The organism is Streptomyces sp. NPDC019443 (assembly GCF_044389785.1).
In the GTDB taxonomy this organism is placed as follows: domain Bacteria; phylum Actinomycetota; class Actinomycetes; order Streptomycetales; family Streptomycetaceae; genus Streptomyces.
Genome location: NZ_JBIRYJ010000001.1, coordinates 342,381 through 400,051, shown reverse-complemented (window position 1 = coordinate 400,051; position 57,671 = coordinate 342,381). Strand labels below are relative to the sequence as shown.

The following is a 57,671-nucleotide window of genomic DNA, read 5'->3' as shown; positions in this document are numbered from 1 at the left end:
CCGGATCCCGGCGGACGGACCGGCGACCCCGGTCGCGCCTGCGATCCAGCTGTACCAGTCGTATCCGCTGAAGCCGTCGGACGACCCGGGCACGAAGGCCCTGCGCAACGACTACCCCGCACCCATCGCCGTCGACGGCGTCACCTACCCCACCGTCGCCCACGCGTACTGGGCCCTGTCCACCACCGACCCCGACGCCCAGGCCGCGATCACGGGCGCGGACACCCCCTTCGCCGCCCGTGGGCCGGCCGCGGACGCACGCCGCCGCGACGGTTGGGAGCAGGCACGGGCCGCTGTCATGACCGGCCTGCTGCGGGCCAAGTACACCCAGCACCCCGGCCTGGCCGAGATCCTTATGGCGACGGGCGACGCGACCCTCGTCTACAACGACGCCGACTCCGGCTTCTGGGGCGACAACGCCGGCCGCGGCAGGAACTGGACGGGTCGCCTCCTCGAACTCGTCCGCTCCGAACTGCACGCACTGCGGGCCGGGATCGTCTGACGGGCCGGGGGCTGCCTGGTGCCCGCGGACTGGCTGGTCCGCCGGGGCATAATGCGTCACCGGAGAGGGCCGCGGCCCCAACTCGCGACCCCTTGAGCGCGTTACTGTGCAGCAGCAGCCACGCATCCGGCACACCAGCCACCCACCAGCCGAGGCCCCACCTGCCCAGAACCATGTCTGGGCCTCAGTGCTTCTTCTTCTCTGATCGCGATCGCCTGCCGGTCACCGAGGAGCGAGATCCGTGACCATGTCGGCGGCAGCGAGCAGGCGCACGCGCGCCGCGTCCTGGCCCAGCGGGTACAGGGCGAACACCTCGCTCCCGTCGGGCTGTTCCAGGTCGCCTCGGAGCAGGTAGGCCAGCCGCGGTGCCGCCGACGGCCCGTCACCATCGTCGCCCGCGTGAGCGTCCGTGTCGGGCGAGCCGATCCGGGCGGCGAAGCCGGCCACGTCCTCGCCGTCCCGCCGCCGGTACACGCTCCGCGAACCGTCCGTGTGGCGTACGACGACCGTGGCCGCCCGGGCCGCGGCCTGCCACACCGCCAGCTCGCCCAGGCCGACGCGCGAGCCCGAGGCGAACAGGTCCGTCAGCCGGTGGGCGAGGGTGGCCAGCGCGTCCGCGTGCCGCCACACGGCGTGGTGCGTACCGGTGACCCCCTTGACGACGTCGAGCCAGCGCATGGTGCGCGCCTGCACGTCGACAAGCAGCGGGACGCAGGCGCGGCTGCTCCCGGTGAGGTCGAAGCGCTGCTCGACGGAGCGCGGGTCGAACACCGGCCCCCGGTTCCCGGGTTGGTCCCGCAGCATGAGCCCGGCGAAGGCTTCCGCCAGGTCGCCGAAGGGGACGTTGTTGTACGAGTAGACCACCGCGACGACATAGCGGACCCCGGCTGCGCCGAGCCGCTCCAGGTCGAGGTCCACGAACTCGCTCGCGCCGAGCGGAGGCGGCGCGTCCTGGAGGTCGCCGGAGTGGACCGCGGCCTGGCTCGCGTACCGCAGGCTGGTGTAGTCGCACACCCCGACCTGCCGCCAGTCCGCGTCGAACATCGCGGCCGACAGGTCCAGGTCGGTCCGTCCCGAGGTGGGGCTCTCCATCCAGTGCAGGAACAGGCGCAGCGTCCTGCCGTCCGGTACGGCGAGTTCGCTGCCGCGCGGAAGGGTCACCAGGGCTCGGGACGCCGTCCGTTCGGTGAACGGCGCGACGACACCGTCCAGCGCGGCGTCGACGACCGCGACCTCTACGGGTGCCGCGTTCCCCGCCCGGCGCAGCATCTCCGCCGTCAGCACGTCGACCACGGTCCGCACGAGGGCGGCGGGCAGCGCCGGCCTCTCGTCGTCGGCGACATGGGTCTTCGCCGCCGCGCCCTTCGGGAAGAACACCCGTGCCACCCGATCCCGGTCCCGGGTGCGGATGGCCCCGAGCGCGGACAGCAGGACGGCCGGCGCCACCCGCGGAACCACCCGCTCCAGCGCGGAGACGACGACGCAGGCGCCGTCCTCGTCCCCGTCGCCGATGAGGCGCAGCAGGTGATCGAGGCGGCGGACGAGTTCGCCCGGCCGCCGCTCGAGCAGCGTGAGCGCCCCGGCGATGTCGCGGGCCGCGAGGGCGACCTCGACCTGGCCGCTCCAGCTGTACGCCGTGACGGTCGGGCCGGTGACGTCGATGTGATCGACGCTCTCCGCGGCCGTGCGCAGGGCCGCGGACAAGGTGTCGTCGCCGAGCCGGGTGCCGCGCAGCGCCGCGAAGGCGAGCGACGCGCGCGGGAACCGGTCCGGGTGCTCGAAGGGGTGCAGGAGTTCCGCCGCGTGGATCCAGGCCCGCCGGTGCCGCCGCATGTCCTGGGCGGCCTGTGCCGGATCGAGTGTGTCGAGAATGGACAGCAGGCCGCGGCGCAGGGGTCGGGGTACGGAGGCGAAGCGCGGGATCTCGACGAGCCCGGCGTCTCCCCCGGAGCGGACCGCGAGTACGCGCAGGACATCGGTGGCGGTGCCGATGAGGCCGGTCGCGACGGGAAGGGTGGCCGGGTAGGCCGCGGGGTCGGCGAGCAGCCAGGCGACGAGGCGGGCCTTCGCCTCCCGGCCCGGCACGGTTGTCGGCAGTCTGTCGAGGTCGTCGCGGGTCCTGGCGGCCAGCAGCGCTTCCAGGTCATCGGTGTCCTGGGGGCTGAGGGCGCCCGTGCGGGAGAGCAGGGTGTCCAGTTCGCGGGCCGCGTCGATCTGACGAGCCGTCAGGTCACCACCGTACGACAGCAGGCGCAGCCGCTCGGGCGGCGCGGCACGGCGGAACAGCTGTCGGCGCGGGCTCTTGGGGCGCAGGAACGGATCGGACGGGTCGATGCGGCGCTCGCACACGGGGCACGCCGAGAAGTCCGCGCCGTCGAAGCAGGCGCCGCACACCAGGTGGGCGCACGGCGAGACGGGCACGACGGATTCCACCGTGCCGCAGAGCACGCACGGCTGCTCGGGGCGCTGGAACAACACGGTGAGCACGCGGTCGACGTAGTGCGCGTTTGTGTCGTGCGGTGTGCTGTCGGGGAAACCGTGCAGCAGGGGCACGTGCGGGCGGTCGGCGCCGAGGGCGCTGTCGATGTCGCAGAGCAGTTCTCGGCCCACCGCGCCGAGGGTGGATGCGTCGAGTGCGGCGAACGCGGCGCGCAGCGGCGGTGCCATCAGGTAGCCGCGGTCGACGAGGTCGGCTTCGAGCAGGGCCACGTCGCCGCCGGCCGGGATTGCGGCAGCGGCCGGAGTGGGCGGGTAGAGGGCGCCGCGGCGCGACAGAAGCACGGCGGCGAGGCTGCGCGGGCGGGTGACGGTACGGGTGGTGACCGTGGTGCTGGACAAGTCTCTTTCTCCCCCTCCCGGATGACCGGGTGTCGCGCGGGGCGGGAAGTGAGCACGCTGATTCATCAGAAGAAATGAGAAGGAAGCACGCTCGGGAGCCGCCCCGCGCCCCGTGAACCTAACAGCCGTCGGGCCTGCGGCTCATCCCCTTTTCCGGGCGTGCGTCGCCCCTGCGCGAAAGCCTCCCGTGACCACGGGTGCCCTGGCATGGCTCGGAACCGGACGGGCCGCGGCGCCGGCGGTCCCGCCGCGGGCGGCCGGCCCGCGTCAGGGGATCCGTGTGCCCGTCCCGGTCACCCGCACCCGCGGGTCGCCCTCGCGCAGTTCCACGGTCAGAACCCCTGGACGCCCCATGTCCTCGCCCTGGTGGAGAGTGAGCACCGCTGCCTCGGGGACCAGGCCGAGTTCGCGGGCGTACGCGCCGAACGCGCCGGCCGCCGCGCCCGTCGCCGGGTCCTCCACCACGCCGCCCACCGGGAACGGGTCGCGCACGTGGAAGACGCTCTCCGACTCCCGCCACACCAACTGCACCGTGGTCAGATCGAGGCGGTGCATCAGGGCTTCGAGGCGTTCGAAGTCGTACGCCAGATCCGCCAGCCGCTCACGGGTCGCGGCCGCGAGCACCAGATGCCGCGCGCCGGCGAAGGCGATACGGGGCGGCAGCGCGGGATCCAGATCGGCGGCCGGCCAGGCGAGCGCGGCCAGCGCCTCGGCGAGGTCGGCCTCCGCGATGTCCTCGCAGTGCGGCTCGACCGTGGTGAGTGTGGCCCGCAGCGCCCCGCCCCCTTCGCTCACCGTCACCGGCACCGTCCCCGCACGCGTCGCGAACACCAGGTCGCCGGTCCCGATGCGCTCGCCGAGGGCAATTGCGGTGGCAACCGTGGCGTGACCGCAGAACGGCACCTCCGCCTTGGGGCTGAAGTACCGGATGGTGAACGCCCGTCCGGGCTCCCCGCCGAGCCCCGCGGGCGGCGCGGACAGGAAGGCGGACTCGCTGTACCCGAGGTCGGCGGCGATGGAGAGCATGTCGGCGTCGCCGAGTCCTGAGGCATCGAGGACGACCCCGGCAGGGTTGCCTCCCTCGGGGTCGTCGGAGAAGGCGGTGTAGCGCAGGACTTCGGGCTTGGTCGTCATGACCTTCGGAACTACGGACCGATGTGGTTTGTTCCCGACCAAGGTCAGGGGGTGCGGTGTGCCGCCGCGTGGCAGCCGGGGCGCCCGGGTCAGGTCCGCTGCCGCCCGCGCCTCGCCGCGACGCTGCGTGAGCGGGGTCTGCGCATCACCGGTCTGGGCGAGGAAGAGGTGATCACGCCCCAGCTGGTCACTGCCGACGAACTCTCCTCCCCCTACGACCTGGTACTGCTGTCGGTGAAGGCCACCACCCTCTAGCAGGCCATCGACGATGTCGTCCCGGCGAACGGCCCGCAGACCGCCATCGTGCCCTTCCTCAACGGCCTGGCCCATCTCGACGAGCTCGACGCACGCTTCGGCGCCCGACCGGTTCTGGGCGGCGTGGCCAAGATCGTCACCACCGTGAACGACGACGGCGACATCGTCCGCCTCGCCCCGCTGGCGACCCTGACCATCGGCGAACAGGATGGCCGGCCGTCTTCACGAGTGGACACCATCCACGCCCTCCTGGACGACGCGGGCATCGACGCGAGTGTGTCGACGGACATCGTCGCGGCGATGTGGCACAAGTGGGTCTTCATCACCAACGTCAGTGCCCTGACCTGCCTGATACGTGGCACGGTCGGCGATGTCAGCGCGGTCCCCGGCGGCTCGGGCCTCGGCCCCGCCGTCCTGGCCTAGGCCGCCGCAGTATCGGCGGCGGCGGGCTTCCCCGTCCCGGAGGCCGAACTCGCCGCCACCACCTCGACCGTGACCCAGGCCGGGTCACGATTCGCACCCTCCATGTACCGCGACGTCGTGGCCGGTCGTCCCACCGAGGTCGAGCACGTCTTCGGCGACCTCGTGAGTCGCGCCCGCGCCCTCTCGGTCGCGACCCGGCTGCTCGATCTGGCCACTATGCACCTGCGCGTCCACCAACACCGCGCCGAGCGGGCGGCACTTGAGCAGGCGTGAGTGCTCGCACCGGAGGGGCGCTCACCGCCTGCCGACCACCACCGAGCGCTGCGCGGAGAAGTCGCCCCACTTCCCGTCGGGCAGCTTCGCCCGGAGCTTGACGCTGTAGCGGGTGCCGGGCTTGTCCGTGACCATGAAGGTGTACGCCGCCGTCCCGGCGGGAGGTTCGGCGCCCCAGACGATCGTGGTGGCCAACTTCCCGTTCAGGTACAGCTGATGCTCCTTGACCGGCGCGCCGGTCTTCGGCGGCGTCCAGGTCAGGTCGACGTTTCCCTTGCGGGCCGTCGCTTTGAGATCGGTCGGCGCGGTGCTGGGACCCTTGCCCGGCGCCGAAGCCGTCGTGAGATCCACGGAGTTGCTGTCCGGCGAGGAGTTCTCGGCGGCATCGCGCGCCCGCACCGTGAAGGTGTAGACGGTGCCTGGCCGCAGGCCGGTGACGCGGGCCCTGGTCTCAGTGCCGCGCACGCTGTGGATACGGGAGTCCTCCTGGTAGATGTCGTACGAGGTGACCCCGATGTTGTCGGCGGCCTTCCCCCAGGACAGGGTGACCGCTCGGCCCCCGTCGGCCTTGCCCTGCAGCTTGGCCGGAGCCGTGGGCGCCTTCTTGTCCTCCGGAGTGGGGGCCGGCGTGGTGACGACTGTCGCCGGGCCGGGCTTCGAGAGGTTCCCGGCGGCGTCCCGCGCGCGGACGGTGAAGCTGTACGCCGTCGACGGGGACAGCCGGTCGATGTCGACCATGTGCTTGGTGCCTGGCAGCGTCTTGACCTTGGCGCCCTGCTGGAACACCTCGTACCCGGTAACCGCCTTGTTGTCGGTGGCCTGCTCCCACATGACATGCACGGAGGTGGCACTGCCCGCCTGGGCCGTCACGCCGACGGGGGTCGACGGGTTCTCGGTGTCTTTGCCCTCGCCTCCGCAGGCGGTCAGCAGGAGAGCGGCGGCGCAGGCCAACGCAGGCAGTGTGGGGGGACGTTGCACGGTCGGACCTCCGCGGCGGACGGCAATGGTCCAGACCTGTATGCCACAGGAGGTGTCTGCCCACAAGAGGTGCAACCGCACATGGCCCCGCGGCCTGCCCGGCGTACCTTGCCGGAGCCTGATGGCTTTCTTACGGCTTCTTGAAGAAGCGCTTCCTCGGGGTCTTTCGACGCATGGACCGGCTTACGCTCTCGTCAACCCCCCACCGTGATCCCGGTGGGCGCGGCTGCGTCTGCCGGGATCTCGCTTGCTCAGCCGTCTTCCTTCCGAGGTGTTGCACGTATGGGTTCCCGACGAGCCACTGGCCCGAACTCCCGTTCTCACGCCCGTCCCAAGGGCGGGCTGCGGGCACGCAGCGCCGTGCTGGCCCTGGGCGTGATCACCGTCACCGCGGGTGTCGGAGCCACCCTCGCCACAGTCGGCGGGAACGATGGCGGAACGGCCGGCCGGGTGGAGACGAACGCCGCCGGTGACGGGGCGGGGCCGGGCGAGGACGATGCCGCGGCGGGCAGCGCGCCGCCGCTTGCCTCGCCTTCGGGGAGCGCGAAGGCGAGCGCATCGCCGAGCCCGTCCGCTTCCCTCTCCGCCTCCGCCAAGCCGAAGCGGACGGTGAGCCCGAAGGCCGCACCGAAGCCCAGGGTCACGACGAAGAGCGGTTCGGGCGGGTCCGGAGGTGGTGGCGGATCTGCCTCGTCCCCCGGCGGTTCCGGGTCCGGTTCCGGCTCGGGGTCCTCGGACGGTGCCGAGGCCCAGGTCCTCTCGCTCGTCAACAAGGAGCGCGCATCGGCCGGTTGCTCGCCGCTCACCTCGAACGCGAAGCTGACCGAGGCCGCGGACGACTACAGCGATGTCATGGCCCGCAGTGGCGTGATGTCCCACACCGGGCCCGACGGGTCCACGATGAGCAGCCGCGTCGACGCCGCCGGGTATCTCTGGTCCACGCTGGGCGAGAACATAGCCCGCGGGCAGTCCGATGCGGCCGCCGTCATGGACGCCTGGATGAACAGTCCCGGCCACCGCGCCAACATACTCAACTGCTCCTTCAAGGAGATAGGCATCGGCGTGCACTTCGGGGACGGTGGCCCCTGGTGGACGCAGAACTTCGGCGCAAGCCGCTAGCCGGAACGGCTACCGCTCGTCGCCCGCCAGCCCGAACGACACCCGCACCCGAGCCCCGCCCATCGGCGCGCCGGTGATCTCCAGCTCCCCGCCCGCCGCGCGGGCCGCACGCGCCACGATGTCCAGGCCGAGGCCCGTGGAGCCGCCGACGCTGACACCCCGGGTGAGTGCGGCGTCCGGGTCGGCAACGCCGGGACCCGCGTCCTCCACCGTCAGCAGCACATGGCGGTCGGTGCGCTCCACGCGTACGGCGAAGGCAGTGCCCTGCGGAGTGTGCCGGAAGACGTTCCCGATCAGCGCGTCCACGACCGCGGCGAGGTCGTCCTCCGGGAACCGTACGGGCGTCGGGCGCGGCGTGAAAGAGCGTTCGCACAGCCGGTCCTGCTGGGTGGCGAGCACCGACCAGAAGTCGAGCCGCATCGCCACCACTTCGGTCACCTCGCTCGGGCGTGCCGGAATAGTCCCGTTCGCCGGGCCGGCGGCCAGCGGGGTGCGGGCGGCGGTGATGATCGAGTCCAGTTCGCTCTCCAGCTGCGCGACGGCCTCCGTGATCCGCCGGGCGCCCGGTGAACCGCCCAGCAGGTCCGCCTCCAGGTACAGCGCGGTCAGCGGGGTCCTGAGCCGGTGCGAGAGGTCCGCGACCATCTCCCGCTCGATGGCGAGGAGTTCCACGACCCGGTCGGCCATGGTGTTGAACGCGGCCCCTGCCTCCTGCAACTCCGGCGGACCGTCCGGTTCCACCCGTACGTCGAGGTCCCCCGACCCCAGTGCAAGGGAGGCACGCTTCAGGCTCCTGGAGGAGCGGACGACCCGGGCGCCCAGCCGGTCGGCGACCAGCACCGAGCCGCCCACCAGGCCGAGCGCGAGCAGTGACATGACGCCCCACGAGGCCCATACGCCCCGGGTCAAATACCCGGCGGGTACGTGTGCCTCGACGACCGCCACCCGGTTCCGGTCCAGGACGACGGGCTGGAGATAGATCCATCCCTCTGCGGTGTCGAGCGCCAGCGTCTCCCGTTTGCGCACCGCGCGGTCCAGCGCCTCCGGCGGCGCATGCAGAGTGCCGACGAGCCGGCCGTCCGGGAGCCGTACGGCGAGCTGGTCGTCCGAGCCCAGGCCCCCGACGGCCTGCTGTACATCGGCGGGTCTGGTGGTCAGGGCAAGTACCGGCGCGAGGGCGGCCGCACGCTGTTCGGCGGCTGTGGTCACCCGGTCCCGGGCCTGTTCGCGTACGAGCAGGGCGAGCGGGATGAGGAAGGACAGCGCGACCATCAGCGTCGCGGCGAGGGAGATCCCGGCGAGGGCGCGTCTCATGACGGCGAGGCGACCAGCTTGATCCCGATACCGCGCACAGTGTGCAGATAGCGCGGATCCGCGGCCTTTTCACCCAGCTTCCTGCGCAGTGCCGAGAGGTGGACGTCGACTGTCTGGTCCTCGAGATACGGCTGCTGCCAGACCTCGGCGAGTATGCGCTGCCGGGATATGACCTGGTCGGCGTTGCGCGCGAGATAGGCGAGCAGGTCGAACTCCCGCCGGGTCAGGGAGAGTTCGCCGCCGTCGAGGTGCGCGGTCCGGGCGAGCGGGTCGATCCTGAGACCGGCGACCTGCAGGACCGGCTGCCGGTCGCCGTCGTCCCCGCCGTGCCCGGACCGCCGCAGCACGGCCGCGATCCGGGCGGCGAGCTGACCGCCTGAGAAGGGCTTGACCATGTAGTCGTCGGCTCCGGCGTTGAGGAGTCTGATGATCTCCGTGTCGTCGTCGCGGGCGGTGGCGACCAGTACGGGTACGCGTGAGATGCCGCGGATCATCCGCAGCACGTCGAGACCATCCAGGTCCGGCAGTCCGAGGTCGAGCACGACGATGTCGGGCGGGCCCTGGGTGATCTGCCGCAGCGCCTCGAAACCCTGGTGAGCGGTCTTCACCGCGTACCCGTGTCCGGTGAGGACCTCGATCAGCGCGGCCCGGATGACTGGGTCGTCCTCGACGACAAGTACGGAGGCCATGAGCAGGCACGTTAGCGGGTCCGCCAAGATGGTGTCGTGTCCCGGTACCTGCGCTACGTGCTCATCTGGCTGTCCTGCACGGCGGCCAGCGTTACGGCCGTCATGATCACGGTCCATTTTGTGGTGGGCTCGACCAGACCGACGGCGCCGGTCGCGCAGTCGACACCGAGGGATTTCGCCGCCGCCTCGCCGCAGGCCTCGGTGACTGCGCGCCCCAGCGCGTCCCCGAGCCCCAAGCCCACCCCGAGTCCGTCCGCGCCCAGGCCGACGCCGCCCCGGAAGACCGACAGACCCCGTACGGCGTCGCCAACCCCCGCGGCCCGCACGACTCCTCGGCCTCCCGAGGAGCCGTCCGGGGCGAACTCGGGCGGCGAGGGATGCGAGCAGGGCGGTTCGGGTGTGCACACCATCTCGTCCCAGGGCGGGAAGGCCACCGTGCGCTACGGAAGCGGCGGGGTGTGCCTGATCTCGGCGGTGCCGAACCAGGGCTTCACGGCGAGCACCGCACAGAGCGCGCCCGACACCCTGACGGTGACGTTCGCGGGCGACCGGCACCGTTCGGAGATCACGGCGACGACCGTGCCCTCGGACCGGGCCAGTGTGCGGGAGACGTCTTTCTGAGGGCGTCCCGACGTCGGCAGCGCGGCTGCGACCCCCAACTTCACTCCTTCGACGAGGAGTCGGGCCGCGGCATGGCCCTCGTCGACGCACTGGCAACTCAGTGGCACCGTTCAATCAACGGCGTCGTGCAGCAGATCCCTCAACTTCAGTGCCGCCGGCAGCGGGTCAGCGGGCAGCGCGACATGTACGGTCCGGCGCAGGGCGAGGTCGCCGAGTCGGCAAAGGACAAGTTCGGCCGGGACCGCCCAGGCGGCAAGCGAGGGGACAAGCGCCACCCCCAGCCCGGCGGCTGCATAACCGAACTTCCCGGTCCACTCCGCGATCTTGATGATCTTCTTCGGCCTGAAGCCCGCCAGGGCGCAGGCATCGGTGAGCAGTGTGGGAGAGCCCCCCGCAGGCGCGTCCTGGAGCCAGGCCTCGTCGCGCAGTTCGCGCATGTCGATCGTCCCGGCTCCCGCCAGGGGGTGCTCGCGCTGGAGGGCGACGAACAACTCGTCCTCCAGCAGAACGGCCGTTGTGACACCGTCGGCCGAGGGTAGACCGGACGGATAGTCGCTGACCACGGCGAGGTCGAGCGCCCCATCCGCAAGGCGCTGCATCAACGTGCCGCTCCTGCCCTCGACCGCGATGACCTCGACATCCGGCCTGGCCTGCTTGAACGCCCGCAAGGCAGCGGGCACCAAGGAGACATTCGCGGTCCCGAACGCGCCTACGCGCAGTGTCCCGCCGTGACCCGCGTGGATCACGGCCAGCTCCTGCTCTGCCCTCGACAGACGCTCGAGCACGTCCACGGCGTGACGATGCAGCGCATGACCAGCGGGATTCAGCCGTACGCCCCGGGGGAGCCGTTCGAACAGCGGCCCACCCGCCTGCTGCTCCAGCGAGGCAATCCGCCGAGACACCGCCGACTGCGTGTAGTTGAGCTGAACCGCCGCTCTGGTGAACGACCCGGTGTCGGCCACGGTCACCAGCAGGCGCAGCGCGTCGATGTCAAACACATTCCTCCAAGGCATGGCTCCGATGCAATCCAGTCGCTGGTGGAATGTCTTGTCGGCTCCTAACGTCGCACACATGGTCCTAGGAGGTAATCCGAGGAGGAAATCCGAGGAGGAGATGTGCCGGCTTTACGGCAGGTTGAGACGGGGCGGGGCCGGTGACCGCGGGGGCCACGATCGCGTTGCCGGCGATGCTGGCCGATCTGGAGGAACTCGTGGTCTGTGAGTCCTTCTCGGCCGACCACGCGGCAGTGGCCCGCAGCGCCGAGGTTGTCGGCGCCCTCGGCGCGAGACTGCTGGGCGCCGTGCCGCAGACGATCGTGATCGACGGCGTGACCCACCTGCGGTGGACCTTCGGCACGCCGCGTGTGCTGCTGTTGGGACACCACGACACGGTGTGGCCCGTGGGCTCGTTGGAGACCCACCCCTGGTCGGTGGCCGACGGGATCGCCCGGGGCCCCGGGGTCCTGGACATGAAGGCGGGGCTGGTGCAGATGTTCCACGCGCTGGCCTCCCTGCCCACCCCGGACGGCGTGTGCGTGCTGATCAACGGGGATGAGGAAGTCGGCTCCCCGACCTCCCGGGCGCTGATCGAGGAGTCCGCGCGCGATTGCGCGGCCGCCTTCGTATTGGAGGCGGCCGCGAACGAAGAGGGCGCACTCAAGACCGCCCGTAAGGGGACCTCACGGTATGAGGTCGTGGTGTACGGCAAGGCCGCCCACGCGGGTCTGGAGCCGGAGAAGGGGGTCAACGCCGCGATCGAGGCCGCTCACCAGGTCCTGGCCATCGCCGGTCTCGCAGCCTCGATGGGTATCACGGGTGCGACTGGTGCCACCGGTAGCACCGGTACCACCTGCTCCGCCCTGGGAGCCCCGACCATCACGCCCACCCTGCTGTCGGCCGGCAGCACTCTCAACACAGTGCCCGCGCTGGCGAAAGTATCGGTGGACGTGCGCGTGCCGACCCTGGCGGTGCAGGACCGGATAGACGATCTCATGCGAGGGCTTACCGCCCGGACGCACGGAGCCCGGCTGAAGGTACTGGGCGGCAAACAACGGCCGCCAATGGAACCGGAGTCCTCCGCCGAACTGTTCAGCCTCGCCTCCCAAATCGCCTCGGAGCTGGGCCAGGAGCCGCTGCGGGCGGCCGCCGTCGGCGGCGCCTCGGACGGCAACTACGCCGCGGGCGCAGGCTGTCCAACGCTGGACGGCCTGGGCGCCGTCGGCGGCGGCGCCCACGCGGATACCGAGCACGTCGAGGTCGCACAGATGACACCCCGCACCCACCTGCTCGCTCAACTGATCACGCAGACACGGGCGATGACCTGACCGACCTGCGCGAATCCCAGCGCCCCCCGAACGGCCCGACACCCGTCACTCCAGCGCGAAGCAGAGGCTGCTCATGACAGCAACGACATCCCTCTCGCCCGAGGCCGCCGAACTGGCCGCCCGTCACCGCCTCGGCGCGCTTGAGGGCACGTTCGCCCCCAAGCGTCTGGGCAAACCGACCTTCGCCCTCTACATCTTTACGCTCGTCAATCTCTTGGTGGCCTTCGTGATCCCCGCTCTGGTGTTCTTCTGGTGGCTGCGCCGGACCCCGAACTTCAGCCGGAAGCAGGCCGCCAAGCGTCTCTACCTGTTCGAGAACGGAGTGATCGTGCACCCGCAGTTCGGCGACGGAATGGTCGCCGTCCGCTGGGATTCCATAAGGCTCTACCAGGAGATCACCCAGGTGATCATCAATGATGCTCCCGGCCCCATCAAATACGCCTACTCAGTCGTCGCCCCGGGCGTCACCGGCACAACGATCACGGAATTCTACGATCGTCCCGAAACCTGGGGACCCTGGATGCAGGAGGCCGTCGTCCGCGCCCAGGGCCCGGCGGTCCTGGAATCGATCCTGGAGGGTGAGACGATCAACTTCGGTGGCTTCAAGGTCTCCCGCACCGGCATGGCCACCACCGGGAACGGCCACCTCGCCTGGCCCGACGTCGGGGAGATCCACGTCAAGGCAGGCAGGGTCTGCGTCATGAAGACCGGCGAGTCCAGCCCCTGGTCCAGCGCCGCGGTCGGCGACATCGCGAACTTCTACGTCTTCCTGACCATCGCCGAAATCCTCTGTCGGCAATTGAGGACCGTGCCGTTCAGGCGCGTTCCAACGGCCAGGTCTGCAGAACCTGGTCCAGGCGGTGGTAAGCGTCGTCGAACCAGGCGTCGGCCAGAGCGACAGTGACCGTCACGCTCGTAAGCGACATCGAGCGGTCCGCGATGGTGACGTGGGCCCGCTCACCGTCCGGGTCGCGGCTGATGAGCACCTCGGTCGTGCGACTGTCCTCACGCCATACGACGTCCGCCCCGCAATCGAGCGTATCCAGGGCTTCCTGCCACTCCGTCAGGTCCTCCGGGAAGATCCATGTTGCGATGCTTCCGCGTACGAAAGCGGTGTCGACGAGGATTTCTCCGACCAGCGCGTCGGTGCGGGGCGGGTCCTGGGCGGACTGCCTCCCGGTGATCCGTACGATCACGCTGTTGCCCTCGCCCTCCAGACTGATCAGGTCGATCGGACCCTCGGACGCCATCGCCACTCCCACCCTCCCCGGTGCTTGTGCCCGGCACCATAGCCGACGGCGCTCACCCCACCTCAGTGGGGGCTTGAGTCTCCCGTAGGGGGAGATGTGAGGGTGGATGCATGGACGGCGACACGCTCTATTCGATCGGCGATCTGGCCCGGCGGACCGGGCTGACGGTCAAGACCATTCGGTTCTACTCCGACTCGGGGATCGTGGCGCCGACCGGCCGCAGCCCGGCCGGCCACCGCCTGTACGACATCGACGCCGTCGCACGTCTGGACCTTGTACGGACCCTGCGCGGCCTGGGACTTGACCTCGCCACGATCCGCAAGGTCGTGGACCGGGAGCTCTCGCTTCCAAAGGTCGCCCCGACGCACGCCGAAGCACTGGATGTACAGATTCGCATCCTGCGCCTGCGGCGCGCGGTGCTGACGGCGGTGGCCGAGCGCGGGTCCACCCCTGAGGAGATGAAACTCATGCACAAACTCGCCAAGCTCTCGGAGGACGAACGCCATCGCCTGATCGGCGACTTCCTCGACACCGTCTTCGGCTGCCTGGACACCGATCCCGTGTTCGTCGGGATCATGCGCTCTATGACCCCCGAGCTGCCCGACAACCCCGAGGCGGAGCAGATCCAGGCGTGGGTGGAGCTGGCCGAACTGTCCCTGGACCCGGATTTCCGCGCCGCCGTGCGACGGATGGCCGAGGACCAGGCGGCCGAGCACGCCCAAAGTGACGCCGTGGGCCCGCGCCGCGATCTAGTCGCAACCGTCCGCGACCAGGTCGGCCCAGCCCTGACGGCGAGCATCAACCCGGCCTCGCCCCGGGCACGACCGGCCTCGGATGAGTGCGCCGCCACCGACTGCCGGCGGTGTGGCCCTCAGCCTCGCTCTGCGTAAGAGAAATCGACCCGTTCGCCGGTCACTCCGTCGGGTGTCGGTAGACCGCGATCGCCGACGCGACCGACTGGTGACAGTCCGCCGCCCCCAGCAACGCGTCAAGGCGTGGTGAGCGGCGGCCCATCGGGTCGTGGCTGCGGATGAGCTCGACCATGACCAGCCGGTTCGCCCGCACCCAGGCGGAGCAGTGCTCTGTCAGCGCGTCCAGGTCCGCCGTTCCGGACTCGATCCAGCGGCCGAACGCTTCGCGTGCGAAGGTGTGCGCGTCCTGGACACGGGACAGATCGGCACGGCACATCAGGTCCGACAGCCAGCCGAAAGCCGGCACATGGAGTGGGTGGCGCGGAAAGGAGCTCAACGTCTTGAGCAGCGCGACCTGTTGCCGCAAGGAGTCGTTTGCCACCTTTCCCTCTCCGAAGGCGTCAGTGGTGCGGTTCAGGAGTTCGGTGATCGCCGCAAGGGCGCTGGGGTCGGTGCCGCCTCCCTCCCGTACGTACGAATGCGACAGCCCCAACAGCGCTGGGACCTCCTTCGACCATTCATCCGCTGGTGACGCGTCCCGCCGGAACGCCTCGCCGAGCCACAGCCCCACCGTCGCGGCGGCCTGGGCCTGATGGTGAGAGACCAGCGGAGCCACGATGTCGAGCGCCCGGTACCGCACGGCCGGGGAAGGGTGCGTGGCGAACCGCTCGAGCAGTTCCGCGTACGCCCAGTCCTTTTGCTCCTTCGCGGCGAGCGAGAGCTGATGCATCGCCTGGCGGGCGGCGTCGCGCGCCTGCCCTTCGGCGATCTCGGCGAGTCGTTCGCGCGCGGCCGGTTCCTGGCCGGCCACGAGGCCGTAGAGCCGCGCCTCCAGGAACGGGTTGAGCGGGCGCCCCGCGGACTCACCCACCCCCAGGTCACGCAGGGTACGGACGATGTCGGTGCCCTGTCCCTCACTCGCCAGGTTGACGATCACCCGGTCCTGGTCGTTCTCCGGCAGTACGGTCAGGGTTTCCAGCGCGTTCGAGAGCAGCGCGGAGTCGTCGCGCACCAGGCGCACATATGCGTCGACCGCCTGTCTCGTCCACTGGGTGATCTGCCCCGCGAACCACTCGGCCAGTGGCACACGCAGTCGTTGCGGGGACTGCACGAAGGACAGCAGTACACCTGCCACTTGGTTGATTCCGCCGGGCCGGGTCGGCAGATCGGCAGCCATGAATGCCTGGGCCACCTGCTCGGCACCGCCGGTCTTGACGATCTCCTGGAGAGCGAGCACCAAGTTCTGCGCCTCGGCAGCGTCCAGCGACCGCAGGAAGGCGTCGCACAAACGCACCGTGAGCTCCGGACGGCCGTGGGCGGCCCGAGCGACGGTGCGCAGCCTGACCACCGAGCTCCGCTTGCTGCCCGCCTTGAGGAATGTCAGGGGGTCGTCGAAGTCCGGCTGCCCCGTACCGGTGCCGGGCCCGTTCGCCCATGGGACGACCAGCAGCGCCAGGTCTTCGGCCACCGGGCTCAGACCGCTGTGGTTGCTGCGTGACAGCACGGTCCGCAACGCGCTGCTGCGGAATCCCGCCTCAGTACCGGGAGGCAGAAAGGCGCGGGCCAGTTCGCGCACAGCCGGAAGGGGCAGCTTCGGCTCGCGCATCAGCTTCTGAGCCTCGCGCGTCGCCTCAGGCGGCAGGGGCAGCTCGCGACTCACGTACGGCGTCAGGAGGTTCTGTGCGACCTGCCCGGTTCTGGAGGCGTCCAGCTGCCCGGACTCACGTGTCACGAGTGCCGGGACCAACTGGAGCAGATCGGCCAGCCGCCTCCCGGACGTCGGCCATCCCCGCGCGGCGAGTCTGCCCGCGGTCCGGGCGATCCCGCAGACCTGGCCGTGTGGCGCGCGTACGAGCAGGGCGCCGACGACGCGCAGGGCTTCGTCGAGACCGTCGTCCGGCACCGACGGCAGTGCCGCCACGAGCTGTTCGGTGAACTCCGGATCGGTGTCCTCGGTCTGCTTCGCGAGCCGGGTCAGCAGCTGCTCGCGGTGCTTCTCCGCGGCGCCGAAGGCCACGGCTCGGAAGGCTGTGTGATCGCGCAGGTCGAGCTGGGAGAGGAGGTCGTCCAGCTCGTCGCTCTCCGCCATCGCGACGATGTGGCGTACCACCGGCCAGGCGAACCAGCGGCCGTTCGGATTGCCGCTCAGCTCCGCCAGCAGGGCGCGCCTTTCCGCAGGAGCTCGTACATGGAGGTACATCGCGATGAAGTACTCCGTCAGCGCCTGGTGCCGGAAGCCGACCTGCGAGCCGGCGAGGGTGGCGCGCTGTACCACCACCGTTTCACTCAGCAGATCGCGGAAGGCGTACGGATCGGGAGCGTTGCCGGACACAGACGTCTCCGGAGCCCACATGGAAAGGGTGTCGCGGGAGGCGTTCCACAGCAGACCGGACAGTTCGAAGGCCAGCTCCTGCTTGGCCCTGGACTCCGGCGTGGTGGGGCCGTAGCGGCGGCTGACGACGACTTTCTCGTGGTAGTAGCGCGCGTACAGCCGGGTTGCGGTCAGATCGTTGGGGATGGAGCCGGGCTTCGCGAAGAGCTCGCAGAGCATGGTGAGCAGCAGCGGCCTGACGATCAGGTCTGCCAGCATGCTCGGCTCGTCATGAGCTTTCAGGACCGCCTCGACGAAACCGTCCGACCCGTCGGCTCCCCGCACGCCGTTGTGCCGCAGATAGCCGGTCACCAACTGCTCCACCTCGTCCCGGGTGAGGCACGGCACCTCTCGCTCCGTGGCCTCCCTCGGCACATGAAGGTCGCCGTATCCGGGTTGCAGCCAGGTCTCGAAATCGTGTTGCCGGCAGGTGAACACGGTCAGCACGCTTCGCGCGCGCAGGGCGCGGAACAGGCCCAGCACGGAGGGAGCCGCTTCCGCGTTGAGCAGGTAGTCGACCGTGTCCAGGATCAGCACGACTGGGACGCCTCGCGCTCTGGCGCACTCCGCGGTGACGTCGGTCAGCCGTACGTCGGAGGCGAGGGGATCCAGTAACACTCCCAGTGCGCGGTCCAGTTCGTCCTGGGAGCGCACCGGGGAGGTGACGTGCTCGCAGTTCACGAGGAGCGGTGTCACGGTCCCCGACGCCAACAACTGGTCGTGGATCTGCGCGCTCAGCACGGATTTGCCGATACCGGCCTCACCCAGTAGGGGGACGGGGGCGGTCGAGCCGTCGTCGATGCGCGCCCGGATCCGTGGGACATGGCCCTCTGTCACCACGGACCGGGGTACGACCTCGCCGGCCACACGGCTCATGGTCGCCTTGTGCACGCGGGTGGACGACTCCAGCGCCACATCGAGACGAGCGGTGTACGAAGCGTCGGCGGCCTCAGGTAACTCCTGAGAGGTGATCACGGGCCTGTCCAGCACCGGCACTGCGGCTGAGGCGGCTGCGTTCCCCGTATCGGCCGGGCCGCCGGTGCCCGCATCCTCACCGGCCCGTGCGTCACCGGCCCGTGCGTCACCGGCCCGTGCGTCACCGACCCGTACACCGGCCCGTACGTCACCGGCCCGTACGACCGGGAACGGATCGAGCGGTACATGCTCGACGCCCCCCGTGTGCGCGAGGAACGCCGCTGCCGCGGCGGCCGACAGGCGGACGTACCACCACAGGCGTTCGCTGTCGGCCGCCTCCCAGCCGGCGAATACCAGCCCGCAGGCCATCAGGGACAGCCGCATGGATTGCCGCCACTCGTCCGCCCATCCAAGACCGTCCGCCCAGGCGGTCCCCGCCTGAAGGATCTTGTCCAGCGTGTCGTGGAGACGCGGTGGCAGGGAGCCCGTGGAGTCCTGGTCGGGATCGGCGAGGAAACGCAGCAGCTCGTCGCGGAGAGGCGGGCCCAACGCATCGAACCAGTGGCCGGCCACCGTCAGCAGGAGATTGGCCGGATCGTGCGACAGCGCGACGGGACTCGCGAAGTAGTCGAGATCCAGCAGGAGGAACGAGCCGAGGTCGGCCTCGGTGACGGTGTGTGGGTAGGCGATGTTGTCGCCGTGCAGGTCGCCGTGGGACTTACCGACGAAAACATCGAGTTCCAGATCGGCGAAGGCCTCATGGCCGCGTGCCAGAGCCAGCGGGTTGGGTACCACCGTCCCGTCCGGGAGCCGCAGCCAGGCCGAGTCGGTGCTCCACAACCCGGGAAGGGCCGTCTCCAGTGCCTTGTGCAGGCCGCTGTTGTCGACCAGCCGGGCCGCCAGCCGCGGCTCCAGCATCTCTGCGACGGACAGTGCCTCGGCGCCACAGTCAGGGTTCCACTCACGCAGCAGGGAATCGACGACGCTGCCGCAAGCAGCCGGCGCCAGTGGGTCCTTGTCCTTGATGAACGTCGTGAGCAGTTTCATCCGGCCGATACCGCCACGGGCGATGTCCATGAACATCAGATAGCCGCCGTCGGGCAACAAAATGGGATCCCACGGCTGACGGACCAGATGGCGCTCCGCCCACTCACGCGGTTCGGACTGCTCCGCCTCCCTGTGCGCACCGGGCTCCCGTCGGGCGCGACGGCCGGGCGGGCAGCGCTTGAGGATCACTTTGCGCTGGAGCCCGACTCGCTCCTTGACGGAGACGGTGGCCATCTTGGTCCGCTCGTCGTCCTTCAACACGGTGGGGGTGGTGGGCCAGCGCACAGTGCGGCCCGTCTCCAGCTGCCACCGGTGAAGGGCTTTCACGGCATGCGGACCGAAAAACGCCAGACGCTCGTCGGGCTCAGCTTCGTTCCGCAACAGCCGCCTCCTCGCTTCACCACCGCGACAAGCCTACGCGGCGACAAGGCCGGTGTAGGCAACGGCACTTGAGGTCGTGTCTGCTCGTTCCGGGCTCTGCCCATCAGGGCTTCGCGTCTGTGGCCATGACACGTAAAGTGCACAGACGGTACGCGCCGTTCGGGGGAGACACCGGCATGCATCGAGGGGGACCTTCAGTGACGCACGGTCGGGATCGATGGCCGTTGACCCCAGCCCGTATCCGCCGGGCCGGAAGACAGCCGGTACCGGTCAGTCGCCGGGTCGGCACGGGGTTGGCCGCGCTGGCCGGGTCGGGCCTGCTGAGTCTGGTCCTCTACGCGTCGAGGTGCGCGGAGCCGGTGTCCGTGATCGGTGCGGGCCTGTTGATCACCGGAGCGGTCAGCGCCGCCGGGGGTGCCCTTGGCTTCCTGTTCGGGATACCCCGGGCTATCGCTTCCCACGCCGAGGAGTCTCCTGCCTCGGCGGTTTCCCCGCGCCCCGTCTATGTGGCGAACACCAATCTCGAGCAGGTGTCCGACTGGCTGACGAAGTTGCTCATCGGCGCGGGGCTCACGCAACTGGGCAGTCTGGGCGGACAGTTCAGGCGCCTGGTCCTGGGGCTCGCTCCCACGCTCGGCGACCGGCACGACAGCGCGGTGTTCGCGGCGGCACTGGTGACGGAGTTCCTCGTCCTGAGCTTCCTCGGCGGCTGGCTCTCCACCCGGCTCCTCCTCGCATCGGCTCTCTCCGAGGCCGACCGCCGGGCCCTCGACACCTTCGTCCAGGCGGAGAACCTGTCCGGCCGCGGCGACCACGCCGAGGCCGATGACCTCCGCGCCCGAGCCATGGACGAACTCGGTCTTCCGCACATCGAGGCGGACCGCTACGACGACATGCGTCGCCGTCTGCCTCAGGGCAGCAGCCGGACGGCGCAGATGCAGGCGCTCGTCGACGCGGCCCGGGCGTCGGCCCCGGACACCGCCCTCGACCCGGCGCACGTGCGCGAGTTCTTCGAGAGCGGCGGCGAAGGGCGGCGGATCTACGCTCTCGCTCTCATGCAAGGCGATCCCGGCCTGGCGGACCTCGACATCGTCCTGGAGGCGATCGAGCGGTCCCGTTCCGCCTTCGAGCAGTATCAGGCACTGGTCCTGGCCGAACTCGTCGCCCCCGGGCTGACTGCGGCGGACCGAGACCGGCTGTGCTCCACCCTGACGAGCCAGCTGGCGTCCGGCGGCCGGCTGACCCGGTCCTCCAGCCGCCGGCACGTGGCGGAGCGCGTCCTCGGGCTGCTCCAGGACCGGTCGGACAGCGGCGGGGGAACTGCGTAAGCCCGAGGCCGAAGACCCCCGCCATCAGCGAGAACCCTGTGCATGAGGCCTCAGGGCTTCGCCTTCGCCGCCTTCGCCGCCTTCGCGGCCTTCGCCGTGCGGGACGCCAGTGCTGCCACCCGGGGGTCCGGGTGGCCGTCGCCCAGTTGCTCCAGCACCCTGACCGATGTGGGGGGATGGGCTTCCGCGAGAGCCGGGATGAGGGAGAGTGCTCCGCCCGGCCAGGTCGCAGCGGCCGCGTCGAAGGCGTCGGGGAGGGCCCAGGGTACGGCGGTCAGGTCCGGTTCTCCTTCCTCTGTCATGGCGCGCGCGTACCTACGCAGATCCTCGGTCCAGCGAGCCTCCAGTTCTTCGAGGATCAGCACCGCACGGGCGCTCGGCGGGACGCGTTCGGCGTCCGTGGGAGCGGCCTCGCCGCGGGTGTGCAGCAGGCGATGTGCGTATGCGCCGGTCACGGGGTGGGTGAGGGCGGAGCGGAGGGCCTCGGCGGGGACGGCGGCGAGGCCGAGGTACGTGAAGAGGGTCGATGTGCGGATGTCGGTGAAGTCCGTGCGCTTCGCGATGTCGAGGGCGTTCAGCAGGTCGCTCCAGGATCCGCCGCCGTGGCCGGCCGTCCACCGCGCGAGTGTGCGGGCCGCTGTCCGCGGCGGCCAGTTCTGGACGGCGGTGATGACCTCGGCGGCATCCCACGCGGCGACGGTTTCCTCGTCGGGCGCGGCGACCTGGCCCGCGGTCAGTACGTGACGCAGGACTGCGTTGCCGAGCGGGGTGAGGCCATAGGAGTCACCGGCGCGGAAGACACAGCCTGTCTCGGCCAGTTGGTCGACCACGTCCGCCAGTGCGTGAGCAGAGCCGTCGAGTTCGGCCCGTTCCTCCTCGCCCAGGCCGGGGATGCCGAGCAGGGCGGACAGCTCGTCCGGTGACGGCGTTACGTAGGCGGCGGGGGCGGCAGTGTCGGGGACCGGTACGGGCGCGTCCTCGAGCGACGGGTCGACCAGCCAGGAGCCCTGTTCGGCGGCCTTCCGTGCCACGGAGTCGGCGGTGCCGCCGCGCTCGTACAGCGAGTAGAGGAGATGCGCCGCGTCCAGGGCGTAGTCCTGGGTGTCGTCGCGGGCGTCATGGTGGGCATCGTCGCGGGCGGGCTCCTCGTCCGCGGCAGGCGCGGCGGCCGCGATGCGCTCCACGACCGCCGTCAGGATGTCCGCGCCCAGTTCGGTCAGCTCTTGCGGGGTACCCCGGGTCCAGACATCGGTGGCGGGCCCGGGGAATCCGCACCGTTCGGCGAGTTCGTGCAGGTCGTCGGAGCCTGCCGCGAGAGCCGCCGGGAGCGGGGCGCGATGCAGCAGTCCGCGGATGTCCTCCGGCGCCGGGAGGGCGAGCGGCGGTGGCAGCGGGGTGCCCGAATCGCCGTAGTAGTCGAGGTGTTCGTCGAGCAGGCGGTCAGCGAGGGCAACGTGCGGCAGCGACTCCGGCCCGGGCGCGAGGCCGGCGTACGGTCCTGCCAGTGCGTCGCTCAGGCCCGCGGCCGTCCAGCGGTCGATCAGCGCGCCCGCGATCCGCTCCAGCTCCTCCCCCAGCGCCTCGTCCGGGCGGTCGGCGTCCAGCGGCGGAGGGGGCAGGAGCGGTCCGGCCGGTGAGGGACCTTCGACGTCGTGAGCGAAGGCGGCGAGCAGTGTCTCGGTGAGCTGGACGCGGACGGCGAAGGTGCGGGCCGCGACGTCGGATCGGTGCAGTGGCGCGGGGAGGGTGGGCCGGTCGGCATGGGGTGCGCGTTCATGGGCGGCGAGCCATGCCCGTACGGCATCGGGGGCGTCGGGGTCGACACCGTCGGCGCGCAGCAGCGACGCGTACCAGCCCGGCCAGGTGAGGTTCCGGGGATCGGCGATCGCCCGCCGGAACTCCGGCATGGCGTCGTCGATCGCGGCGACCAGACGCGTGTGGCGCTTGGCGTTCAGTCTTCCCGCGGCCCGGACGCAGTCGGCGAGAGCGGTGAGTACGCCGGGCACTGCGGCGAGTTCCGTCGGGGTGGCGCTGAGCAGTGGGGGAAGGTCCTCGTGCAGTACGCGGCGCAGGAGCTGCGGGGTCGGCTCGGGCACGCCCGCCCTGCGGTCCGCGCCGCGCACGGCCAGAAGCGTCAGTACGGCGTCCGCGACGCGCACGGGCACCGGGGCCCCGCGCTCTTTTTCTGCCCAGGCGAGGAAGTCGTCAAGTCCGGTGTTCAGGTCAGTGGCACGGGTCACTCAGGGAGCGTATGGGGCTCGGGGCCGGTCGGGCGGTCCGGCCGCGTTCGGATGCCCCGATCAGGCGATCATTCCTGTGTCTGGGCGCGGAGCGATGAGTTTCGGCTGCCGGTCCGGTCCTGCGTGTATGGACTCCACTACGCAGACCTCCTCCCCCGACCTGCACCCCGCCGCCCGCGCCGTGGCGCGGCTGCTCGACGTCATCGGCGACGAACGGCTCGCGGACCCGACGCCCTGCCCGCAGTACGCCGTACGGGAGCTGCTGGGCCATCTTGTCGGGCTGTCCACCGCGTTCCGGGACGCCGCGCGGAAGGACTTCGGGCCGAGTACCAGTACCGACCCGGGGTCGGTGCTGCCGGTCCTCGACGACGACTGGCGTACTGTGCTTCCGCAGCGGCTGGACGAGCTGGCGGATGCCTGGCAGGAGCCCGGGGCGTGGGACGGCGACACCCAGGCGGGCGGCATCACCTTCCCGGCCGCGATCGCCGGACGGGTCGCCCTGAACGAACTCGTGATCCACGGCTGGGATCTGGCCCGGGCGACGGGGCAGGAGTACGCCCCTGGTGACGCGAGCCTGCGGGTGTCGTACGAACTGCTGAAGCCGGCCGGTGACGACCCGAGCCGGGACGGAATGTTCGGCCCGGTGGTGAAGGTGGCAGAGGACGCGCCGCTGATTGACCGGGTGGTGGGCTTGAGCGGGCGCCGGCCCGACTGGCAGCCGGGGGACTGAGCCCACTGAGACCGGGGACTGCCGGCAGGGGACGGATCGTTCGGCGCGGGCTGCCCGTGCGGTGACCAGCACGGTCGAGCATGTGCCCGACCGCCAGTAGGGCGGGGACCGGCCGCGGTGCTGCTGCGGACGCCCCGCCGGGCGGCCACCCATGAGGCCCCGGCCTCCGCACCTGCCACCGCCCCTGCAGCCGCCCAGCCGGACCGGGCGTGAGCGGACCGCTCATCAAAATCCGGATGTGCTGGGGCAGCGCCGATGCGATGCTCCCGGCATGGCACGTCGTGTGAAACCCAGCCTCTACATCTCCGTCGACATCGAGGCCGACGGCCCGATCCCCGGCCCGTACTCGATGATCAGCTTCGGCGCGGCGGTGGCCGGTCGCCAGGATGCGGACGGCTATGCGCCGACCGACCCCGAGGCGTACACCTTCTACCGTGAACTGCGGCCCATCAGCGAGGACTTCGTGCCGGAGGCGCTGGCCGTCAGCGGACTGGACCGGGACAGGCTGACCGATGAGGGGAGTGAACCGGCCGCCGCGATGGCGGAGTTCAGCACCTGGGTGCGCGAGGTGAGCGCGGGCGCCCAGCCGGTGATGTGCGGCTACCCGGCCTCGTACGACTGGACCTTCCTGTACTGGTATCTGATCCGGTTCACCGGGGCGAGCCCCTTCGGGCACTCCGGATGCCTGGACATGAAGACGTTGTACGCGACGAAGGCGCGGCTCCCGCTGCGCGCGGTCGCCAAGGGCACGATGCCGCGCGAGCTGCTCTCCGGGCGGCGGCACACCCACCACGCTCTGGACGACGCGATCGAGCAGGCGGAGCTGTTCAGCAACCTCATGGCGTGGGACCCCACGCCGTCGGCATAGCGGCAGCCGGAGCACCGGGCGCAGCGGCGGCTCGAAGCCGAGCGCGGTGGTAGGCATCCCACAGTGGGGACCGTCACAAGCAGTTACGTTGTGCACAACTAAATAGCGAGCTACTTTTCTCCTAGGACACAGCCACGCAGGACGCGGCAGAGGAGAACCCCGCCATGGATTTCGTCAAGTACGAGACATACACCCCCGTCGAGCGGCCCACCTACCAGCAGGAGCTGGACGAGGTCGTCCGTAATGTCGCCCGGCGCACCCGGGAGTCCGTCGAGCGGCAGGGGGTCGGGCGCTCGGTCAGGACGGCTCACGGCAAGACGTACGGACTGGTCAAGGCCTCGGTTACGGTCGGTGAGGTGCCGGAGCCCTACGACCAGGGGATCTTCGCCGGGCCCGGCACCTACGACGCGGTCGTCCGGTACTCCAACGGACTCGGCCATCTGCGGGCCGACTCGCTGCTCGGCGCGGCCTGCGGCATGGGGATCAAGATGTTCGGGGTGCCCGGGGACTCCCTGCTCGCCGACGAGGCCACCGAGACGACCTTCGACCTCAACCTGATCAACAACCGGGTCTTCTTCGCCAACACGGCCTACGACTACATGGTCATCGAGGAGCTGTTCAGCGAGCTGCCAGACGCGCTGGTGAACCCGGCGCGGCGGAAGTCCTGGATGGGTGAATTCCTCACCAGGCGGGGGACCTTGGAGACCTCGGACGAGTGGCTGTGGGACGAGCTGTTCGCGATGCTGTCCTTCACTCAGGTCCCGCGGCAGAACCTCTTCTCGTACACGTACAACAGCATGGGCGCCTTCCGGTACGGCGACCACATCGCGAAGGTGCGCACGGTGCCCACCTCCCCCGTCACGCATCTGACCGTCAACGTGCGGGCGGACGGCGAGGCGTTCCGCAACACGCTGGTGGCGGAGGCCGCCGAGCGGGACCACGTCTTCGAGCTACAGGTGCAGCTCAATGCCGATCTGGCACGGATGCCGGTGGACAACACCTCGGTGGAGTGGCCCGAGCCGCTGTCTCCGTGGGTGACGGTCGCGACGATCGCCATCCCGCGACAGGACATCGGCGGCGAGGAGAATCTGGCCGCCGCCGACGGCACGTCGATCACGCCCTGGCGCACCCGTGAGGAGCACCGGCCGATCGGCGAGATCCAGCGGGTCCGCGAGGAGGTGTACCGCCGCTCGTCCATCGAGCGGCACCGCCTCAACGGGCAGCCGCGGGTGGAGCCGGCGAGCAGCGCGGAACTCCTGGGGTAAGACGCGCGTCGCAGGAGCGGGCCCGAACTCCGGTCTGGAGAAAGGGTGTACGTCTCCCTGTGCACTCTGATAGGAAAGCTTCCTAACAGAACACCGGAACGTCGAACTCCCCCTGGAGGCCAGGTGCCCACCCCCCATGCACGCACCACACGACCGCTGAAGTTCCTTCCCCGTGTCCTGCTCGGCGTGACCCTGCTCGCGGTACCGGCCACCGCCGTCGCAGCCACATCCTCCGAGTCCACCGGCCAGGCCCCGGCCGCCGCGGCACCGGCCCCGGCACCTGCCCCCGCCGCCATCGGCCTTGACGACCCGGCGAAGAAAGAGATCGCCATGAAGCTCGTGTCCAGCGCGGAGAACTCCTCGCTGGACTGGAAGGCGCAGTACAAGTACATCGAGGACATCGGCGACGGCCGGGGCTACACCGCCGGCATCATCGGTTTCTGTTCCGGCACCGGCGACATGCTGGATCTGGTCGAGCTCTACACCAAGCGCAAGCCCGGCAACGTACTCGCCAAGTACCTGCCCGCGCTGCGAAACGTCGACGGCAGCGACTCGCACGCGGGCCTCGACCCGAACTTCACCAAGGACTGGAAGAAGGCGGCCCAGGACTCGGAGTTCAAGAAGGCGCAGAACGACGAGCGCGACCGGGTCTACTTCAACCCGGCGGTCAAGCGCGGCAAGAGCGACGGCATAGGTGTCCTCGGCCAGTTCATCTACTACGACGCCATCGTGATGCACGGCGACGGCGGCGACTCGACCAGCTTCAGCAACATCCGCAAGAAGGCCCTCGCCAAGGCCAAGACGCCGGCGCAAGGCGGCGACGAGAAGACGTATCTCAATGCCTTCCTCGACGCCCGGGTCTGGGCGATGAAGCAGGAAGAGGCGCACGAGGACACCAGCCGGGTCGACACCGCCCAACGGGTCTTCGTCAAGAAGAACAACTTCAACCTCAACACGCCGCTGGACTGGAAGGTCTACGGCGAGAGCTTCCACATCGACTGAGCAGGCCGACACAGCCCACGGCCCACGGCCCACAGCCCACGGCCCGGAGGGCCGGGTGTTCCCGCAGCCGCGGACACCCGGCCCTGAGCCGTTGTTCAGATGCTGCGCATGCCGCACGAGGCTGCGCCGATGCGCCCGGATCAGTGGACCGCGACCGTCTCCGAGCCGGTCGCGGTGACCCCAGAAGGCTCCGAACTCCCCTTCTTCCCCAGGTGGTTGAAGGCCAGGTTGAGGACGATCGCCACGATGCAGCCGGTGGAGATGCCCGAGTCGAGGACGACGAGCGCGTCCTTCGGGAAGGCGTGGTAGAACTCCGGCGCGGCGATCGGGATCAGCCCGATGCCGACGGCTGCCGCGACGATCAGCGCGTTCTCGCCCTTCTCCAGGGCGGCGGTGGCCAGCGTCTGGATGCCGCTGGCGGCGACCGAGCCGAAGAGCACGATGCCCGCGCCGCCGAGGACCGGCAGCGGTACGAGTGCGATCACCGAGGCGGCGACCGGACACAGCCCCAGCAGGATCAGGATGCCGCCGCCCGCGGCGACGACGAACCGGCTGCGCACCTTCGTCATCGCGACCAGGCCGATGTTCTGGGCGAAGGCGCTGCACATGAAGCCGTTGAAGAGCGGGCTGATCGCGCTGCCGAGGGTGTCGGCGCGCAGTCCGCCCTCGATGATCCGCCGGTCCGCGGGCCGGTCGACGATCCTGCCCAGCGCGAGCATGTCGGCGGTGGACTCGGTCATGCAGACCAGCATCACGATGCACATCGAGACGATCGCGGCGATCTCGAACTGCGGGGCGCCGAAGTGGAAAGGCATCGGGAAGCCGACCACGTCGGCGTTCTTCATGGCGTCGAAGCTGGTCATCCCCATCGGGACGGCGATGACGGTGCCGACGACGAGACCGAGAAGGATCGCGATCTGCTGGAGGAACCCGCGCAGCAGTTTTCGCAGGGCGAGCACGATCACAAGGGTGAGGGCCGCCATGCCGATGTTCTTCATCGAACCGTAGTCGGCGGCGGCGGAGTTGCCGCCCTGCGACCAGTTGAAGGCGACCGGCAGCAGCGAGAGGCCGATCAGCGTGATGACGGTGCCGGTGACGACGGGCGGGAAGAAGCGGACGAGTTTCGAGAAGTACGGCGTGAGGACGAAGCCCAGCACGCTGGCGACGATGATCGCGCCGAAGATGACGGTGATGCCGTCGGCTCCGCGGTCCTTGCCGATCGCGATCATCGGGGTCACACCCGCGAAGGAGACTCCGTTGACGAACGGGAGGCGGGCGCCGACCTTCCAGAAGCCGAGGGTCTGCAGCAGGGTGGCTATGCCGGCCGTGAAGAGGCTCGCCCCCATCAGGAAGGCGGTCTCCTTGGCGCTCAGGCCCACAGCGGGACCCACGATCATGGGCGGGGCCACCACGCCCGCGTACATCGCGGCCACATGCTGAAGACCGCTGGTGAACATCTTGACGGGCGGAAGCGTCTCGTCGACCGGGTGCTTCCGGTCGGGTGCGGCGCCTGCATCGTTGTGAAACCTGGGCTGTGCGGCCACTGCGGTTCCTCCGGTCGGTTACACGTCGGCGGTGACGCGGGAGTCAGGGAGGTGGTGCGAACGCGAAGTGTGCAGGCCTTCTGGGGTGGTGAAGACACGACCGTCCCGGGGAGTGCGCACCGATTTGCGGTGCGCACCCCGCCGGGCACGGCTGCCATGGACCCCGCTCGGGTCCACGGCCGCCGGTCGAGGGCCGTCCCCCTCGACCGGACTTCCTTCGGGTCAGGCCTGCGCGGCGATGCGCGCGAGGCGCTGTGCCTCGTCCCGCGCGGAGCGGGCGATGGCGTCCTCGTCCACCGTGGTGAGGTGGCCCGCCTCGACGACGGTCCTGCCGTTGACGAGGGAGAGCGTGACGGGGGCGGCCGCGCCGAAGACGAGCGCGATCACCGGGTCGGCGATGGAGGAGTGGGCGAGCGTGTCCATCTTCCAGAGCACGAGGTCGGCGAGCTTGCCGGCCTCGATGGAGCCGATCTGGTCGGCGCGGCCGAGGACTTGGGCGCCGCCGTACGTACCGAGGCGCAGAGCCTGGCGAGCATTGAGCGCCGCCTCGCGGTGCGCCCCGAGCCGGTTGATGAGGAGCGCGTTGCGCAGCTCGGTGTGCAGCTCGCCCGACTCGTTGGAGGCGGTGCCATCGACGCCGAGGCCGACCGGGACGCCCGCCTTCAGCATGTCGGGGACCCGGGCGATGCCGGCGGCGAGGCGGGCGTTGGACGACGGGCAGTGCGCGACGCCCGTGCCCGTACGGGCGAAGGCGGCGATGTCCGAGTCGTTCATGTGGACGCAGTGGGCCATCCACACGTCCTGGCCGAGCCAGCCGGTCGACTCGAAGTAGTCGGTCGGGCCCATCCCGAAGAGCTCCTTGCAGAACTCCTCCTCCTCAACGGTCTCCGAGCCGTGGGTGTGCAGCCGGACGCCCCTGCGACGGGCCAGCTCGGCGCCCTTGCGCAGCAGTTCGGTGGAGACGGAGAAGGGCGAGCAGGGCGCGACGGCGATCTGGGTCATCGCGTCGAAGGAGGCGTCGTGGTACTTGTCGATGGTCGCCTCGGTGGCGGCCAGCGCGCCTTCGAGGGACTCGACGGCGAAGTCCGGCGGCAGGCCGCCGTCCGACTTGCCGCGGTCCATGGAGCCGCGGGCGAGGGTGAAGCGGACCCCCATCTCGCTCGCCGCGCCGATGATCGCGCCGGACAGGTCGCCGGAGCCCTGCGGGTAGACGTAGTGGTGGTCCATCGCGGTGGTGACACCGCCGCGGGCCATCATCGCGAGGGAGCCCCGTGCCGCGGCACGCGCCATCGGCTCGTCGATGCGCGCCCACGTCGGGTAGAGCGCGACCAGCCAGTTGAAGAGGTTGTGGTCGGTGGCCAGACCCCGGGTGATCCACTGGTAGAAGTGGTGGTGGGTGTTGACCAGGCCGGGGGTGGCGAGATGGCCGGTTGCGTCGATGCGGCGGACCACGTTCTCCAGGCCGACGGGGGCCTTGCCCGCTCCGACCGACTCGATCCGGTTGTCCGCGACGACGATGTGGCCGGTGGCGTACTCGGTGTCGTTCGCGTCCACGGTCGCGATGGAACAGTTCTCGATGACGATGCGCGAAGCCGCCATGGCGGGTCCTCGTTCTTCCCATTGGTGGAACGGACCCGGGGGTCGAGCGGGGTGACGACCGGGTCCGCGATGCTCTTGTTGCGCAGATGCCCCCGCTCTCCCCCTGGGACCTGACGCCGGCGCGCACGTCGGGAGTACGGCAGAACTGCTAGATGTTGGTCATGTCGACCGGGATCTGCGGCTCGACGCCGTCCCGCAGGACGGTGGCCTCGATCAGGCCGTAAGGGCGGTCGGCCGCGAAGTAAACCTCGTTGTCGTTCTTGAGCCCGAACGGCTCGAGGTCGACCAGGAAGTGGTGCTTGTTCGGCAGCGAGAAGCGGATCTCGTCGATCTCGCTGCGGCTGTTGATGATGCGCGAACCCATTTGGTACAGGGTCTGCTGGAGCGAGAGGGAGTACGTCTCGGCGAAGGCCTGGAGCATGTGCTTCTTGGCCTGCTCGTAGGACTTCTCCCAGTTCGGCATCCGCTCCTCGTCGGACGACCAGCTGTAGCGCCACTTGGCGGACACCTCGGTCGCGAGGATGCGGTCGTACGCCTCCTGGAGCGTCGTGTACTTGTCCTTGACGTAGCCCCAGAACTCGGAGTTCGTCGAGTTCATCACGGTCAGGTCCTTGAGACCGGAGATGACCTGCCACTTCTCACCGTCGAAGGTGATCTGGGTGACGCGGGTCTCCTGGCCCTTGCGGACGAAGGAGTGCTTGACCTCGTCGGCTCCGATGAACTTGGAGTTGTTGTCCGAGGTCTCGATGCGCTCCCAGGCGTACTCCTCGATGCGGATGCGCGCCTGGTGGATCGGCTCCTGGCTGATCACGAAGTGACGGGCCAGGTGGATGCCGAACTGCTCGGCGGACTCGATGCCGTACTCCTTGGCGAACGCGTACACCGTGTTCTTGGTGGTGTCGGTAGGCAGGACGTTGGCGTTGGAGCCGGAGTAGTGGACATCGTCCATGTCGCCGGAGAGGGCGACCGAGACGTTCAAGTCCTTGATGTGGTGGGTGTCGCCGTCCCGCGTGATCTTGACGACGCGGTTCTCTGCTTTGCCGTACTGGTTCTGGCCGAGAATCGTGGGCATGTCTGCTAGCTCCCTCGGTAAACGGAGTAGCCGAACGGGTTGAGCAGCAGCGGTACGTGATAGTGCTCGCCCGGCCTGACGGCGAAAGTGATCGCCACCTCCGGGAAGAACGCACCGCTGTCCCTTACGCGGGGGGCGTCCTGCTGCGCCTCGGCTTGCTTGGTGGGGTGGTTGGCGAAGTACGCCTCGGTCTCGAAGTCGAGACGTACGTGTGTCGTTGTCTCCGGCAGCGCCGGCAGGTCCTTGCAGCGCCCGTCCGCGTCGGTCTTCGATCCGCCGAGCGCCACCCACTCCGCGTCGAGGCCGCTGCGGGCCGCGAGGGAGATGGCGACGCCCTCGGCGGGGCGTCCGACGCTGGTGTCCAGGATGTGCGTGGACACCGATGCGGTGGTCTCGGTGCTCAAGACGTCACTCTCCTTCTGCTACGACGCGGGTCAGCCGGATGCGGTTGATCTTGCCCAGCTCGGTGCGGACGATTTCCCGCTCCTGCTCGGGCGAGTTACCTATCCGCTCGCGGACCGCGTCACGCATCTGCTCACCGGTGCGGCCGGTGGCGCAGATAAGAAAGACATGTCCGAACCTCTCCTGGTAGGCGAGGTTCAGTTCGAGCATTTCGGCCTTGAGCTCCTCGGCGGCCCCGGCCATCCCGCTCTGTTCGCGGGACGAGGTGGGGTCCCCGGGCTTCGGCCGGCCGATCGGCGGGTGCCCCGCCATCGCCTCGGCCAGGTCCTCGGCGCTCAGCTCGGCCATGGCGGCGTCGCTTGCGTCGAAGAGGGCCTCCACGGTGGCGTACGGGCGCTGGGCGAGCAGCTTGCTCCCCCACGCCGAACTGGCGCACACCTCGTGCAGGGCGGCCAGGGCCGCGCTGTCCTGTGAGGTGTTGAACCGGGCGAGACCCGGCGGCGGACTCGAAGTCACGGGAGCCTCCGTGGCTGTTCTTCGCTGTGCATGGAAGGGCTGCGGACAGCTAACGCCCTCGGGCAACACAACGTCAACACTTTGTTGAAAACTCGGCAACGCGGAAGCCGCCGTCCGGACATCCGAAGGCGGCTCTCGACTGCGGGCCCTCAGCCGTTCTTCGCGGCGTTTTGCCTGTTCAGGCAGTTTGAGCCCTACCCGCTCCGCTTGGCCCATACCGTCCACAAGGTGCGGGAAACGTCCAGGTCAGCGGCTCGTGGCCCGCGGTCCCACGTCCCACGCCGGGACCAAGCGGGCCGACGAGGTCACCGAGCTGATCCCGCCCGACGCGTGGGTGCGCCTGTCGGCGGGGGAAGGGTCCAAAGGGCACCGCTGGTACTCCTGGGCGATCGTCGAGATCCTGCCCCAGCCCGACGGCCCCGACCTCGGGTCCGGCCACCACACCCTGCTCGTGCGCCACAACGACACCACCGGCGAGCTGGTCTGGTACGGGTGCTGGACCCCACGCCCGGTCCCCGTGCGCGACCTCGTGCACGTCGCCGGCCGCCGGTGGACCGTCGAGGAGAACTTCCAGGCCGCCAAGGGCCACGCCGGGCTGGACGAGCACCAGGTCCGCCGCTGGAACTCCTGGCACCGGTGGACAACCATGGCCATGCTCGCCCACGCCTTCCTCACCGTCCTGGCCACCGTGATGAACGCCGCCGGGTCCACCACCGACGAGGCCGGGCTCATCGCGGTCACGCTGGCCGAAGCACGCCGCCTGTTCACCACGCTCCTGGCCCGCACCACCGCGACCACCGAACAGATCCTCGCCTGGTCCCGCTGGCGACGACGACCGAGCCCGCACCGCCCACTACCGCAGACGCGAAACCGCAGACCACAGCCCCCGTCTACGGCTGTGGTACTAGGGCGACGGGGCCTGCCAGACCATTGCGTGACGGCGCCGACCTGGCGGATTCACCGCCGACGACACAGACCCACCTGGCGCGGGGCGGCTTCAGTCGTCGCGCCCGGCACCGCGATCGGGTGCGCTCATGTCCCCCGTCCGGGGCGTGCCATCGGCGAGCCCGTAGCGCAGGTACACGGTGCCCTTCGGACCGGCTACGGGCGGTTCGAGGAGTGTGACGTTCGTGGGCACCGCGCCACCGTCGAACACCTTCTTCCCGATGCCGAGCACGATCGGGTGCACCCAGAGGTCGAGACGGTCGAAGAGCTTCTCGCGCAGAAGGGTCTGCACCAGGTTCAGGCTCCCGACGACCTTCACGTGCTCATGCCGGTCACGGATCTCGCGCACCGCGCCGGCCAGATCCGGGCCGAGCTGCGTGGACCCGGCCCACGAGAGGTCGGGCCTGCCGCGGGAGGCCACGTACTTCGGGACGCTGTTGAAGAGCGTGGCGATCTCGTTGTCCTCGCCGCCCTCCTGGTACGGCCAGTAGGCGGCAAAGATGTCATACGTCCGCCGACCGAGCAGGAGGGCGTCCGTGCCCTCGTACGCGGCACCGACCTGCGCCCCGGCGACCTCGTCCAGCAGGGGCGCCTGCCAGCCGCCGAACGGGAACCCCACCGGGTCCTCGTCGGGGCCGCCGGGCGCCTGCCCGACGAGGTCGAGGGTTGCGAACAGCTCGATGTGGATGAGGCCCATGCCTTACTCCCGATGAGTTGTTTGTCCCGGTCGGGAGGTAGACCTGTGGGCGCCGGCAGACTCATCGCTGCACGGGTACCCAGCTTCGTACTCGTCGACCGCCTCGCCCGGAGCATCGGTCACCACCCCGTCCCGCGGTCAGCGTCCTTGCGACGCCCGGCAGCAGGCTCGGCAGGTATGCCGTGCGCCTTGATCCAGGCCCGCACGTCCGATTCCTCGAACAGCACATGCCGACCGATCTTGAAGCGCGCAAAACGGTGCCCTGCTTACGCCACCAGGCCGGACGCCGCACCGGCACCCCCCGCTCACGACAGATCACAGGCCGCGTCCAAACTGGGTGGCTGCCCTGCGTCCAGCGTCACCGCAGGTCACCGGCGCGATCTACGGCTGGGGGTACTAGGAGGCCTCACCCCTCTCCCAGCACCGCCCGGATCACGTGCCGGGCGTTGTGCGCCATCGCCGGGTTCGTCCTCCGGTAGTACGGCAGCGCGATCAGCGCCTGCGAGAGCGTTCGCCCTCGGCCGCGGTTCCAGGTCGCGTCGTCCACGCCGAGCGCCTCGCGGAAAACCTCCCTCGCATCGGCCGGCAGCAGATTCCACGCCGGGAACAGATCGCAGGCCGGATCGCCCACCCCCGTGCACCCGAAGTCGATCACCGAGGTCAGCCTGCCACCGTCCACCAGCAGATTGCCCGGCATCAGATCGGCGTGCAGCCACACCGGCGGTCCGTCCCAGCCCGGGGCCTGCAGCGCGTCCTTCCATACGGCAGCCGCGGCATCGCAGTCGACGCTCTCCTGCGGGATCCCGCGCAGTTCTTCGATCGCCGCCCGGGTCGACGCGTCCTGCGAGGCGACCGGCCCGCCGCGGTAGGCCACCGGTGCCCCCGGCAGGGTGATGCTCCGCATCGCCGCCACGAACTCGGCCAGATCCTTGGCCAGCAACACGGGCTCGCTCAGCGCCCCCGCCTCGGGGTTCTCCCCCGCCAGCCACCGGTACACCGACCACGGCCACGGATACCCCTCGTCGGGCTCCCCGGCCCCGAGCGACTCGGGGATGGCCGTGGGCAGCCGGGCCGCGAGGCGGGGCAGCCACTCCTGCTCCATCGATACGTCCTTGGCTCCGCCCTTCACCAGCGGCAGCCGTACGACCATGCCGTCGCCCAGCCGGTACATGGCGTTGACCGTGCCGCCGGACGGAAACCGCTCCACCGCCAGCCCCGCCCACTGCGGGAACTGCCCGGCGATCAGCCGCCGTACGAGGTCGTCGTCGATGGGGTACAGGCCGGGATGCATCTGCCCTGTGCTCATAGGGCGCCATCCGATCGCCGGACGCCGACGGGCGCAAACGCTTTTCCGGCTGGTACTGCAGCCCGCAGTTACGGGGGTCGGTGACCGCGGCGGCGGTAGTGGCTGAGGAGGCTCGATGGAGGATCTTCGCAGACTCCTTTAGCCTGTGAGAAATTGTGAGACGGTCGGCCCTCCGAGGGGGTACCGACCGTCTGCTATGTGCCCTTGCCCTGCGAGTTCGTCCCCCTCTCGGCGTTTTCCCGGTTGAGGTAGTTGTAGACGGTGAAGCGGCTGACGCCCAGGGCGCCGGCCACCGTCTCCACTCCGTGCCGTACGGAGAAGGCACCGCGCGCCTCCAGTGTCCGTACGACCAGCTGCTTCGTCTTCCGGTCCAGCTCGGACAGCGGCATGCCGTGACGGCGCTCCATGGCGGCCAGGATGTGGTCGAGCGAGTCCGACAGCTGTGGCAGCCGCACGGCGAGCACGTCCTCGCCCTCCCAGGCGAGCACCACATCATCGGGACTCGCCTGCTCGGGGCTCAATATCTCCGCGCCCATCGCGTCGACGAGCGGCTTCACGGCGCTGAAGAGGGGGTGATCTCCCGGCTGGGTCACTTCTCCCCCTCCCCGATCACATTGATCTGCAACGAGACACGAGTGGCACCAGCCCCCAGGGCCCGGCGCAGCAGCGCGTCGACCGCGCTCAGCACCTCGTCGGCGCCGCCCTCCGCCGTATTGCCGAACGGGCCGACGTCCACGGCGTCCAGTTCGGCCGCCTGGATGACCTCGCGGGCGACCACCGCATGGGCCGGCGCTTCATCGAGGTCGAAGGGTTCGGTGGTGAACTCCACCCGCAATCGCTCCATGCGCCCACGTTAGCGGTGCCCTCCCGCGCCGTCGGCGCCGTCCCGAACCAGGAAGTCGCCGTCCCGACCGGGAAAAGGCGCAGCTGTCCGCGACGGACCCGCTATGTCCCCGCGTAGAGCAGGTGACGGAAGCCGCGCCGGCCCTCATCTCCGGCTCGGCGGCACTGGGAGGGGCTGCATGATGACTGGGCGCAAGATGACCGGGCGCAAGCGCAGGGGTGTCAGGGCAACAGCGGTCGCGACGGCGGCCATGGCGGCGCTGACCGCCTCACGGGGGCCGGGGCCGGCGGCACACGCCTCGGCCCCGGCTCAGCGTCCGACGCCCCCGCCGGGGCAGAGCGTGACCGGCGACACCCCGTACCGCACCGAGCTTCCGCCGCTGCGGGCCCGCGAGACGGGACGGGACACGGACGACTCCACCGCACCGGTCGGAGGCGCACTGCCGGCCACGGTCCTGGCCGCATACCGGCAGGCCGAGTCGGACCTCGCGCGCAGCGCGCCCGGCTGCCGTCTGCGCTGGCAGCTGCTGGCCGCGATCGGTCAGGTGGAGTCCGGGCAGGCGCGCGGCGGTCGGGTGACCGCGGACGGCACGACCGTCGCACCGATCCTCGGCCCGCGGCTGGACGGCAACGGGTTCGCCCTCATCAGGGACACCGACGGCGGGGTGCACGACGGGGACACGGCGTACGACCGCGCCGTCGGTCCGATGCAGTTCATCCCCTCCACGTGGGCCACCTGGGGCTCCGACGCCAACGGCGACGGACGCAGCGATCCGGGCAACGTCTACGACGCTGCCCTCGCGGCCGGCCGCTACCTGTGCGCGGGCGGGCGGGATCTCTCCGACCCGCACGACCTGGACCTCGCGATCCTCGGCTACAACCACTCCGCCGAGTATCTGCACACGGTCAGGGCATGGTTCGGGTACTTCCTCGAAGGGCACCGGATGGTGCCGGACCACGGCGGATCCGCCACCCGCCCGGCCCCGGAGCCGTCCCGTCCGGCGCGGCCGTCGGCCTCCACAGCTCCCGCACGCTCGGCCGCCCCGCACGACGCCTCCCCCGGGCCGTCCTCGCCCACGCCCTCACCCTCGAAGACCGCGCCGGGCGGTGACCCCAAGCCCGCGGAGCCCGTGCTTCCCGTCCCCACAAGCGGTGTCGAGCTGCCCGGCGACGGTGTCCTGCCCGGCGCGGGTTCCCTGGCCGGCAACGGACAGGTTCGCTGACCAGCAACGGTAAGGACTCGATGAGCGCCACCCCCTCCCCAACTCCGGATACCCGGCGGTAATGTCGCCATCCGCCGGACAGCACCGAACCGGCGGGTGAGCGCAAAGGGGCCCTCATGGCGACGGACATGCCTGCGTACTCGGGCGGGCCGCCGGACACGGCTGCCCACGAGCGGTGGCAAAGTGCATGGAGCCACCGCGAGCAGCTGCTCAAGGTGGCCCGCCGCCGCTCCATGAGCATGGAGGACGCCGAGGACGCGGTACACGAGGCCATGCTGCGCGCTGCCGAGAACCCGCATCTGGACAACGAGCGGCTCGGCGCGTGGCTGACGACAGTGACCATGCGGCTGTGCGTCGACCGTTACCGGCAGGTCAACCGCGAGGCCGAGGTGCGCAGCAGCGCGACGCTCGTACCGACGGGCCCGGTGCCCGTCGACGAGGTGGTCTGTGACCGGGCCGAGGCCAAGTGGCTCGCCGTGCGCACCGACGAACTGCCCGCCCGGCAGGCGCAGGCGATCCGACTGAAGTCCGAGGACCTCGATGTCGGCCAGGTCGCCAACGAGATGGGTCTGAGCTACCGGACGGTCGAGTCGCTGCTGGCGCGAGCCCGGCGGACGCTGCGCAATACGCTGGCCGGCACGCTGGCGCTGGCCCTGTGGCTGTGCGGTCGAAACCGGCCCCGGACGGGCGTGAACGCGCAGGCGGTGGCAGTGGCCTCGACGGCGGCGACGCTGGTCGTCGCCGGGTTCATCCTGCCGTACGCCCACGACTGGGACCGGCCCGGTGCCGGGCCCGCCCCGTCGAAGGCCTCGGACGTGCGGACACCGGATCACGGCCGAGCGGAGCCGTCGGCCGCCGGCACCCCCGCAGAGACGGCGTCGGGGACCGCCACGAGCGGGACGGACGCGCCCGGAGTCCGACTGCCCGCACTGCCGTCCCTGCCGGAGGTCACCTTGCCGCCGCTTCCGCCGCTCTCCACCCCGGACGTCCCTGAAGTGCCGAACGTCCCCGGCATACCTGACGTGCCCGAAGTGCCTGACGTGCTCGGAGCGCCGGACGTGCCCCCTATGACGGTCGCGCCCGAGGTGACGGTGCCCTCCGTGCCTGAGGTGCCCGTGACCACGCCGTCGGCCTCGGTGCCCCTGGCCACGCCGTCCGCCCCGGTGTCCCTGCCACGCCCGTAGCTGCCGGCGGCCACTTCGCACACCGACGTTCACCCCTGATTTCACGCCCGTAAAAATTTTCGTGCTTCGGCGCGACGGACGAGCCGCCCTTCCCCGTAGAGCAGATGTCGGAGCTGCTCCACTGCTGAAGGGTGAACCGGATGGGTGTCGAGATCTGTGTGGAAGGACTGACCAAGTCCTTCGGCCACCAGGTCATCTGGCAGGACGTTTCGCTGACGCTGCCCGCCGGCGAGGTCTCGGTCATGCTCGGCCCTTCGGGCACGGGCAAATCGGTGTTCCTCAAGACGCTGGTCGGCCTGCTCAAGCCGGAAGCGGGCGCGATCCGGATCGCGGGTACGGACATCACCAAGCTGCGTGAACACGACCTGTACGAGGTGCGGAAGCAGTTCGGCGTGCTGTTCCAGGACGGCGCGCTGTTCGGGTCGATGAACCTCTACGACAACATCGCATTCCCTCTGCGGGAACACACCCGCAAGACGGAGAGCGCGATCCGGCAGATCGTGCTCGAGAAGATGGACATGGTCGGGCTGATCGGCGCCGAGGAGAAGCTGCCCGGCGAGATATCCGGCGGCATGCGCAAACGGGCCGGGCTGGCGCGGGCCCTGGTGCTCGATCCGGAGATCATCCTCTTCGACGAGCCGGACTCGGGTCTCGACCCGGTGCGCGTGGCGTATCTCAATCAGCTGATCGTCGATCTCAACGCGCAGATCGACGCGACCTTCCTGATCGTCACGCACGACATCGCATCGGCCCGGCAGGTGCCGGACAACATCGGGCTGCTCTTCCGTCGCGAGCTGGTGATGTTCGGCCCCCGGGAACAGCTGCTTACCAGCGACCAGCCGGTCGTACGGCAATTCCTGAACGGCCGGATGCAGGGGCCGATCGGCATGGCGGAGGAGAAGGACGCCGCCCAGGTCGAGCAGGAGCTGGCGCGGCTCGGCGACGGGGACCTGCGCGCTCCCAAGGGCGCCGCCGAGATGACGCCCCGCCTGCTGCCGAGCCCCGGGATCACCCGGCCGCCCCGCTGGGAGGCGATCGCCCGGCGTGAGGCGGCGCTGAACAAGGTGGAGGTGGCGGACGCATGAGCCTTTCCCCGACAGGCGCGCTGCGACATTCCGGCAGCCTGTTCGCGATGGCCCTGGACGTCGTACGGACCTTCCCCAGGCGTCCGTTCCAGGTGCGGGAGTTCATCCAGCAGGCCTGGTTCATCGCGAGCGTCACCATCCTGCCCACCGCCCTGGTCTCCATCCCGTTCGGGGCGGTCATCGCCCTGCAGATCGGCAGTCTGACCCGCCAGCTCGGCGCCCAGTCGTTCTCGGGCGCGGCCTCGGTGCTGGCGGTGCTGCGGGAGGCCTCGCCGATCGTCACCGCGCTGCTCATCGCGGGAGCGGGCGGCACCGCGATCTGCGCGGACCTCGGGGCGCGCAAGATCCGTGAGGAGATCGACGCGATGCAAGTGCTGGGCATCGACCCGATCCACCGCCTGGTCGTGCCGCGGGTGCTGGCCTCGATGGTGGTGGCCGTGCTGCTCAACGGCCTTGTGTCGGTGGTCGGAGTGGCCGGCGGCTACTTCTTCAACGTGATCCTGCAAAACGGTACGCCCGGCGCGTATCTCGCCTCCTTCACCACCCTCGCCCAACTGTCCGACCTGTGGGCGGCCGAGCTGAAGGCCCTGGTGTTCGGCGCCATCGCGGCGATCGTCGCCTCGTACAAGGGACTGACCGCGAAGGGCGGGTCGAAGGGCGTGGGCGACGCCGTGAACCAGTCGGTGGTGATCACTTTCATGCTGCTTTTCGTGACGAACTTCGTGATGACCGCGGTGTACTTCCAGGTCGTTCCGCAGAGGGGTTGACCGATGCCGCTGATGAATCGTCTGCTGCTGGACCGGCTCGAGGAGCTGGGCGGCCAACTGTCCTTCTACGGACGCTCACTGGCCTGGACCGGCCGCACGCTGCGCCGCTACAAGAAGGAGATCCTGCGTCTGCTCGCCGAGGTGAGCTTCGGTCGCGGGGCACTGGCAGTCGTCGGCGGGACGGTCGGCGTCATCGCCTTCCTGTCCTTCTTCACCGGCACCGAGGTCGGCCTGCAGGGCTACGCCGCGCTCAACCAGCTGGGCACCTCCAACTTCGTGGCGTTCCTGTCCGCGTACTTCAACACCCGTGAGATCGCCCCGCTGGTGGCCGGTCTCGCCCTGTCGGCGACGGTCGGGGCCGGGTTCACCGCCCAGCTCGGGGCCATGCGGATCAGCGAGGAGACCGACGCGCTGGAGGTGATGGGCGTCCCCTCGCTGCCGTTCCTGGTGACCACGCGCATGATCGCCGGCTTTGTCGCCGTCATCCCGCTGTATGTGATCGGGCTGCTGTCCTCGTACTTCGCGGCACGCACCATCACGACCGGCTACTACGGGCAGTCCGCGGGCACCTACGACCACTACTTCCAGCAGTATCTGCCGCCGGTCGACGTCCTGTGGTCCTTCGGCAAGGTGATCGTCTTCGCCGTCGTGATCATCCTTGTCCACTGCTATTACGGCTACTACGCGAGCGGCGGCCCGGCAGGCGTCGGCGTCGCGGTCGGCCGTGCCGTGCGGACCTCCATCGTCGCCATCAACATCCTGGACTTCTTCCTCAGCCTGGCGATCTGGGGCGCCAACACGACCGTACGGATAGCGGGGTAGAAGATCCATGCGCATTCCCATTCCCGTCCCGACGCGCGGCGCACGACTGCGGCTGTACGGCATCGTCTTCATCGCGGTCATCGCGCTTCTGCTGTCGCTGTCCGTCGCCGTCTACCAGCAGATGTTCGTCTCCGTCGTACGGATCACGCTGGAGGCCGACACCCTGGGCAACCAGCTGGACCCGCGGGCCGACGTCAAGCTGCGCGGGCTGCTGGTCGGCGAGGTGCGCGCCGTCCGTGCAGACGGCGAGAAGGCGACGCTCGACATCGCTCTCAAGCCGGAGCACGTCTCCCGCATCCCGGCCGATGTGCACGCCCTACTGCTGCCCAAGACGCTGTTCGGCGAGAAGTACGTCGATCTTGTCGCGCCGCGCGGCTCGGCGGGGCGGCACATCCGCGCCGGGGATGTCATCACCCAGGACCGCACCGAGGCAGGCATCGAGCTCCAGCATCTGATGAACGACCTGCTGCCGCTGCTGCGGACCGTGCGGCCCGCCGAACTCAATGCCACGCTGTCGGCGTTCGCCACCGCGCTCGACGGGCGCGGCGACCGGATCGGCGCCAACCTCACCCGTTTCGAGCGCTATCTGAGCCGGCTCAACCCGCACATGCCGTCCATCAAGGAAGACATCTCACGGTTCGCGGATGTGGCCGCGGTGTATGGGGACGCGGCGCCCGATCTGCTGAGGATCCTGCGGAACACCGTCACCACCAGCCGCACCGTCGTAGAGCAGCGGGACCAGCTGGCCTCCGCGCTCACCGCGACCGCCGACGCCGCCGGCACCGCGGAGGGGTTCCTCGACGAGAACGAGGGACGGCTGATCACCCTCGGCCGGGTCTCGCGCCCCACGCTGAACCTCTTCGCCCGCTACGCGCCGGTCTACCCCTGCCTCCTGGACGGCCTGGTGAAGCAGGACGCGGCGGCCGAACCGACCTTCAGGGGCGGAGAGATGCGCATCACCCTCGAATTCGTCCGCCCCCGGCCCGCGTACAAACCCGGTGAGGAACCGCGCTATGCAGAACGTTCAGGACCCGACTGCAGGGGGCTGCCCAACCCCCGGGTGCCCGCACCGGACACAAAGCTCAATGACGGTACGTCGGCGCACGGCTCGGGAGGCGGCACCAATAGTGCTGTGTCCGCCACCGAGGCCGAGCAGCGTGCGGTCGGCTCACTCGTGGCGCCCGTCATGGGAGTTCCGGCCGACCGGGTGCCGGCCGTCGCGACGCTCCTCTTCGGCCCGATGGCACGCGGAACGGCGGTGAGCGTCGCATGACGAAGGGAGCTACCCAGACCGCGGCCCCACTGATCAAGTTCTGTCTCTTCGCCGTGGTGACGGTGCTGGTCACCGCAATGCTCGCGGCCACCATCGTCAACCTCTCCTTCACTCCGCAGGAGACGTACCGCGCGGTGTTCAGCGACGTCACCAGCCTGGAGGAGGGCGACGACATCAGGGTCGCCGGAGTGCGCGTCGGCGAGGTCGAGGACATCCGGATCAAGGGCGGCGGGATCAAGGACCGCACGCTGGCGGAGGTCACCTTCACGGTCGACCAGAACCGTCCGCTGTTCTCCAGCACCGGCGCCGTCATCCGCTACCGGAATCTGGTCGGACAGCGGTACATCGCGCTGACGGAGGGCGCGGGTGACGGGACACCGCTGGCGCCCGGCACCCGGATCCCGCTGGCCAGGACCCAGCCGGCGCTCGATCTCAACGCGCTGCTGAACGGATTCAAGCCGCTCTTCGCCGCACTGAGCCCCGACGACATGAACCAGCTCGCCACCGAGATCATCAAGACCCTGCAGGGAGAGGGCGGGACGGTGAAGAGCCTGCTCGCCCACACCGCCTCGCTGACCACCACACTCGCCGACCGGGACAAGCTCGTCGGGTCCGTGATCGACAACCTCAACGAGGTGCTCAAGACGCTGGACAAGCGCGGCGCCCGCTTCTCCGCACTGCTCAAGCAGTTGCAGCGGCTGATCTCCGGGCTGTCCGCCGACCGCAAGCCCATCGGCGAGTCGCTGACCAGCATCGGCCAACTGACCGAGGCCACTTCGGGCCTGATCGAGGACGCCCGCCCGCCGCTGAAGGACGACATCGCCGAGCTGACCGACCTCACCGGAACGCTGAACAAGAACGAGAAGACCGTGGAGGGCGTGCTGAAACGGCTGCCGAACAAGCTGAACAAGTTGACGGGGACGGCGTCGTACGGCTCCTGGTTCAACTTCTATCTCTGTGACTTCGACGGCCGGATCGTGCTGCCGAAGACCAGGCAGGTGCTCACCCCCGAGCTCCATGTCGCGCGAGCGAGGTGCGGCCAGTGATCCCCTTCCGTGAGCGAAACCCCGTGGTGGTCGGAGCCGTGGGCATCTCCACGCTCGCCCTGCTGACCGCGGCGGCGTTCAACGCCGACAGCCTCCCGCTGATCGGTAACGGCGAGACGTACAGCGCGGCCTTCTCGGAAGCGGGCGGCCTCAAGCCCGGCGACGAGGTGCGCATCGCCGGGGTCAAGGTCGGCAAGGTCGACGAGGTCGATCTGGACGGCGACCACGTGAAGGTGACCTTCCGGGTCAAGGGCGATCCGGAGTTCGGCACCACGACCGGCGCGGCCATCCGGATCAAGACGATCCTGGGCTCCAAGTACCTCGCGCTGCACCCGAAGGGGTCGGGGCAGCTGGCGCCGGGCAGCGAGATCCCGCTGAACCGTACGGTTCCGGCGTACGACGTCGTGGCGGCGTTCAGTGATCTGACCACCACGTCGGAGAAGGTCGACACGGACCAGCTGGCGAAGGCCCTGGACACCATCTCCGCCACCTTCAAGGACTCGCCGACCGAGGTGCAGGCGTCCATCAAGGGGCTTTCGAGGATCTCCCGTACGGTGGCGTCCCGCGACGAGGCCCTGCGTGAACTCCTCAAGCACGCCAACGGGGTGACGGGCGTCCTCTCCGAGCGTTCCGGCGACTTCTCCCGGGTGATCAAGGACGGCGACAAGCTGTTCCAGGAGATCACCAGGCGGCGTGCGGCGATCCATGCGCTGCTCAAGAGTTCGGCCGCGATGGGCATCCAGCTCTCCGGCCTCGTCGAGGACAACCGCAAGGAGATCGGCCCGGCGCTCAAGGGCCTGAACGCGGTGGTCACCATGCTCGAACGCAATCAGGCCTCCCTCGACCGCAGCGTCAAGCTGCTCGCCCCCTATGTACGGGTGTTCACCAACACCCTCGGCAACGGCCGCTGGTTCGACAGCTACATCCAGAACATGGTCGCCGCTCCGGTGGTGCCGCGGACGGGAGGCTCACGATGAACGTCCGCCTGAGAGGGCGTGTGCCCGGGCACGTGCACCGGATCGAGCCGCCCCCGTCACGCCTGCGCCGGATCCGGGAGTCGGCACGGGTCCGGCTGTCGGCGGGGCGCCTGCGCCGGGTCCGGCTGCCCGCGTCACGCCTGCGCCGGGTCGCACTGCTCACCGCGCTGGTACTGGTGGCCGCCTCGGTCGTCGCGCTCTGGCCGCATCCGGAGAAGGTCCAGGTCACGGCGTACTTCCCGCGCACCGTCGGCATCTACCCCGGCTCGGACGTACGCGTCCTCGGTGTCCGCATCGGCGAGGTCAAGAAGATCACGCCGAGCGGCAACCGGGTGCGGGTGGAGCTGGAGTACGAGGCCGGGCGCAAGGTCCCCGCCGACGCCAAGGCCGCGATCATCAACTCCTCGGTGGTCAGCGACCGGTACGTGCAGCTGCTGCCGGTGTACCGAAGCGGGCCGGCGCTGAGGGACGGCGCCGTCATCCCCGAGAACCGGACGGCAGTCCCGGTCGAGCTGGACCGCGTCTTCGACAGCCTCCACACGACGGCCGAGGCGCTCGGTCCGCGTGGAGCCAACACGGACGGTTCGCTGTCCCGGCTCCTCGGGGTGAGCGCGGACAACCTCCAAGGCCAGGGGAAGCAGATGCACCAGATGGTGGAGGATCTGTCATTGGCGGTCGGCACGCTGTCCGACGGCCGGAAGGACCTGTTCGGCACCGTACGGAATCTGCAGGTGTTCACGGCTGTTCTGGCGGCCGACGACGACAGTGTCCGTTCGTTCAACGACAGCCTCGCCAAGGTGGCCGACCAGCTGGCCGGGGAGCGCAAGGACCTCGCGGCGGCGCTGCGGCACCTGGGGGTGGCGCTGCGCGATGTGACGGAGTTCGTCAAGGCGAACAAGAAGTCGCTGACGGCCGATGTGAAGGGCCTGAGCAAGGTCACCAAGGTTCTCGTCACCCAGCGGGCGGCGCTGGCCGAGCTGTTGGAGGTCGCCCCCACCGGGCTGTCCAACCTGCAGAACGCCTACAACCCGTCCTCCGGCACCCTCGACACCCGTAATAACCCGGACCATCCCCAGGACCCGGCCGCACTGCTGTGCTCGGTGCTGAAGACGACCGGTGACACCGGCGGGAAGAACCCCGACTGCCAGGAGCTGGAGACGTTGTTCGACTCCCTTCCGAAGCTGTCGCCGAACGTGCCGACCGCGGGCACGGGACCGGTGGACAAGACCCTCGGCGGAATCCTGGAGGCCCGTGCATGAGCGCGCTGCGCAAGGGGAGGGCAGCCGCCTGGGCGGCCGTCGGCTCGCTGTTGATTTCCGGCTGCGACATCAACGGGTGGTACGACGTCGACCTGCCCGGCGGCGCCGCCTCGGACGGCAACGCCTTCCGGGTCACCGTGGAGTTCAGGGACGTCCTCGATCTGGTTCCGCAGTCGTCCGTGAAGGTCAACAACGTCACGGTGGGCGCCGTCGAGAAGGTGGAACTGGACGGCTGGCACGCCAGGGTGCGGCTGCGGGTGGCCGATTCGGTGAAACTGCCCGCCAACGCGGTGGCCGAGCTGCGGCAGACCAGCATGCTCGGTGAGAAGTACGTGGCGCTGTCCGCCCCGGCGGGTACCGCGCCGGTCGGCAAGCTCGCCGACGGCGCCCGGATCCCGCTGTCCCGCAGCGGCCGCAACCCGGAGATCGAAGAGGTGCTGGCCGCGTTGTCGGCTCTGCTCAACGGCGGCGGAGTGGCGCAGCTCAAAACCATCACCGTGGAGCTGAACGAGGCCCTGGCGGGCCGGGAGAACCGGGTCAAGTCCCTGCTCACCGAGCTGGACACCTTCCTCGGCGGTCTCGACAGCCAGCGCGCGGAGATCATCCGCGCGCTGAACGGCATCGACCGGCTGTCCAAGCGACTCGCCAAGGAGAAGACGACGGTCGCCCAGGCCGTCGACACCATGCCGCCCGCGCTGAAGGTGCTGGCCGACCAGCGCAAGAACCTGACACGGATGCTCACGTCCCTGTCGAAGCTGGGCACGACGGGCACCCGGGTGATCAACGCCTCGCGGGACGATGTGGTCGCGAATCTGACGAGCCTGCGGCCGATCCTGGAGCAGCTGAACAAGGCGGGCAACGACCTGCCCAACGCCCTGGAACTCATGACGACGTATCCGTTCCCGCGCAGTGCGACGAATGCCATCAAGGGCGACTACGTCAATCTCAAGATCACCGCCGATCTGGATCTCGCGAGCATCTACGGCAACCTCGGCGACGGGAACGGGAAGCCCAAACCCCCGGCGAAGCCCGGAGTTCCGGAAGTGCCGGGCGCCCCGGAGGTCCCCGAGGTGCCAGGAGTTCCCGGCCTGCCCCGACCCTCCACACCGACGTCTGGGCCAGGTGTTCCGGGCACTCCGAACGACCCGCCGGCCCCCGGCGATCCGCTGTGCCCACCGGTGTGCACCAGCGGTTACGCCTCGTACGACGAAACCGCCGAAAACGCCGACGGCTACCCGCCCGGAGTCGATTTCGCTCTCGCGGAGCTCATGCTGAAGGGGATGCAGCCGTGATCACACGCAGCGTCAAGACGCAGTTGGTCGCCTTCGCCGTCGTCACCGCCGTCGGCGTGTCCTACGTCGGCGCCCAGTACACGGGGCTGTCCGAAGCGGTCCTCGACCGTGGGTACACCGTTCGGGCCGACTTCGCCGCGTCCGGAGGCATCTTCAAGGGTGCCGAGGTCACCTATCGCGGAGTGCCGGTGGGCCGGGTCGGCGAGCTTCGGCTGACCGGCTCGGAGGGGGTGTCGGTGGCGCTGGACATCGAGGACGGACAGCGGATACCGGCGGACACCCTGGCCGTGGTTGCGCACCGTTCAGCTGTCGGCGAGCAGTACGTCGATCTGCAGCCACGCGTTTCCAGCGGCCCCTATCTGAAGGACGGCAGCACGATCGCCCGCGGTGACACGCGGGTGCCGCTGCCGTCCACAGATCTCGTCCTGAGTGTGGACCGCCTGGTGAAATCCGTCGGCAAGGAGGATCTGCGGATCACGGTCGACGAGCTGGGCAAGGCCTTCGCGGGCACCGGCCCGCACCTGAGCCGGCTGGTGGACTCGGGCAACCGGCTGATCGAGTCGGCGTCCGACTCGCTCCCGCAGACCATCACGCTGATCGAGGACTCGCGCGTGGCCCTCAAGACGCAGTCCGACAAGGGCTCGGCCATCAAGTCGTTCTCCCGCGACCTGGCGGACCTCACCGCCGAGTTGAAGTCCAGTGACGGTGACATCCGCAGGCTGACCGGCGCGGGCGCGCCCGCGGCGAACGAGCTGAACTCGCTGCTGAAGGCCAACCGGACGCACCTTCCGGTGCTGTTGGGCAATCTGATCAGCGGCGGCCAGATCACGGTGGCGCGGTTGCCGGGCGTGGAACAGGCGCTCGTCACGTTTCCCGTGGTGGTCGCGGGCAGCTTCACCGTGATCCCGGGCGACGGCACCACCCACTTCGGCATGGTCGTCAATGCCGACGAGCCGCCGGCGTGCCGGCAGGGCTATGGGACGCAGCGCCGCGACCCCGCGGACACGAGCGAGCGTCCGGCGAACACCGCCGCACGATGCACGGCCCCGCGCGGCGGCAAGACCTCGGTCCGCGGCGCCCAGAACGCGCCCGGAGCTTCGGGTTCCGGCGGGGCCGGCCCGGCCGCGTTCATCACCCCCTACGACCCGGAGACCGGCGCCGCAGCCGGCCCGGACGGATCGTTCGTCGAGATCGGCTCGACGGGCGGAGAACAGAATGTGTTCGGAAAGGACTCGTGGCAATGGCTGCTCGTCGGACCGATGGCATGACCGGCGGTCGTGTCGCGCACGCGACACGGCGGCTGCGCGAACTGGGTATCAGACTGGTCGAGGCCGCACGGCGCGGGAGGGCACTGCCCGCGACGCTCGCCGTGGCGACGGCCGTGACGACGGTGCTGAGCGTATGGCTGGCTGTCCAGGTGTACGAGCAGCGCGCGCAGGAGCAGCGGCATCAGGCCATTCTGGCCGCGGCACGCCAGTCGGCGCTGAACTTCACTTCGCTCGACTACCGGCACTACGCACGGGACAGCGAGACCGTGCTGAAGGGCTCCGCCGGCGACTTCAAGGAACAGTTCGCGGCGCAGACCGCGGAGCTCACCAAGCTGGTGGCCGCGAACAAGTCGGTCTCCGAGGGCCAGGTGCTCGAAGCGGGCATCACCCGGGCCGACGAGAAGACCGCCCGGGTCCTGGTGGTCGCCGACAGCAAGGTGACCAACACCGCCGCCCCGCAGGGGCAGGCCCGCACCTACCGGCTGCAGCTCGACCTTGTGCTCGAGAACGGTCGCTGGCTGACGTCCAACGTCGAGTTCGTCGGCTGACCGCGTCGCCCGGACACACCCCGTACCACCAGTGAGGAGAGACACCGTGGCGAACCCCAGCACGCGGAGCCGCCGCGCCGGCTCACCCGGAAGCCGGTCCTTGGCCGCGGCCGCCCGCGCCGCAGCCAGACGCGCCGAGCGCACCGGCCCCGACTCAGGTCCCGACTCCGGTCCCGACTCCAATCGCGACTCCGGTCTCGACTCCGGTCTCGACTCCGCTCCCGACTCCGGTCTCGACGACATGCAGGTCCCTGCCCTGGTGGGCGTCGGACGGGTCCTGCAGACGGAGGACCCCGTTGAGAAACCCGCTGGGGGGCGGCGGCGCGGACTCATAACCGCTGTGCTCGCCGTCCTGGTCGTGGCGGGGCTGGTCGCGGTCACGGTGCTGGGGTGGAAGTACGGGGACGCCCGGCAGACGGATCGGGCGCGGGCACAGGCGCTGACAACCGCGCAGAAGGCGGCTCCCGTGATCCTGTCGTACGACTACCGGCATCTGGACCGGGATTTCGACGCGGCGCGCGGCCACCTCACGGGTTCCTTCCGTGACGAGTACCGGCGGACGACCACGAAAGTGGTGGCCCCGACCGCCGTGAAGTACAAAGGCGTGGTCAAAGCGACGGTGGTGAAGCCTGCGGGCGGTGGCGCGCCGGCGGCATCGGTGGTGTCGGCCTCACCGGACCGCGCCGTCGTCCTGCTCTTCGTCAACCAGGTCACCAGCAGCACCCAGATTTCCGGCCCCCGCGTGGACCTGAACCGGGTACGGATGACTCTCACGCTCACTTCCGGGGGCTGGAAGGTGAGCGCGGTCGACGCCCTGTAGCGCCCGTACGGGCCCCGCCGCACGGGCCGTACCCACCCGAGACCCACCAAGTGCCTCCCGAGCCGGGACGGCGGAAGCCTGAACAGGCCTTCTGCCCCCCGCTCGGGAGGCTCTTTTTGTGGACCCGCCCTTGACAGCACTCCAGCCCGCCAGGCAATCTTCCGTTAAGCAGAAACCGACTTCCGCAATACGGAAGGAGCGCACCCTTATGGGATACACGTACCAGCGCTTCGATGTGAACCTTTCGATCCTCTTCACGGAACTCCCGCTCCTGGAGCGCCCGGCGGCCGCGGCCGCCGCCGGCTTCACCGCGGTCGAGCTGTGGTGGCCCTGGATCGAGACCCCCACCCCGCCGCAGGCCGAGCTCGACGCCCTCAAGAAGGCGCTCGACGACGCCGGCACCCAGCTCGTGGGCCTGAACTTCTACGCCGGGCAGCTGCCGGGCCCCGACCGCGGCGCGCTCTCCGTGCCCGGCAAGGAGTCCGACCGCTTCCGCGCCAACATCGACGTCGCCGCGGACTTCGCCGCCTCGGTCGGCTGCAAGGCCCTCAACGCTCTGTACGGCAACCGCGTCGAGGGCATCGACCCGGAAATCCAGGACGCATTCGCCCTGGAGAACCTGGTACTCGCCGCCCGCGCCGCCGACCGGGTCGGCGCGATCCTGCTGGTCGAGACCCTGAACAAGCCCGAGTCCCCGCTCTACCCGCTGGTGAGCGCCCCGGCCGCGATCGCGATCGTCGACAAGGTGAACGTGGCGACGGGCCTCGGCAACGTGAAGTTCCTCCTCGACATCTACCACCTGTCGATGAATGGCGAGGACGTCAGCCAGGTCATCACGGCGTACGCGGACAAGACCGGCCACGTCCAGATCGCGGACAACCCGGGCCGCGGCGCCCCGGGCACCGGCTCGCTGCCGCTGGAGCAGCTGCTCGACGAGCTGACGAAGGCCGGTTACGACGGCTGGATCGGCCTGGAGTACAAGGCCGGCGACCGCCCGAGCGCGGAGTCCTTCGAGTGGCTCCCGGCCGAGGCCCGAGCGGCCCGCTGAACTCGCAGACGCAACAAGCTTTTAGGAAGGCACCCTCATGAGCACTCTCGCTGATTCCTCCCGCCCGGCCCGCCCCGCGATTGCCTGGATCGGCCTCGGCATCATGGGCTCCCCCATGTCCGAGAACCTCCTGAAGGCGGGTTACGACGTCACCGGCTTCACGCTGGAGCAGGACAAGCTGGACCGGCTGGCCGCGGCCGGCGGCACCGCCGCGCCCTCCATCGCCGAGGCCGTCAAGGACGCCGACGTCGTCATCACGATGGTGCCCGCGTCCCCGCACGTCGAGGCCATCGCGTACGGCCCCGACGGCATCCTGGAGAACGCGAGGCCGGGCACCCTGCTGATCGACATGTCCTCGATCACCCCGCAGACCTCGGTGGACCTGGGCAAGGCCGGCGCGGAGAAGGGCATCCGCGTGCTGGACGCCCCGGTCTCCGGCGGCGAGGCCGGCGCGATCGAGGCCGTGCTGTCGATCATGGTCGGCGGCGAGCAGGCCGACTTCGACAGCGCCAGGCCGATCCTCGAGGCCCTCGGCAAGACCATCGTCCTGTGCGGCCCGCACGGCTCCGGCCAGACGGTGAAGGCCGCCAACCAGCTGATCGTCGCGGTCAACATCCAGGCCTGCGCCGAGGCCGTGGTCTTCCTGGAGAAGTCCGGCGTGAACCTCCAGGCGGCCCTGGACGTCCTCAACGGCGGTCTGGCCGGCTCGACCGTACTGACCCGCAAGAAGGACAACTTCCTCAACCGGGACTTCAAGCCCGGCTTCCGGATCGAGCTGCACCACAAGGACATGGGCATCGTCACCGACGCCGCCCGCAATGTCGGCGCCGCACTGCCCGTCGGCTCGGTGGTCGCCCAGCTGGTCGCCTCGCTGCGCGCCCAGGGTGACGGCGGCCTCGACCACTCCGCCCTGCTGCGCTCCGTCGAGCGCCTCTCCGGCCAGCAGGTCTGACTCCCAGATTTCCGGGCGGCGTTGGCGCTGACACCTGTCCTGTCGCGCCCAGGCGCCGGCGCCGTCCGGAAGACCGCCGCCGACGACGCCGACTACGGCAAGCGCGTCGAGAAGGCGCTTACAGACGGGCCCCGTAGCCCGACGCTTGCTGGGTGCGGCTGTCGCTCGTGTTGCCACCCGGTCCGGCACCTATCCGCGCCACCGGCAGTGCGGCCGCACAACTACCTGGCCTTTCCCGGGCTCGCAGCCACCCATTGCCACTACAAGCGGTTGGTCCCGCTCACCCCATAGGACACGGTCTCAGAGGGCACGTTCCCGCACGGCGACGGTAAGCGCTCCGTCCGGCCGAAGATCTGACGGACCCGCCGAATGCTCAATGTTTGCGTCGGCGCGCGGGCGCGAATGATGAGATGGACGGGGGTGGGGGGAATGGCTTTTAGGCGGCCGCAACGCCCAGGTGAGGGCCAGGGTATCAGCGTGGCCAGCACGCCGATTGTCGGGCTGAGACTTACCATCAATGGCTTTCCGGCCAGGCTTTGGCTGAAATTGGAGTCATATGGCCCGCACGGTTCAGTCAAAGGACGTGTCGCACTTGCCCTGTGGCAGGACGTCAGTAACAGAATTGGCCCCCGAGCCGAGATCATCGAATCCACCTCCGGCAACCTGGGACTCGCTCTCGCGTCGTTGGCTGCAAAGCAAGGAGTGCCGTTCACGGCGGTCGTGGACCCCCGAAGCAGCGAGCCGGTCGTCGCGGCAATCCAGGCGCTTGGTGGACGTACCGTCACAGTCGACAAACCTGACGGTACGGGCGGATATCTCCTCACCAGGCTCAGCTACATCCGGGAGCGCATGCGTGATCAACCGGAGTTGGTGTGGCCGAACCAGTACACCAACCCAGCCAATCCGCGGGCCCACGCCTCCGGCACAGCTCCTGAACTGCGGGCGCAGCTTCCCCGGCGACCGATGAGCGTCCTGGTGGCGGTCTCGACGGCGGGCACGCTGGCCGGCTTCCGCGACTATGTCGCCACCAGTCCCGACTGGGAACTGATAGGCGTGGACGTGGTCGGTTCAGCCGCCCTTGGCTGGGAACGCGGCCCACGTCTGCTGCCCGGGATCGGAGCGAGCCAGCAGTCGGTGTTCCTCCCTACAGGTTACCGGCTGGCCTTACGGGTCACTCCTGAGGAAGCGGTGAGCGCGTGCGTGTGGCTGCTGGAGTCCACCGGCATCGGCGTGGGGGCGAGCTCGGGTGCCTTGGTTGCGGCAGCATTGCGCCTCTTCCGCACGGTGCCCCGGCGCAGCAGCGTGGCCTGTCTGTGCCCGGACGGTGTGGAGCACTATCTCGACACCGTCTACTCCGCGCACTGGCGTCAGCGGCTCGCCCAGGTGGACATCGCTCGCGGGGTCGAGGTCACCGCTGTCGGCCCACCGCAGTTCGACGCTCTGTCCGGTCCGGTCAACCGCGGCAAGGGGAAAGTGCCATGACTGAGAATCTTCTGTTTCTCGACCGGAACGCGGTCCTGGCATGCCTGGCTGAGGCGGACCTGTGCGCCGTCGTGACTCGGGTGCTGGAACGCCACGCTCGGAAATGCGTCACATTGCCTCCCGAGTGCTACCTGCCGTGGACCAACAGCGAAGGAGCCTACTGCCGTGCACTCGCCATGCTCGGCGTGATCGACTCAGGCAAGGGGCCTCCACTAATCGGTGTGAAGCTAATCAACGCGGCGGTCAGCAATCCCGCGCACGACCGGGAGCGGGCGGCCGGGCTCAGCATGGTCTTCGATCCGGAGACCGCACGTCCACGGGCACTGGCCGAATCGGGGTGGCTAAGCGCGATCCGAACGGCTGCGTACACGATGGTCGGCCTGCGCCACCTTGGCCCCCGTGGCTTCCATGCCGTATCCATAGTCGGCTGTGGAACGCTGGCCCGAGCGCGTATCGACCTTCTTAGCCGCGAGTTCCCGCAGGCTGTGGACATCCACCTGTACGACAGCGTGCCGACGCGCGCGCGGGCGTTGGTGGACTGGATCCAGCGGCACCACCCGCAACTGGCGGCACGAACCTACGGCAGTGCGCGGACGGCGGTGGATGCTGCCAGTGTGGTCGTGACCACCACCACGACGAGCAGTGGTTACCTCTCTGCCGACTGGTTGGCTCCGGGCACGTTTGTCGCTCATGTTTCCCTGGCCGACCTGCTGTCGGACGCCTTCGAGACGGCACAGGGCCTGCATGTGGACGACGTGGAACTGGTGACGGACAACCACCGGCGGATTCTAGGACGGTTGATCCGCGAGGGGCGGATCAGCGCGGACCAGGACGTCGGCACAGCGATGTCCAGGCGGGTACTGAACGGCACCCTCGGCCAGGTCCTGACCGGTATGCGGCCGGCGATCCGTCCGTCCTGGGGGCGTGTCATCAGCAACCCGTTCGGTATGTCAGTCCTGGACGTGGCGTTGCTGAGCGCGGTGCACCAGATCGCGATCGGCCGCGGGATCGGTCAGGTCCTCACGTTGTACTGATCCCTCCGCAACTGACGCTGTCAGAATCCCGGACTCGCCCAGTCATGGACGGGCCATCCTCCCGAATAAGGCCATATGGACAACCCCCACGCCTGGCCGGGCCAGGTCCCCGAGCACGGGCTGTTCTCGCTAGCCGACCTGGAGCCAGCACTGATCAGGGAACTCTCCACACGGTCGGTCGAGCTGTTCCACGACAGGAACGCCCACGCCCGTCCGCTGGACGGCCGGGTCGTCGGCGTGCTGTTTGCCAAGACGTCGACGCGTACCCGCACCGCCTTCACCGTCGGCGTCGTTCGCCTCGGTGGCACCGCTGTCCCATTTGGCCCGAATGATCTGCAACTGAACACCGGGGAGGCGCTGGAGGACACCGGACGGGTACTCGGCTCGATGCTCGATGCCCTGGTCATCCGCAGCGCCGGACCCATGGACGATCTCCGAGTGCTGTCACGCCAGGGCCGTATCCCGGTGATCAACGCCATGGCGGCGCAGGAGCACCCCAGCCAGGGTGTGTGCGACCTCGCGACACTTCGCCTGGTTTTCGGTGATCCGGCCGGTGTGCGCCTGCTCTACGTGGGGGAAGGCAACAACACTGCGGTGGCCCTCGCCCACGTCCTCGCCGTGATACCAGATGCCCGGATCACCTTCGCCACTCCTGCCGGATATGGCATGCCGGAAAGCGAGTTGCGAGTGGCGGTCCGGCGGGCGGAGGCGGTAGGGGGAGTCATCCAGCAGATTCACGACCTGGCGCTGGCTCCCGAGGAGGTGGACGTTGTTTATACAACCCGCTGGCAGACCACGGGGACGCACAAGGTGGACCCGGCCTGGCGCGAGGCGTTCCGCCCCTTCCATGTGGACAGCGCACTGCTGGACCGCTGGCCAAGCGCATCGTTCATGCATGACCTCCCCGCCCATAGGGGCGAGGAGGTCAGCGGCGAGGTCCTGGACGGCGCCCGGTCACTGGCGTGGACCCAGGCGTCCATGAAGCTGGCCAGCGCCATGGCCATCCTTGAATGGGCGGTCGCACCACGCCGCTGATCATCCCCGCGCACGGATCGAGGTTGCCATGCTCAATGTCCCACGTGTCCCGGACTATCAGCACCTTCAGGAAGACGATCTCGTCAAACCCACGTCCGCACGGGTCTTCTTCGATCCAGCCGATACGGAGACCGGCATCTGGGCGGCCCGGGACCTCATCACCCAAGGATGCGGCGTTCTTGACCTAGGCTCGGGCAGCGGCGCAGCAGCGGCGGCGATGGCTCGCGCCGGCGCACGGGTGCACGGTGTGGACCACGGGCCAGAGACGGTCGCGTGGGCGTCCGAGCACTACACTTCCCAGGAAGGCAGGTCCAAGGTGACCTTCGCCTGCGGTGACTTCTCCGTTCTCTCCGCCGAGGAACTACTGGCCACGGCGCCAAACCTTCTTCCCCGACCGCTGATCATCACCAGCAATCCGCCGTACGTCCCCTTCTCCGCTCAGGTGGGCGAACCGCTCTCGTCCATTGGCGGGGGAACGGACGGTCTGAATCTGGTCCCCGCGATCATCGAACACTGCCGCTCGCTGCGCAGCGGTCTCGCGCTCACCATCGGAAGCTACTCGACTCCGCGCAAGGCCGTCCGAATGCTGGAGGCGGCTGGTCTGCGCATCTGCGCCATCACGCTGTGCTCGCTGCCGTTGAGTCAGTTTACGCTCAGAAATATCAGGCAGGTGCTGGCACTTGAGGACGAAGGTGAGGCCATTCTTTGGCGGACAGGACCGCATGAGCAGCCCGCATACTTCGTGATCGGGCTCGCCTGCCGATGGAGCGGGGAGACCGGTACGCGTGACGACGTTCGCCACCGGGCGCACTCGGCCGTCAGAGGGCTCATGCGGCTGCTGAAGGCGGCAGCAGCGTCACGTACTCCTCGACTTGAGGCGCTGGACGGGGCGCGGTTGGGGGGCTGGCCTGGTTCGCTGAGGGTACTGGATCTGCCGGATTGCGTTGACCGCCACCAGTGGTGACCGATGCTCAGCGCGCCCCTGCGCTGCATATGTGCCCAGCGGTATGTACGGGCTGCATCTGGACGACGGGTGCGGGTGGAGATCAGGCAGCCCTTCCCCGAGTTTGCTAACGGCTGGATGGGTCCCGCGCTTGACCAGTCGAGGCGGGGGCTGGCGCTGCGCGCGTCCGTGGCCGACAAGTGCGGCGCGGAGCGGATGACTGATGGGATGGGAAGATCATCTGGTTTGACTGCACGCTGGGCTCAGTGCCGCCGAGTGAGGACGACGACTTCGTTCCGCATACCGATCACTATGTCGCGCCCGAGGGCGGCCACCGCATCCGCAGGCAGTGGCAGTGCGAGCGCGGCGGTGAGCCGATTGCCCGTCAGATCCCAAATCCGCATGGTGTGGTCGGCACTGGTGCTGATGGCGTGGGGGCGGTTGTCGATGGTGGCGCAGGCGACAGCACGCACCGAATTGGTGTGACCGGTGAGGGTGGCAAGTGCGGTGCCGTCGGTCAGGTCCCAGACGCGGACGGTGTGGTCGGCGCTGCCGGTGACGGCGTGGGGGCGGTTGTCGATGGTGGCGCAGGCGACAGCACGCACCGGGGCGGTGTGGCCGGTGAGGATGGCGTGCGGGGTGTCGTGTGCGAGATCCCACACGCGGACGGTGTAGTCGGCGCTGCCGGTGACGGCGTGGGGGCGGTCGTGGACGGTGGTGCAGGCAACGGCGTTCACCCAGTTGGTGTGGCCGATGAGAGTTCGTTCGGTGCCATCGGTGAGGTCCCATACCCGGACGGTCTGGTCGCCGCTGCCGGTGATGGCATGGGGGCGGCCGTCGATGCTGGTGCAGGCGACCGCGAACACCCAGTTGGTGTGACCGGTCAGAGTGATGACCGAGGTCTGCTCGGTGAGGTCCCAGACGCGGACTGTGTGGTCGTCGCCGGTGGTGACCGCGTGAGGGCGGTCGTTGATGGTGGTGCAGGCGACGGCGCGTAGCCAGTTGGTATGTCCGGTAAGGATTCGCTGAGTGCGGGAGGTGAGATCCCAGACGCGGGCGGTGTAGTCGGCGCTGCCGGAGACGGCGTGGGGGCGGTTGTCGATGGTGGCGCAGGCAATCGCGTTCACCCAGTTGGTGTGACCGGTGAGAGTGCCGTGCTGGGCGCCGTTGGTGAGGTCCCACACGCGGACTGTGGTGTCGGCGCTGGTGGTGACTACGTGAGGGCGGCCGTCGATGGTGGCGCAGGCGACGGCGAACACCGAGTTGGTGTGACCGGTGAGGGTGGTCCGTGTGGTGCCATCAGTGAGATCCCACACGCGGACTGTGGTGTCGGCGCTGGTGGTGATGGCGTGGGGGCGGCCGTCGATCGTGGTGCAGGCGACGGCGAGTACCCAGGCCGTGTGACCGGTGAGGGTGGTCCGTGTGGTGCCATCAGTGAGATCCCACACGCGGATGGTGTGATCGCTGCTGGTGGTGATGGCGTGGGGGTGGCCGTCGATCGTGGTGCAGGCGATGGCGTTCACCCAGTTGGTATGGCCGGCGAGGGTGGCCTGCTGCGTGCTGTTGGCGAGGTCCCACACCCGGACTGTGGTGTCGTCGCCGCTGGTGACGGCGTAGGGACGATCGTTGATGGTGGTGCAGGCGACGGCGCTAACCCGGCCCGTGTGACCGGGGAGGGTGGTCCGTGTGGTGCCATCGGTGAGATCCCACACGCGGACGGTTTCGTCCTTGCCTGTGGTGATGGCGTGGGGGCGGCCGTCGATCGTGGTGCACGCGACGGCTGTCACCGGGCCGGTGTGGCCGGATAGCGTGATGATGAGGGCGGGGTGCACCAGAGTGCCGGTGGCCCAGCGTGGTCCCCAGGGGCGTCCCCTTGCCAGCTCCGCGGCGAGACTGCGTTCGCCGTACCGTG

Annotated in this window: 49 protein-coding genes and 3 pseudogenes (2 of these 52 cut by a window edge); 32 read left to right on the top strand and 20 right to left on the bottom strand. The window is 69.5% G+C overall.

The genetic code is table 11. From position 1 onward, the window contains the following. Positions 1–502, top strand: the 3' portion of a protein-coding gene (locus tag ACH492_RS01800; RefSeq protein WP_398981713.1) for an NADAR family protein. Its footprint begins 611 nt before the window's first position; only the last 502 of its 1,113 coding nucleotides appear in the window; its start codon lies beyond the left edge, outside the window; it ends in the stop codon at positions 500–502. A 222-nt stretch (positions 503–724) separates the two neighbouring features. On the opposite strand, the gene ACH492_RS01795 is transcribed toward ACH492_RS01800, so the two are convergent. Both ACH492_RS01795 and ACH492_RS01790 read right to left on the bottom strand, forming a co-directional pair. Further along, on the bottom strand, positions 725–3,340 hold the full coding sequence (locus ACH492_RS01795) for an MXAN_6230/SCO0854 family RING domain-containing protein (protein ID WP_398981711.1): 2,616 nt from the start codon (positions 3,338–3,340) through the stop codon (positions 725–727). A 267-nt stretch (positions 3,341–3,607) separates the two neighbouring features. After that, positions 3,608–4,474 (bottom strand): PhzF family phenazine biosynthesis protein, encoded by an 867-nt coding sequence (locus ACH492_RS01790; protein WP_398981709.1) that lies wholly within the window; start codon positions 4,472–4,474, stop codon positions 3,608–3,610. A 21-nt stretch (positions 4,475–4,495) separates the two neighbouring features. On the opposite strand from ACH492_RS01790, the pseudogene ACH492_RS01785 reads away from it, so the two are divergent. After that, positions 4,496–5,152: pseudogene (locus tag ACH492_RS01785) on the top strand (2-dehydropantoate 2-reductase N-terminal domain-containing protein). 15 nt (positions 5,153–5,167) lie between these two features. Continuing rightward, a pseudogene (locus ACH492_RS01780) lies at positions 5,168–5,425 on the top strand (ketopantoate reductase family protein); the annotation flags it as partial. A 21-nt stretch (positions 5,426–5,446) separates the two neighbouring features. Here the strand turns inward: ACH492_RS01780 and ACH492_RS01775 are convergent. Then, positions 5,447–6,403, bottom strand: a complete 957-nt coding sequence (locus tag ACH492_RS01775) for a fibronectin type III domain-containing protein (protein ID WP_398981707.1) — start codon at positions 6,401–6,403, stop codon at positions 5,447–5,449. A 282-nt stretch (positions 6,404–6,685) separates the two neighbouring features. On the opposite strand from ACH492_RS01775, the gene ACH492_RS01770 reads away from it, so the two are divergent. After that, complete coding sequence (locus tag ACH492_RS01770) at positions 6,686–7,522, top strand: CAP domain-containing protein (RefSeq protein WP_398981705.1); 837 nt, start codon at positions 6,686–6,688, stop codon at positions 7,520–7,522. A 9-nt stretch (positions 7,523–7,531) separates the two neighbouring features. Here the strand turns inward: ACH492_RS01770 and ACH492_RS01765 are convergent, their stop codons facing one another. The 3 genes from ACH492_RS01765 to ACH492_RS01755 are packed head-to-tail and all read right to left on the bottom strand — an operon-like array spanning position 7,532 to position 9,851. Further along, on the bottom strand, positions 7,532–8,836 hold the full coding sequence (locus tag ACH492_RS01765; RefSeq protein WP_398981703.1) for an ATP-binding protein: 1,305 nt from the start codon (positions 8,834–8,836) through the stop codon (positions 7,532–7,534). Beyond that, entirely contained in the window at positions 8,833–9,525 is a 693-nt protein-coding gene (locus tag ACH492_RS01760; RefSeq protein ID WP_398981701.1) for a response regulator transcription factor, read from the bottom strand. Before ACH492_RS01760 ends, ACH492_RS01765 begins: the two co-directional genes overlap by 4 nt. A 53-nt stretch (positions 9,526–9,578) precedes the next feature. Further along, a complete protein-coding gene (locus ACH492_RS01755) occupies positions 9,579–9,851 on the bottom strand; it encodes a hypothetical protein (RefSeq protein ID WP_398981699.1) in 273 nt (90 codons plus the stop codon). Positions 9,852–9,924: 73 nt separating this feature from the next. Here ACH492_RS01755 and ACH492_RS01750 point away from each other — a divergent pair, with 73 nt between their 5' ends. Then, on the top strand, positions 9,925–10,146 hold the full coding sequence (locus ACH492_RS01750; protein ID WP_398981697.1) for a hypothetical protein: 222 nt from the start codon (positions 9,925–9,927) through the stop codon (positions 10,144–10,146). 110 nt (positions 10,147–10,256) lie between these two features. Here ACH492_RS01750 and ACH492_RS01745 read toward each other — a convergent pair whose 3' ends face one another. Continuing rightward, complete coding sequence (locus tag ACH492_RS01745) at positions 10,257–11,159, bottom strand: LysR family transcriptional regulator (RefSeq protein ID WP_398981695.1); 903 nt, start codon at positions 11,157–11,159, stop codon at positions 10,257–10,259. Positions 11,160–11,332: 173 nt separating this feature from the next. Between ACH492_RS01745 and ACH492_RS01740 the strand changes: the two genes are divergently transcribed. Continuing rightward, the gene (locus ACH492_RS01740) at positions 11,333–12,469 is read left to right on the top strand and encodes a M20/M25/M40 family metallo-hydrolase (RefSeq protein ID WP_398983232.1); all 1,137 of its coding nucleotides are present in this window, start codon (positions 11,333–11,335) and stop codon (positions 12,467–12,469) included. 73 nt (positions 12,470–12,542) lie between these two features. Continuing rightward, the gene (locus tag ACH492_RS01735; protein WP_398981693.1) at positions 12,543–13,373 is read left to right on the top strand and encodes a DUF6585 family protein; all 831 of its coding nucleotides are present in this window, start codon (positions 12,543–12,545) and stop codon (positions 13,371–13,373) included. Here the strand turns inward: ACH492_RS01735 and ACH492_RS01730 are convergent. Beyond that, complete coding sequence (locus tag ACH492_RS01730; protein WP_398981691.1) at positions 13,285–13,719, bottom strand: DUF5959 family protein; 435 nt, start codon at positions 13,717–13,719, stop codon at positions 13,285–13,287. The two genes, ACH492_RS01735 and ACH492_RS01730, sit on opposite strands and share 89 nt — an antisense overlap. A gap of 110 nt (positions 13,720–13,829) precedes the next feature. Here ACH492_RS01730 and ACH492_RS01725 point away from each other — a divergent pair. Then, positions 13,830–14,567 (top strand): annotated as a pseudogene (locus tag ACH492_RS01725) (MerR family transcriptional regulator); the annotation flags it as partial. 64 nt (positions 14,568–14,631) lie between these two features. On the opposite strand, the gene ACH492_RS01720 reads toward ACH492_RS01725, so the two are convergent. Further along, the gene (locus tag ACH492_RS01720) at positions 14,632–19,344 is read right to left on the bottom strand and encodes an NACHT domain-containing protein (protein ID WP_398981689.1); all 4,713 of its coding nucleotides are present in this window, start codon (positions 19,342–19,344) and stop codon (positions 14,632–14,634) included. A gap of 359 nt (positions 19,345–19,703) precedes the next feature. Here ACH492_RS01720 and ACH492_RS01715 point away from each other — a divergent pair, with 359 nt between their 5' ends. After that, the gene (locus tag ACH492_RS01715; protein WP_398981687.1) at positions 19,704–20,672 is read left to right on the top strand and encodes a hypothetical protein; all 969 of its coding nucleotides are present in this window, start codon (positions 19,704–19,706) and stop codon (positions 20,670–20,672) included. 50 nt (positions 20,673–20,722) lie between these two features. Here the strand turns inward: ACH492_RS01715 and ACH492_RS01710 are convergent, their stop codons facing one another. Beyond that, positions 20,723–22,912, bottom strand: coding sequence for a hypothetical protein (locus ACH492_RS01710; protein WP_398981685.1), 2,190 nt, complete (start codon positions 22,910–22,912; stop codon positions 20,723–20,725). Between the two features lie 127 nt (positions 22,913–23,039). Between ACH492_RS01710 and ACH492_RS01705 the strand changes: the two genes are divergently transcribed. The 4 genes from ACH492_RS01705 to ACH492_RS01690 all read left to right on the top strand — a co-directional run bounded on the left by ACH492_RS01705 (position 23,040) and on the right by ACH492_RS01690 (position 26,777). Then, positions 23,040–23,642 (top strand): TIGR03086 family metal-binding protein, encoded by a 603-nt coding sequence (locus tag ACH492_RS01705; RefSeq protein WP_398981683.1) that lies wholly within the window; start codon positions 23,040–23,042, stop codon positions 23,640–23,642. Between the two features lie 271 nt (positions 23,643–23,913). Then, a complete protein-coding gene (locus tag ACH492_RS01700) occupies positions 23,914–24,510 on the top strand; it encodes a 3'-5' exoribonuclease domain-containing protein (RefSeq protein WP_398981681.1) in 597 nt (198 codons plus the stop codon). A gap of 164 nt (positions 24,511–24,674) precedes the next feature. Beyond that, complete coding sequence (locus tag ACH492_RS01695; RefSeq protein ID WP_398981679.1) at positions 24,675–25,775, top strand: catalase family protein; 1,101 nt, start codon at positions 24,675–24,677, stop codon at positions 25,773–25,775. 123 nt (positions 25,776–25,898) lie between these two features. Next, positions 25,899–26,777 carry a chitosanase gene (locus ACH492_RS01690; protein ID WP_398981677.1) on the top strand — a complete coding sequence of 293 codons (879 nt, stop codon included), beginning with the start codon at positions 25,899–25,901 and terminating at the stop codon, positions 26,775–26,777. A 140-nt stretch (positions 26,778–26,917) separates the two neighbouring features. On the opposite strand, the gene ACH492_RS01685 is transcribed toward ACH492_RS01690, so the two are convergent. The 9 genes from ACH492_RS01685 to ACH492_RS01645 all read right to left on the bottom strand — a co-directional run bounded on the left by ACH492_RS01685 (position 26,918) and on the right by ACH492_RS01645 (position 35,702). Continuing rightward, positions 26,918–28,321, bottom strand: a complete 1,404-nt coding sequence (locus ACH492_RS01685) for a nucleobase:cation symporter-2 family protein (RefSeq protein WP_398981675.1) — start codon at positions 28,319–28,321, stop codon at positions 26,918–26,920. 222 nt (positions 28,322–28,543) lie between these two features. Beyond that, on the bottom strand, positions 28,544–29,920 hold the full coding sequence (locus ACH492_RS01680) for an 8-oxoguanine deaminase (RefSeq protein WP_398981673.1): 1,377 nt from the start codon (positions 29,918–29,920) through the stop codon (positions 28,544–28,546). A gap of 148 nt (positions 29,921–30,068) precedes the next feature. Beyond that, the gene (gene pucL, locus ACH492_RS01675) at positions 30,069–30,992 is read right to left on the bottom strand and encodes a factor-independent urate hydroxylase (RefSeq protein ID WP_398981671.1); all 924 of its coding nucleotides are present in this window, start codon (positions 30,990–30,992) and stop codon (positions 30,069–30,071) included. Positions 30,993–30,997: 5 nt separating this feature from the next. Beyond that, positions 30,998–31,396: a hydroxyisourate hydrolase gene (uraH, locus tag ACH492_RS01670; RefSeq protein ID WP_398981669.1), complete on the bottom strand. Its 399-nt coding sequence runs from the start codon at positions 31,394–31,396 to the stop codon at positions 30,998–31,000. 4 nt (positions 31,397–31,400) lie between these two features. Next, a complete protein-coding gene (gene uraD / locus ACH492_RS01665; protein ID WP_398981667.1) occupies positions 31,401–31,910 on the bottom strand; it encodes a 2-oxo-4-hydroxy-4-carboxy-5-ureidoimidazoline decarboxylase in 510 nt (169 codons plus the stop codon). Positions 31,911–32,907: 997 nt separating this feature from the next. Next, a complete protein-coding gene (locus ACH492_RS01660; RefSeq protein WP_398981665.1) occupies positions 32,908–33,552 on the bottom strand; it encodes a dihydrofolate reductase family protein in 645 nt (214 codons plus the stop codon). A 406-nt stretch (positions 33,553–33,958) separates the two neighbouring features. Next, positions 33,959–34,858 (bottom strand): aminoglycoside phosphotransferase family protein, encoded by a 900-nt coding sequence (locus tag ACH492_RS01655; RefSeq protein ID WP_398981663.1) that lies wholly within the window; start codon positions 34,856–34,858, stop codon positions 33,959–33,961. 194 nt (positions 34,859–35,052) lie between these two features. After that, entirely contained in the window at positions 35,053–35,451 is a 399-nt protein-coding gene (locus tag ACH492_RS01650; protein ID WP_398981661.1) for a helix-turn-helix domain-containing protein, read from the bottom strand. Continuing rightward, positions 35,448–35,702 carry a thiamine-binding protein gene (locus ACH492_RS01645; protein WP_398981659.1) on the bottom strand — a complete coding sequence of 85 codons (255 nt, stop codon included), beginning with the start codon at positions 35,700–35,702 and terminating at the stop codon, positions 35,448–35,450. The genes ACH492_RS01650 and ACH492_RS01645 overlap by 4 nt, the downstream gene beginning before the upstream one ends. A 178-nt stretch (positions 35,703–35,880) precedes the next feature. Here ACH492_RS01645 and ACH492_RS01640 point away from each other — a divergent pair, with 178 nt between their 5' ends. From ACH492_RS01640 to ACH492_RS01550, 19 genes are all read left to right on the top strand, one after another. Continuing rightward, positions 35,881–36,924 carry a lytic transglycosylase domain-containing protein gene (locus ACH492_RS01640; protein WP_398981657.1) on the top strand — a complete coding sequence of 348 codons (1,044 nt, stop codon included), beginning with the start codon at positions 35,881–35,883 and terminating at the stop codon, positions 36,922–36,924. Between the two features lie 116 nt (positions 36,925–37,040). After that, the gene (locus tag ACH492_RS01635; RefSeq protein ID WP_398981655.1) at positions 37,041–38,108 is read left to right on the top strand and encodes a sigma-70 family RNA polymerase sigma factor; all 1,068 of its coding nucleotides are present in this window, start codon (positions 37,041–37,043) and stop codon (positions 38,106–38,108) included. Positions 38,109–38,248: 140 nt separating this feature from the next. Further along, positions 38,249–39,193, top strand: a complete 945-nt coding sequence (locus ACH492_RS01630; protein ID WP_398981653.1) for an ABC transporter ATP-binding protein — start codon at positions 38,249–38,251, stop codon at positions 39,191–39,193. Continuing rightward, a complete protein-coding gene (locus ACH492_RS01625) occupies positions 39,190–39,960 on the top strand; it encodes an ABC transporter permease (RefSeq protein ID WP_307660376.1) in 771 nt (256 codons plus the stop codon). The genes ACH492_RS01630 and ACH492_RS01625 overlap by 4 nt, the downstream gene beginning before the upstream one ends. 3 nt (positions 39,961–39,963) lie before the next feature. Continuing rightward, a complete protein-coding gene (locus ACH492_RS01620) occupies positions 39,964–40,782 on the top strand; it encodes an ABC transporter permease (RefSeq protein ID WP_307660377.1) in 819 nt (272 codons plus the stop codon). 7 nt (positions 40,783–40,789) lie between these two features. Beyond that, complete coding sequence (locus ACH492_RS01615; RefSeq protein WP_398981651.1) at positions 40,790–42,055, top strand: MCE family protein; 1,266 nt, start codon at positions 40,790–40,792, stop codon at positions 42,053–42,055. Further along, a complete protein-coding gene (locus ACH492_RS01610; RefSeq protein WP_398981649.1) occupies positions 42,052–43,101 on the top strand; it encodes an MCE family protein in 1,050 nt (349 codons plus the stop codon). Before ACH492_RS01615 ends, ACH492_RS01610 begins: the two co-directional genes overlap by 4 nt. Next, positions 43,098–44,078: an MCE family protein gene (locus ACH492_RS01605; protein ID WP_398981647.1), complete on the top strand. Its 981-nt coding sequence runs from the start codon at positions 43,098–43,100 to the stop codon at positions 44,076–44,078. Before ACH492_RS01610 ends, ACH492_RS01605 begins: the two co-directional genes overlap by 4 nt. Then, the gene (locus tag ACH492_RS01600) at positions 44,075–45,337 is read left to right on the top strand and encodes an MCE family protein (protein WP_398981645.1); all 1,263 of its coding nucleotides are present in this window, start codon (positions 44,075–44,077) and stop codon (positions 45,335–45,337) included. The genes ACH492_RS01605 and ACH492_RS01600 overlap by 4 nt, the downstream gene beginning before the upstream one ends. Continuing rightward, positions 45,334–46,629, top strand: a complete 1,296-nt coding sequence (locus ACH492_RS01595; RefSeq protein ID WP_398981643.1) for an MCE family protein — start codon at positions 45,334–45,336, stop codon at positions 46,627–46,629. Before ACH492_RS01600 ends, ACH492_RS01595 begins: the two co-directional genes overlap by 4 nt. Beyond that, a complete protein-coding gene (locus tag ACH492_RS01590; RefSeq protein ID WP_398981641.1) occupies positions 46,626–47,897 on the top strand; it encodes an MCE family protein in 1,272 nt (423 codons plus the stop codon). The genes ACH492_RS01595 and ACH492_RS01590 overlap by 4 nt, the downstream gene beginning before the upstream one ends. Then, positions 47,870–48,445 (top strand): hypothetical protein, encoded by a 576-nt coding sequence (locus ACH492_RS01585; RefSeq protein WP_398981639.1) that lies wholly within the window; start codon positions 47,870–47,872, stop codon positions 48,443–48,445. The genes ACH492_RS01590 and ACH492_RS01585 overlap by 28 nt, the downstream gene beginning before the upstream one ends. A gap of 46 nt (positions 48,446–48,491) precedes the next feature. Further along, positions 48,492–49,265, top strand: coding sequence for a hypothetical protein (locus tag ACH492_RS01580; RefSeq protein ID WP_398981637.1), 774 nt, complete (start codon positions 48,492–48,494; stop codon positions 49,263–49,265). A gap of 208 nt (positions 49,266–49,473) precedes the next feature. After that, positions 49,474–50,313: a TIM barrel protein gene (locus tag ACH492_RS01575; RefSeq protein WP_398981635.1), complete on the top strand. Its 840-nt coding sequence runs from the start codon at positions 49,474–49,476 to the stop codon at positions 50,311–50,313. 37 nt (positions 50,314–50,350) lie between these two features. After that, positions 50,351–51,265 (top strand): 2-hydroxy-3-oxopropionate reductase, encoded by a 915-nt coding sequence (locus ACH492_RS01570; RefSeq protein ID WP_398981633.1) that lies wholly within the window; start codon positions 50,351–50,353, stop codon positions 51,263–51,265. Positions 51,266–51,742: 477 nt separating this feature from the next. After that, positions 51,743–52,747 (top strand): pyridoxal-phosphate dependent enzyme, encoded by a 1,005-nt coding sequence (locus tag ACH492_RS01565; protein WP_398981631.1) that lies wholly within the window; start codon positions 51,743–51,745, stop codon positions 52,745–52,747. Continuing rightward, the gene (locus tag ACH492_RS01560) at positions 52,744–53,781 is read left to right on the top strand and encodes an ornithine cyclodeaminase (protein ID WP_398981629.1); all 1,038 of its coding nucleotides are present in this window, start codon (positions 52,744–52,746) and stop codon (positions 53,779–53,781) included. Before ACH492_RS01565 ends, ACH492_RS01560 begins: the two co-directional genes overlap by 4 nt. Positions 53,782–53,856: 75 nt before the next feature. Beyond that, complete coding sequence (locus ACH492_RS01555; protein WP_398981628.1) at positions 53,857–54,816, top strand: ornithine carbamoyltransferase; 960 nt, start codon at positions 53,857–53,859, stop codon at positions 54,814–54,816. A 28-nt stretch (positions 54,817–54,844) separates the two neighbouring features. Beyond that, positions 54,845–55,780 (top strand): methyltransferase domain-containing protein, encoded by a 936-nt coding sequence (locus ACH492_RS01550; protein WP_398981626.1) that lies wholly within the window; start codon positions 54,845–54,847, stop codon positions 55,778–55,780. Between the two features lie 242 nt (positions 55,781–56,022). On the opposite strand, the gene ACH492_RS01545 is transcribed toward ACH492_RS01550, so the two are convergent. Next, positions 56,023–57,671, bottom strand: partial view of a caspase family protein gene (locus ACH492_RS01545; RefSeq protein WP_398981624.1) — the 3' end only. The gene runs 2,215 nt beyond the window's last position; the window shows 1,649 of its 3,864 coding nt (coding positions 2,216–3,864); its start codon lies beyond the right edge, outside the window; it ends in the stop codon at positions 56,023–56,025.

Coding starts and splice junctions, on each gene's coding strand:
- ACH492_RS01745 (WP_398981695.1), bottom strand. CDS start 11,159: ATGCCTTGGAGGAATGTGTTTGACATCGACGCGCTGCGCCTGCTGGTG.
- ACH492_RS01655 (WP_398981663.1), bottom strand. CDS start 34,858: ATGAGCACAGGGCAGATGCATCCCGGCCTGTACCCCATCGACGACGAC.
- ACH492_RS01550 (WP_398981626.1), top strand. CDS start 54,845: ATGCTCAATGTCCCACGTGTCCCGGACTATCAGCACCTTCAGGAAGAC.
- ACH492_RS01625 (WP_307660376.1), top strand. CDS start 39,190: ATGAGCCTTTCCCCGACAGGCGCGCTGCGACATTCCGGCAGCCTGTTC.
- ACH492_RS01765 (WP_398981703.1), bottom strand. CDS start 8,836: ATGAGACGCGCCCTCGCCGGGATCTCCCTCGCCGCGACGCTGATGGTC.
- ACH492_RS01620 (WP_307660377.1), top strand. CDS start 39,964: ATGCCGCTGATGAATCGTCTGCTGCTGGACCGGCTCGAGGAGCTGGGC.
- ACH492_RS01695 (WP_398981679.1), top strand. CDS start 24,675: ATGGATTTCGTCAAGTACGAGACATACACCCCCGTCGAGCGGCCCACC.
- ACH492_RS01645 (WP_398981659.1), bottom strand. CDS start 35,702: ATGGAGCGATTGCGGGTGGAGTTCACCACCGAACCCTTCGACCTCGAT.
- ACH492_RS01585 (WP_398981639.1), top strand. CDS start 47,870: ATGGCTGCTCGTCGGACCGATGGCATGACCGGCGGTCGTGTCGCGCAC.
- ACH492_RS01735 (WP_398981693.1), top strand. CDS start 12,543: ATGACAGCAACGACATCCCTCTCGCCCGAGGCCGCCGAACTGGCCGCC.
- ACH492_RS01570 (WP_398981633.1), top strand. CDS start 50,351: ATGAGCACTCTCGCTGATTCCTCCCGCCCGGCCCGCCCCGCGATTGCC.
- ACH492_RS01560 (WP_398981629.1), top strand. CDS start 52,744: ATGACTGAGAATCTTCTGTTTCTCGACCGGAACGCGGTCCTGGCATGC.
- pucL (WP_398981671.1), bottom strand. CDS start 30,992: ATGCCCACGATTCTCGGCCAGAACCAGTACGGCAAAGCAGAGAACCGC.
- ACH492_RS01630 (WP_398981653.1), top strand. CDS start 38,249: ATGGGTGTCGAGATCTGTGTGGAAGGACTGACCAAGTCCTTCGGCCAC.
- ACH492_RS01770 (WP_398981705.1), top strand. CDS start 6,686: ATGGGTTCCCGACGAGCCACTGGCCCGAACTCCCGTTCTCACGCCCGT.
- ACH492_RS01790 (WP_398981709.1), bottom strand. CDS start 4,474: ATGACGACCAAGCCCGAAGTCCTGCGCTACACCGCCTTCTCCGACGAC.
- ACH492_RS01660 (WP_398981665.1), bottom strand. CDS start 33,552: ATGGGCCTCATCCACATCGAGCTGTTCGCAACCCTCGACCTCGTCGGG.
- ACH492_RS01705 (WP_398981683.1), top strand. CDS start 23,040: ATGGACTCCACTACGCAGACCTCCTCCCCCGACCTGCACCCCGCCGCC.
- ACH492_RS01700 (WP_398981681.1), top strand. CDS start 23,914: ATGGCACGTCGTGTGAAACCCAGCCTCTACATCTCCGTCGACATCGAG.
- ACH492_RS01600 (WP_398981645.1), top strand. CDS start 44,075: ATGAACGTCCGCCTGAGAGGGCGTGTGCCCGGGCACGTGCACCGGATC.
- ACH492_RS01595 (WP_398981643.1), top strand. CDS start 45,334: ATGAGCGCGCTGCGCAAGGGGAGGGCAGCCGCCTGGGCGGCCGTCGGC.
- ACH492_RS01615 (WP_398981651.1), top strand. CDS start 40,790: ATGCGCATTCCCATTCCCGTCCCGACGCGCGGCGCACGACTGCGGCTG.
- ACH492_RS01640 (WP_398981657.1), top strand. CDS start 35,881: ATGATGACTGGGCGCAAGATGACCGGGCGCAAGCGCAGGGGTGTCAGG.
- ACH492_RS01610 (WP_398981649.1), top strand. CDS start 42,052: ATGACGAAGGGAGCTACCCAGACCGCGGCCCCACTGATCAAGTTCTGT.
- ACH492_RS01680 (WP_398981673.1), bottom strand. CDS start 29,920: ATGGCGGCTTCGCGCATCGTCATCGAGAACTGTTCCATCGCGACCGTG.
- ACH492_RS01730 (WP_398981691.1), bottom strand. CDS start 13,719: ATGGCGTCCGAGGGTCCGATCGACCTGATCAGTCTGGAGGGCGAGGGC.
- ACH492_RS01760 (WP_398981701.1), bottom strand. CDS start 9,525: ATGGCCTCCGTACTTGTCGTCGAGGACGACCCAGTCATCCGGGCCGCG.
- ACH492_RS01635 (WP_398981655.1), top strand. CDS start 37,041: ATGGCGACGGACATGCCTGCGTACTCGGGCGGGCCGCCGGACACGGCT.
- ACH492_RS01575 (WP_398981635.1), top strand. CDS start 49,474: ATGGGATACACGTACCAGCGCTTCGATGTGAACCTTTCGATCCTCTTC.
- ACH492_RS01555 (WP_398981628.1), top strand. CDS start 53,857: ATGGACAACCCCCACGCCTGGCCGGGCCAGGTCCCCGAGCACGGGCTG.
- ACH492_RS01740 (WP_398983232.1), top strand. CDS start 11,333: ATGCTGGCCGATCTGGAGGAACTCGTGGTCTGTGAGTCCTTCTCGGCC.